The 57,671-nt window shown below is 51.7% G+C and carries 54 protein-coding genes and 1 other RNA gene (1 of these 55 cut by a window edge); 31 read left to right on the plus strand and 24 right to left on the minus strand.

Annotated features, from left to right (window positions below; genetic code table 11):
* Window positions 1-344 precede the first annotated feature (344 nt).
* Window positions 345-1,127 carry a hypothetical protein gene (locus tag C814_RS19815; RefSeq protein WP_016317240.1) on the plus strand — a complete coding sequence of 261 codons (783 nt, stop codon included), beginning with the start codon at window positions 345-347 and terminating at the stop codon, window positions 1,125-1,127.
* A gap of 331 nt (window positions 1,128-1,458) precedes the next feature.
* On the opposite strand, the gene C814_RS22620 is transcribed toward C814_RS19815, so the two are convergent.
* From C814_RS22620 to C814_RS24315, 5 genes are all read right to left on the minus strand, one after another.
* Window positions 1,459-2,073, minus strand: a complete 615-nt coding sequence (locus C814_RS22620) for a hypothetical protein (protein WP_016317241.1) — start codon at window positions 2,071-2,073, stop codon at window positions 1,459-1,461.
* 51 nt (window positions 2,074-2,124) lie between these two features.
* Window positions 2,125-3,201, minus strand: a complete 1,077-nt coding sequence (locus C814_RS19820; RefSeq protein ID WP_016317242.1) for a MarR family transcriptional regulator — start codon at window positions 3,199-3,201, stop codon at window positions 2,125-2,127.
* 400 nt (window positions 3,202-3,601) lie between these two features.
* Complete coding sequence (locus C814_RS25015) at window positions 3,602-3,892, minus strand: tyrosine-type recombinase/integrase (RefSeq protein ID WP_016317243.1); 291 nt, start codon at window positions 3,890-3,892, stop codon at window positions 3,602-3,604.
* Window positions 3,885-4,235: a site-specific integrase gene (locus tag C814_RS22630; RefSeq protein WP_196809951.1), complete on the minus strand. Its 351-nt coding sequence runs from the start codon at window positions 4,233-4,235 to the stop codon at window positions 3,885-3,887. The genes C814_RS25015 and C814_RS22630 overlap by 8 nt, the downstream gene beginning before the upstream one ends.
* Window positions 4,236-4,420: 185 nt before the next feature.
* Complete coding sequence (locus C814_RS24315) at window positions 4,421-4,699, minus strand: tyrosine-type recombinase/integrase (protein WP_196809952.1); 279 nt, start codon at window positions 4,697-4,699, stop codon at window positions 4,421-4,423.
* A gap of 189 nt (window positions 4,700-4,888) precedes the next feature.
* Between C814_RS24315 and C814_RS23225 the strand changes: the two genes are divergently transcribed.
* The 4 genes from C814_RS23225 (at window position 4,889) to secG (ending at window position 8,189) form a co-directional block, all read left to right on the plus strand.
* A complete protein-coding gene (locus C814_RS23225; protein ID WP_081645063.1) occupies window positions 4,889-5,659 on the plus strand; it encodes an IS5 family transposase in 771 nt (256 codons plus the stop codon).
* A gap of 100 nt (window positions 5,660-5,759) precedes the next feature.
* Window positions 5,760-6,470, plus strand: coding sequence for a cytidylate kinase-like family protein (locus C814_RS22645; protein ID WP_051142486.1), 711 nt, complete (start codon window positions 5,760-5,762; stop codon window positions 6,468-6,470).
* 379 nt (window positions 6,471-6,849) lie between these two features.
* Entirely contained in the window at window positions 6,850-7,803 is a 954-nt protein-coding gene (locus C814_RS19840; protein ID WP_016317249.1) for a hypothetical protein, read from the plus strand.
* Between the two features lie 137 nt (window positions 7,804-7,940).
* A complete protein-coding gene (gene secG / locus C814_RS19845; RefSeq protein WP_016317250.1) occupies window positions 7,941-8,189 on the plus strand; it encodes a preprotein translocase subunit SecG in 249 nt (82 codons plus the stop codon).
* A 61-nt stretch (window positions 8,190-8,250) separates the two neighbouring features.
* Here secG and C814_RS19850 read toward each other — a convergent pair whose 3' ends face one another.
* The 3 genes from C814_RS19850 to rnpB all read right to left on the minus strand — a co-directional run bounded on the left by C814_RS19850 (window position 8,251) and on the right by rnpB (window position 9,534).
* Window positions 8,251-8,673 carry a GNAT family N-acetyltransferase gene (locus C814_RS19850; RefSeq protein WP_016317251.1) on the minus strand — a complete coding sequence of 141 codons (423 nt, stop codon included), beginning with the start codon at window positions 8,671-8,673 and terminating at the stop codon, window positions 8,251-8,253.
* A 147-nt stretch (window positions 8,674-8,820) separates the two neighbouring features.
* Window positions 8,821-9,087 carry a pro-sigmaK processing inhibitor BofA family protein gene (locus C814_RS19855; protein WP_016317252.1) on the minus strand — a complete coding sequence of 89 codons (267 nt, stop codon included), beginning with the start codon at window positions 9,085-9,087 and terminating at the stop codon, window positions 8,821-8,823.
* Window positions 9,088-9,195: 108 nt separating this feature from the next.
* Window positions 9,196-9,534: RNase P RNA component class A (gene rnpB / locus C814_RS22660), an RNA gene on the minus strand.
* A 215-nt stretch (window positions 9,535-9,749) separates the two neighbouring features.
* Here rnpB and sigK point away from each other — a divergent pair.
* From sigK to C814_RS19870, 3 genes are all read left to right on the plus strand, one after another.
* Window positions 9,750-10,445, plus strand: a complete 696-nt coding sequence (gene sigK, locus C814_RS19860; protein WP_016317253.1) for an RNA polymerase sporulation sigma factor SigK — start codon at window positions 9,750-9,752, stop codon at window positions 10,443-10,445.
* 231 nt (window positions 10,446-10,676) lie between these two features.
* Window positions 10,677-12,068, plus strand: coding sequence for an MATE family efflux transporter (locus tag C814_RS19865; RefSeq protein ID WP_016317254.1), 1,392 nt, complete (start codon window positions 10,677-10,679; stop codon window positions 12,066-12,068).
* Window positions 12,069-12,086: 18 nt separating this feature from the next.
* The gene (locus C814_RS19870; protein WP_016317255.1) at window positions 12,087-12,734 is read left to right on the plus strand and encodes an HAD family hydrolase; all 648 of its coding nucleotides are present in this window, start codon (window positions 12,087-12,089) and stop codon (window positions 12,732-12,734) included.
* Window positions 12,735-13,003: 269 nt separating this feature from the next.
* Here the strand turns inward: C814_RS19870 and C814_RS19875 are convergent, their stop codons facing one another.
* Genes C814_RS19875 through C814_RS19885 form a run of 3 tightly spaced genes read right to left on the minus strand, consistent with a single transcriptional unit; the run spans window position 13,004 to window position 14,593 of the window.
* Window positions 13,004-13,351 carry a TIGR04076 family protein gene (locus C814_RS19875; protein WP_016317256.1) on the minus strand — a complete coding sequence of 116 codons (348 nt, stop codon included), beginning with the start codon at window positions 13,349-13,351 and terminating at the stop codon, window positions 13,004-13,006.
* Between the two features lie 23 nt (window positions 13,352-13,374).
* Entirely contained in the window at window positions 13,375-13,902 is a 528-nt protein-coding gene (locus C814_RS19880; protein WP_016317257.1) for a GNAT family N-acetyltransferase, read from the minus strand.
* Window positions 13,892-14,593 (minus strand): HAD family hydrolase, encoded by a 702-nt coding sequence (locus C814_RS19885; protein ID WP_016317258.1) that lies wholly within the window; start codon window positions 14,591-14,593, stop codon window positions 13,892-13,894. Before C814_RS19885 ends, C814_RS19880 begins: the two co-directional genes overlap by 11 nt.
* Before the next feature lie 217 nt (window positions 14,594-14,810).
* Between C814_RS19885 and C814_RS19890 the strand changes: the two genes are divergently transcribed.
* The gene (locus C814_RS19890; protein ID WP_016317259.1) at window positions 14,811-17,372 is read left to right on the plus strand and encodes a heavy metal translocating P-type ATPase; all 2,562 of its coding nucleotides are present in this window, start codon (window positions 14,811-14,813) and stop codon (window positions 17,370-17,372) included.
* Window positions 17,372-17,635, plus strand: coding sequence for a metal-sensing transcriptional repressor (locus C814_RS19895; protein WP_016317260.1), 264 nt, complete (start codon window positions 17,372-17,374; stop codon window positions 17,633-17,635). The genes C814_RS19890 and C814_RS19895 overlap by 1 nt, the downstream gene beginning before the upstream one ends.
* 62 nt (window positions 17,636-17,697) lie before the next feature.
* On the opposite strand, the gene C814_RS19900 is transcribed toward C814_RS19895, so the two are convergent.
* From C814_RS19900 to proC, 3 genes are all read right to left on the minus strand, one after another.
* Window positions 17,698-18,228, minus strand: coding sequence for a DUF6882 domain-containing protein (locus C814_RS19900; protein WP_016317261.1), 531 nt, complete (start codon window positions 18,226-18,228; stop codon window positions 17,698-17,700).
* A gap of 45 nt (window positions 18,229-18,273) precedes the next feature.
* The gene (locus tag C814_RS0105715) at window positions 18,274-18,735 is read right to left on the minus strand and encodes a YbjN domain-containing protein (RefSeq protein WP_016317262.1); all 462 of its coding nucleotides are present in this window, start codon (window positions 18,733-18,735) and stop codon (window positions 18,274-18,276) included.
* A 119-nt stretch (window positions 18,736-18,854) separates the two neighbouring features.
* A complete protein-coding gene (gene proC, locus C814_RS19905) occupies window positions 18,855-19,688 on the minus strand; it encodes a pyrroline-5-carboxylate reductase (protein ID WP_016317263.1) in 834 nt (277 codons plus the stop codon).
* A gap of 421 nt (window positions 19,689-20,109) precedes the next feature.
* On the opposite strand from proC, the gene C814_RS19910 reads away from it, so the two are divergent.
* Complete coding sequence (locus C814_RS19910) at window positions 20,110-20,706, plus strand: hypothetical protein (protein ID WP_016317264.1); 597 nt, start codon at window positions 20,110-20,112, stop codon at window positions 20,704-20,706.
* A gap of 63 nt (window positions 20,707-20,769) precedes the next feature.
* Here C814_RS19910 and aepX read toward each other — a convergent pair whose 3' ends face one another.
* From aepX to yidC (C814_RS19935), 5 genes are all read right to left on the minus strand, one after another.
* Window positions 20,770-22,074, minus strand: coding sequence for a phosphoenolpyruvate mutase (aepX, locus tag C814_RS19915; RefSeq protein ID WP_016317265.1), 1,305 nt, complete (start codon window positions 22,072-22,074; stop codon window positions 20,770-20,772).
* Window positions 22,075-22,162: 88 nt separating this feature from the next.
* Window positions 22,163-23,284, minus strand: coding sequence for a phosphonopyruvate decarboxylase (gene aepY, locus C814_RS19920; RefSeq protein WP_016317266.1), 1,122 nt, complete (start codon window positions 23,282-23,284; stop codon window positions 22,163-22,165).
* Between the two features lie 19 nt (window positions 23,285-23,303).
* Window positions 23,304-24,425, minus strand: coding sequence for a phosphonoacetaldehyde reductase (locus C814_RS19925; protein ID WP_016317267.1), 1,122 nt, complete (start codon window positions 24,423-24,425; stop codon window positions 23,304-23,306).
* A gap of 16 nt (window positions 24,426-24,441) precedes the next feature.
* Complete coding sequence (locus C814_RS19930; RefSeq protein ID WP_022788580.1) at window positions 24,442-25,167, minus strand: phosphocholine cytidylyltransferase family protein; 726 nt, start codon at window positions 25,165-25,167, stop codon at window positions 24,442-24,444.
* Window positions 25,168-25,202: 35 nt separating this feature from the next.
* Complete coding sequence (gene yidC / locus C814_RS19935; protein ID WP_016317269.1) at window positions 25,203-27,098, minus strand: membrane protein insertase YidC; 1,896 nt, start codon at window positions 27,096-27,098, stop codon at window positions 25,203-25,205.
* Window positions 27,099-27,393: 295 nt separating this feature from the next.
* Between yidC (C814_RS19935) and C814_RS19940 the strand changes: the two genes are divergently transcribed.
* The 4 genes from C814_RS19940 (at window position 27,394) to C814_RS19955 (ending at window position 31,806) form a co-directional block, all read left to right on the plus strand.
* Window positions 27,394-28,302, plus strand: a complete 909-nt coding sequence (locus C814_RS19940) for a tyrosine-type recombinase/integrase (protein ID WP_016317270.1) — start codon at window positions 27,394-27,396, stop codon at window positions 28,300-28,302.
* Window positions 28,303-28,413: 111 nt separating this feature from the next.
* Window positions 28,414-30,300, plus strand: coding sequence for a membrane protein insertase YidC (gene yidC / locus C814_RS19945; protein ID WP_016317271.1), 1,887 nt, complete (start codon window positions 28,414-28,416; stop codon window positions 30,298-30,300).
* Between the two features lie 189 nt (window positions 30,301-30,489).
* The gene (tagD, locus tag C814_RS19950; protein WP_016317272.1) at window positions 30,490-30,879 is read left to right on the plus strand and encodes a glycerol-3-phosphate cytidylyltransferase; all 390 of its coding nucleotides are present in this window, start codon (window positions 30,490-30,492) and stop codon (window positions 30,877-30,879) included.
* Between the two features lie 78 nt (window positions 30,880-30,957).
* The gene (locus tag C814_RS19955; protein ID WP_016317273.1) at window positions 30,958-31,806 is read left to right on the plus strand and encodes a TylF/MycF/NovP-related O-methyltransferase; all 849 of its coding nucleotides are present in this window, start codon (window positions 30,958-30,960) and stop codon (window positions 31,804-31,806) included.
* A gap of 81 nt (window positions 31,807-31,887) precedes the next feature.
* Here C814_RS19955 and trpS read toward each other — a convergent pair whose 3' ends face one another.
* Window positions 31,888-32,892, minus strand: a complete 1,005-nt coding sequence (trpS, locus tag C814_RS19960) for a tryptophan--tRNA ligase (protein WP_016317274.1) — start codon at window positions 32,890-32,892, stop codon at window positions 31,888-31,890.
* Window positions 32,893-32,921: 29 nt separating this feature from the next.
* Window positions 32,922-34,115 (minus strand): aminotransferase-like domain-containing protein, encoded by a 1,194-nt coding sequence (locus C814_RS19965; RefSeq protein WP_016317275.1) that lies wholly within the window; start codon window positions 34,113-34,115, stop codon window positions 32,922-32,924.
* A 255-nt stretch (window positions 34,116-34,370) separates the two neighbouring features.
* On the opposite strand from C814_RS19965, the gene C814_RS19970 reads away from it, so the two are divergent.
* Window positions 34,371-36,698, plus strand: a complete 2,328-nt coding sequence (locus C814_RS19970; RefSeq protein WP_022788582.1) for a SpoIIE family protein phosphatase — start codon at window positions 34,371-34,373, stop codon at window positions 36,696-36,698.
* Here the strand turns inward: C814_RS19970 and C814_RS19975 are convergent.
* From C814_RS19975 to C814_RS19985, 3 genes are all read right to left on the minus strand, one after another.
* Window positions 36,679-37,089: a DUF3788 domain-containing protein gene (locus tag C814_RS19975; protein ID WP_242829027.1), complete on the minus strand. Its 411-nt coding sequence runs from the start codon at window positions 37,087-37,089 to the stop codon at window positions 36,679-36,681. The two genes, C814_RS19970 and C814_RS19975, sit on opposite strands and share 20 nt — an antisense overlap.
* 228 nt (window positions 37,090-37,317) lie before the next feature.
* Window positions 37,318-38,115 (minus strand): hypothetical protein, encoded by a 798-nt coding sequence (locus C814_RS19980; protein ID WP_016317278.1) that lies wholly within the window; start codon window positions 38,113-38,115, stop codon window positions 37,318-37,320.
* A gap of 136 nt (window positions 38,116-38,251) precedes the next feature.
* The gene (locus tag C814_RS19985) at window positions 38,252-39,106 is read right to left on the minus strand and encodes a DNA-3-methyladenine glycosylase family protein (protein ID WP_016317279.1); all 855 of its coding nucleotides are present in this window, start codon (window positions 39,104-39,106) and stop codon (window positions 38,252-38,254) included.
* Between the two features lie 451 nt (window positions 39,107-39,557).
* On the opposite strand from C814_RS19985, the gene C814_RS19990 reads away from it, so the two are divergent.
* The 15 genes from C814_RS19990 to lysS all read left to right on the plus strand — a co-directional run.
* On the plus strand, window positions 39,558-39,821 hold the full coding sequence (locus C814_RS19990; protein WP_016317280.1) for a hypothetical protein: 264 nt from the start codon (window positions 39,558-39,560) through the stop codon (window positions 39,819-39,821).
* Between the two features lie 228 nt (window positions 39,822-40,049).
* Window positions 40,050-40,814, plus strand: a complete 765-nt coding sequence (gene rlmB / locus C814_RS19995) for a 23S rRNA (guanosine(2251)-2'-O)-methyltransferase RlmB (RefSeq protein WP_016317281.1) — start codon at window positions 40,050-40,052, stop codon at window positions 40,812-40,814.
* Window positions 40,815-41,497: 683 nt separating this feature from the next.
* The gene (locus C814_RS20000) at window positions 41,498-44,110 is read left to right on the plus strand and encodes a hypothetical protein (RefSeq protein WP_016317282.1); all 2,613 of its coding nucleotides are present in this window, start codon (window positions 41,498-41,500) and stop codon (window positions 44,108-44,110) included.
* Between the two features lie 318 nt (window positions 44,111-44,428).
* Window positions 44,429-45,223: an EcsC family protein gene (locus C814_RS20005; protein WP_016317283.1), complete on the plus strand. Its 795-nt coding sequence runs from the start codon at window positions 44,429-44,431 to the stop codon at window positions 45,221-45,223.
* 176 nt (window positions 45,224-45,399) lie between these two features.
* A complete protein-coding gene (locus C814_RS20010; RefSeq protein WP_016317284.1) occupies window positions 45,400-47,475 on the plus strand; it encodes an elongation factor G in 2,076 nt (691 codons plus the stop codon).
* A gap of 151 nt (window positions 47,476-47,626) precedes the next feature.
* Window positions 47,627-48,121, plus strand: a complete 495-nt coding sequence (locus C814_RS20015; RefSeq protein WP_016317285.1) for a DUF4830 domain-containing protein — start codon at window positions 47,627-47,629, stop codon at window positions 48,119-48,121.
* Window positions 48,122-48,257: 136 nt separating this feature from the next.
* Window positions 48,258-49,058: a pseudouridine synthase gene (locus tag C814_RS20020; protein WP_242829028.1), complete on the plus strand. Its 801-nt coding sequence runs from the start codon at window positions 48,258-48,260 to the stop codon at window positions 49,056-49,058.
* A gap of 370 nt (window positions 49,059-49,428) precedes the next feature.
* Window positions 49,429-50,514 carry a PucR family transcriptional regulator gene (locus tag C814_RS20025; RefSeq protein WP_016317287.1) on the plus strand — a complete coding sequence of 362 codons (1,086 nt, stop codon included), beginning with the start codon at window positions 49,429-49,431 and terminating at the stop codon, window positions 50,512-50,514.
* Window positions 50,515-50,575: 61 nt separating this feature from the next.
* A complete protein-coding gene (gene ftsE, locus C814_RS20030) occupies window positions 50,576-51,262 on the plus strand; it encodes a cell division ATP-binding protein FtsE (protein ID WP_016317288.1) in 687 nt (228 codons plus the stop codon).
* Complete coding sequence (gene ftsX / locus C814_RS20035) at window positions 51,259-52,167, plus strand: permease-like cell division protein FtsX (RefSeq protein ID WP_016317289.1); 909 nt, start codon at window positions 51,259-51,261, stop codon at window positions 52,165-52,167. Before ftsE ends, ftsX begins: the two co-directional genes overlap by 4 nt.
* A 49-nt stretch (window positions 52,168-52,216) precedes the next feature.
* Window positions 52,217-53,437, plus strand: coding sequence for a murein hydrolase activator EnvC family protein (locus tag C814_RS22650; RefSeq protein ID WP_016317290.1), 1,221 nt, complete (start codon window positions 52,217-52,219; stop codon window positions 53,435-53,437).
* 169 nt (window positions 53,438-53,606) lie between these two features.
* Window positions 53,607-54,839, plus strand: a complete 1,233-nt coding sequence (locus C814_RS22655) for a murein hydrolase activator EnvC family protein (protein ID WP_016317291.1) — start codon at window positions 53,607-53,609, stop codon at window positions 54,837-54,839.
* 29 nt (window positions 54,840-54,868) lie between these two features.
* Window positions 54,869-56,395 (plus strand): S41 family peptidase, encoded by a 1,527-nt coding sequence (locus C814_RS0105730; protein ID WP_016317292.1) that lies wholly within the window; start codon window positions 54,869-54,871, stop codon window positions 56,393-56,395.
* A 374-nt stretch (window positions 56,396-56,769) separates the two neighbouring features.
* Window positions 56,770-57,243, plus strand: coding sequence for a transcription elongation factor GreA (greA, locus tag C814_RS20045; RefSeq protein WP_016317293.1), 474 nt, complete (start codon window positions 56,770-56,772; stop codon window positions 57,241-57,243).
* 163 nt (window positions 57,244-57,406) lie between these two features.
* Window positions 57,407-57,671: the 5' end (the start) of a lysine--tRNA ligase gene (gene lysS, locus C814_RS20050; RefSeq protein WP_016317294.1), read on the plus strand. The gene runs 1,250 nt beyond the window's last position; 265 of the gene's 1,515 nt are visible here — the first part of the coding sequence; the start codon lies at window positions 57,407-57,409; its stop codon lies off the right edge, out of view.

The following is a 57,671-nucleotide window of genomic DNA, read 5'->3' on the forward strand; positions in this document are numbered from 1 at the left end:
AAAATCCAGAATACACCGTTGATAAACTGCCGCGTATCTCGGGCATTGCCTCCGCGCGTCCCTTTTTCGCCTATTGTGTTTGGTTTGATTTTCTCCCACGCTCTGTCGCTTATATCATGTCGATGCTGTTCCCTCGCCATTTTTCTGCCCTCCTGCTACTTTGAGGACTATTATAGCACATTTCTATTGACGACACAACCTAAGTTAGATAAGCTATAATCAATAATACAGGAGGAAAAATAGTTGCTAGCATTTTAGCACAGTGTAAATATTGATAAGATTAAGTGGCAAGGTTTCCATGTAGTGATAAAATAATTTTTTAGATGAAAAAAGGAAGTAGAAAAATGACACAATACAATAGACACAAAAAAGCTGTCAGGATTTTTCGTGACATTACTTCAAATCCAGAAAAATATTTAATCATACACTATTCTTGTGAAAGCTTTATTGATAAAGAGGATGGTAGGACACCAAGAATTACCACTATTGCAATTCGGTATTTTGAAAGCAGTCAAACAAAAACATTTTCCATACATGAAGTAGCGGAGCAAAAGAATGTTGCTATTGATAAAATAGAGGAAAATTATGATTTGCTTGAATTAGAAATGTTATCGCAATACTTTGATTTTGTCCAAAAGCATGAAGGGTACAAGTGGATACATTGGAATATGCGTGACAGTAATTATGGGTTCTATGCAATTGAAAATAGATACAAGGTTTTAGGAGGACAACCGACAATAATACCCGATGACAAGAAAATTGATTTAGCCAGGAATTTGGTTAATTGTTTTGGTCGAGGATATATTGGAAATCCGCGTATGGAAAAACTTGTTGATAAAAATCACATGACAAAGTTAGGCTTTCTGACAGGTAAAGAAGAAGCTGAAGCTTTTGAACATAAACAGTATATTCGACTTCGTAATTCCACCTTGCGAAAAGTTGATTTATTTTATAGTATTGTTGTTGCTGCCGCCGAAGGAAAGTTACAGACTAATGCTAAATGGAAAGAAATCTATGGAGTTTCTATGCAAGGGATTTATGAAATGCTAAAAGAGCGCTGGTGGTTTAATGTCATCATATTTTTTGCTGGTTTATTTATTGGCGCGCTTATTTCTAAATACATATAATTGCTACGAAGCTTTTGATAAGTATTAAAAGTTTTCAAAAGCACAAAAGCCGAAACTGATTGATGGTGGTAAATCATTTTAAAGCCCATCGTTCTTTGTTGTAATGTTCGCAATATTATTATTCATTTTAATGCCAATTATAATGTAACATCTTAAAAATAGCATTTACAGAAAGCACAAGAGATTCATTAAAAAAAGAGAAGCAAGTAAAATTACACGATGGAATGTGTCCTACAATGATGAAAAATCTATAAATCACAGACAATGAATTAGGTTAAGCAAGGAAATAGACGTTATTGCTATTTCCTTGCTTGTGCATTTTTATACGGCCTTAATATCCCTTCTTCTCCAACATCTCCACCAGCGACCAGGTATCCCTCGCCGTAAACCCCCAGAGGATCCCGCTTAAAGTGTCTATGGCCAGATTACAGCGGCGGTAGAAGGTGCTGCTGGATACCGGCAGGCCCTTTTCCCGCAGCTTTTCCACCACCTCCCCATCTGTCTGGCAGATGTCCTCGTTGGAGCTGAGATATTTGAAATACAAGATCCAATAGAACTCCTCGCCGTTTTTCGCGTAGGCCCTCATACTCTTGATAGCCTTGTCAATGTATTGCAGCATGAGCTTGTTGCGCTGCATGGTGCGAAGCCGGCTCTCAATGTAGGTGTTTGAGAGGTCAATGTCCATCTGCTGGGCAAACTCTCCCATGGCAGAGAAGTGGACGCCGAGAGTCCCCAGGCACTCCTCATCCAAATCGTCCAAGGCGACAGCGATGCACATAAGTGTGCTTCTGTATCGCTGAAGCAGTTTCTCGGTGTTGTGAAAGCACCAGTTTTTGTTCAGATCCGGCTGCTCCTCAATTCTGGCCGGACGGCCTGATACCATGCGGTCCAGCATCTTTTCCACTTCCTGGGGCTGCCCATTTGCCTTTTTATCTTTTACAGACATTTCATGTCCTCCTTCAAGTTCGTTGTCGTTTGTTTTCGTGCCGGAGGGCAATTACCCGGAGCCTTCTGTCACCCGGATCTCGAAACAGTAACGAGATGAATTTTCCACTGAAGCCGTCCTGCTTTTACAGGAAACCTCTAACTTCCACCGGTTGCAAGCGGGGGATAAAGGATATAATTTAACGGATTTTTTCTTGCAGGAACAGCAGAAAAAGCCCCATGCCGCAAGGGATTGCAGCAGTTTCGGCAACAGCTCCAGCATGATGCGTTTTGAAACGCTGATTTTCTCGGATGGAACGCAGCTTTCCTCTTCCGGCCTGCCTGTCTTCAGCTGAAGCTGGAGGGCCACATCCTCCTTATGGATAGGCAGGTCAGAAATCTGGAACATCACCGAAAGGTAGTTTTCCAGATAAATGACTGTACCGTGCCGGCCGGAAAAGGTCAGGACATTGAGATACCCCAGCCGGTCCAGCCTTGCCAAAATGCGGCTGGCCGTTGTTTTGGAGACGCCCCAGCGCAAGGCCAGGCTGCTGCAGCTGGTGAGGGGATCGCCGGAACCATCTCGAAAATACACAACAGGGCCGATCTCAGCTCCTTTTATGCGCCCATCCTTGTAGATGGTATTCAGCCAAAGGTCCATGATGATGTCCCGTTCGGAACAGCGCGTACCCTCCATCAGCCTTTTTCCAAAGCTGATGGGGAAAAAGAAAAAGCCGCAGTCCTTTTGACAGCGGCATTCGTATTCAAGCACGGTATTGAAGGCTCCCCAGTTCAAAATACGGTAACGGACCAGTTTGGTTCCTGGGAGCATCCAAAAGGTAAGAAAGCCCCCTTGAACGAGTTCCTCTAAAATTGCGGTTGCCTGGTACAGTCGGCTGCATCCAAACCAGCCGGCCATCTCCCGCAGGCTGCATATCCATTCCCCAGGGCCGATGAGGTGGGAAACGCCATCGATTCGGAGCCTCGAAGATCGGAAATTGGCATAGGAGCAGAGGACCATAAAAGAGAACAGGCGGCAATCTCCCCGCCTAGATAGGGACTCATCCGCCAGCAGCTTTTGAATCAGCTCCCGGTGGATCCGCACCCGTGGGTAGTCCACGATTTGCTTGATTTCCAAGGTGTATGCCATAGTATCCCTCCAAACAAAAAAGAGCGCCCCTCCAGGAAGCGCTCAAAAAATGTTATCAATTTCATGGCGGCCATTGTACTTGCGAACTAGGCTTCGGTCTGCTATACTTTATGGTGTTCGAGAAAGATTTTCAGAAAAATGGGGTTTTTCTGAAAATCCAGTAACAATGCGGGTTCATCGTATTCAGTGCCGGGAAACGGTGTAACCGTGCGGATTTAGGGTGCTCCCAGATGGTATTCAGCTTCCACACCTGGTACTATCGTTATTTTGGGGGGCAGCACTTAAAATCTGCCGGGAGAAATCCCTTACGGGTTCAAGTCCCGTCGGCGGCACCATTTTTGGGCATTGGAGCACTCAGATCCGTTGTTTAGGGGGAAGGAGCTGAGGCTCCTTTTTCCTTTTATTCCTGCGATGTGGAAGGCTCCAGAGCTAAGCAGCCCGCAATCGTAGCAGCGGAAGCCTGCTTGCTGCTCATATCCAGGTGGGCATAGATATTCGCTGTGGTTGCAAAATTGCTATGCCCCAACCAAAGCTGGATCTCCTTGAGACTGATGCCATTGGCTAGCAGCGGGCTTGCACAACTATGCCTGAGATCATGGAACCGGATATAGGGCAGATCCAGCCTTTTGATTTTCTCACTGAATCCGCGGCTTACTCTATCCGGAAAGGGAAGATTCCCCAGATCATCCACACAGATGTATTCCAAAAAAGTCAGTGTTGTACTGCTTTTTGCAAGTCTTCTGATTTCGCTTCTGTTTGTCTCGCACCCGCATCAGCATCCGTTTGACCTGGGGGATGAGTGGAAGGGAGCGGAAACTGGATTTGTTCTTTGTTCGATTCTTCAGGATCAGCTGTGTTTTTCTATCAATTTTTGCTCTGGAAACGGTGTGGCTGACTGTAATGGTGTTGTTTTTGAAATCAATCGCGCTCCACTTCAGCCCCAGCACTTCACTGCGGCGAAAGCCGTAGAAAGCGGCAAGCGTGACAGGAAGTTCAATCGAGCTACCTTTGAAAGCCTCCAGCATGATAGCCAACTGCTGTGCATCGTAATAGTTGGACACAAAGTTGTCGATTTTTGGGCGAGTGACATCTGCCGCCGGATTGTAAGGGATCAGCTTGTACTTTTTTACTGCATCGGCCAGGCTTTTTCGGATGTTTGCGTGGTAGTGCAGGATCGTGTTCCCGCTGTCCCCCTTCTGCTTTAAGCTGCTGTAAAATTCTAGGTGTTCATCGTTATTAGCTTATCCAGGGGAACCAGCCGTTCCTCAAAGTAAGGCGCTATGACGTGTACAATTACTCCATAGTAGGCAGCGTAGGTCGTTTCTTCCCAGGTCGTGCGGTTTGCCTGAAGCCAGTATAAAATATACTGGGAAAACAGCATACTGCTCCGCAAATCCCCAGCAGCAACGACCGGCAGGTAATCCTGGTCGCTTTTACCTGCTTTTGGACGGGGCGGAAGGATCCCCTTCGTTGCCTCCCTTCTGGCCTTCTGCAGCATTTTGTTGGCCTGCGTCTTGTTCCCCTTCACTTTAAGACCGGTGGGAAACCAAACCGGCTTTTTCTTTCCTGTTACCGAATCGGGCAAAGACAAAACCATATAGTAAAGGTCGTGTTGTGTACATAAGTGGCCTGCGACTAACTTGTTAGGTCGTGTCCCTAAAGTAGAAAATATGATAAAATAGAGGATATGAAAAGACGGCATAGTGTAACAAATGAAGAAAGGGCAAGAATAGAGCCACTATTACCAAAACAGGGAAAAATGGGCCGACCGAGAAAAGATGCTCGGGAACAGGTAGATGCGATGCTATGGATTTTCAAAACGGGAGCCCCATGGAGGGACCTTCCAGAATATTATGGTCCATGGAAAACTTGTTTACAACAATTTCCTGCGTTGGCGGAACGCTGGAGTGTGGGAAAATATCCTCAAGAATCTGAATCCCGATTCAGATTCACCGTGGCAAATCATGGTGGATTCGACCAGTGTAAAAGCGCATCAGCACAGTGCTGGTGCAAAAAAGGGGCAGATAACGATCGGGCTATTGGTCGATCCAGGGGAGGATTGACAACAAAAGTACACGCAGAGGTAGATGAAAAAGGGCGACCTGTCAAGCTATTATTGTCAAGAGGCAATTTGAATGATATTACTTTGGCTCCACGGCTTGTAGATGGTCTTACATTAGCAAAGTGCTTTGTTTTGGCAGATAAGGGATATGACAGCAGTGATTTTGTGCAGTTGATAGAAGATTCTGGAGGAAGCGCTGTGATACCTCCCCGCTCCAATGCTCGTAATCCTCGTGAATATGACAAGGGAATGTACAAGCGCAGAAATTTAGTAGAGCGCTTTTTCAACCGCATGAAGCAGTTTCGGCGCTTTGCTACTCGTTATGAGAAAACTGCTAAATCTTTCCTTTCCCTTGTTCATTTTTTCGCTGTTTTTGTTTGGATTTCTATTTCTTGACTTTAGGGACACAACCTAGCCATTCTGGTCACCGTTTGGGTCATGGGTTCGGGTGTGGAAGGGATTAGGGCAGACAGCGAAAGCCTCTAAGCCTGCGGCGGTGATCCGGCCTTCCCGGAAAGGCGTAATCATCACCATAGCGCGGGAGCATGGATCTGCCGGGAAACGGATCGGCCAGCTTGTTGCCCAGCGGTTGGGCATTCCCTGTTATTACAAAGAGCTGGTGGCCATCGCCGCCCAGGAGAGCGGTCTGGCGCAGGAATTTATCTCCAATACCAACTCGGATGAAAACGCTGTCATGCGGGAGCTGTATCTGACCACCGACCCCATACTGCGTGCCATCGTGGCGCAGGAACGGGCCATCCGCCACATTGCGGAGGCAGGAGCCTGTGTGCTCATTGGCCGTTCGGCGGACTATGTGCTGCAGAACTATCCGGGAGTGGTGCGTATTTTTATCCACGCCCCCAGGAACTACCGGGAGAAAAAGGTTATGGAGATGTGCGGGGATACCCTGGAGGTAGCCAGGAAGAGCATCGCCCGCTACGAGGCGGCCTACCAGCGGCAGCTCTCGCAGTATTCTCTGGACTGCGAGGACGGCATCGAATATTCCGCCTGCCTGCACGAGCCCACCCCGGACGAGGTTCTGGAGCTCAAGGAGCGGTTCTGCCGTCTGTGGAACGCGCTGAACAGTCTGTCCCCGGCCCAGAGCCACCGGGTGGATGCCTGCATCATCCCCGTGCAAACGCTTTTCGGAGTAAAAACCGTTGTTAGTATGGTCCCAATGCATCGATTTATGCGGATTATTCTATAATTATTTTTTGAATATTAAATATATTTTTTTTAAATAATAAGATTGACAATGTTATCCATATGTGATATGATGAAATTGTGATAAACAGATCTGCGCGCAGGGGGTATCACGGCAAAGAAACAGCGAAGGAAAATGGAATTATATGTTAAAAAAGAGTGTAAGCATATTTCTGGTTGTCATGCTGTTGCTGACTATGGGCTTGTCGGCCTCTGCCGTAGGCGGTTCTCAAGATATCAACTACAATGCCAATTCCTCTAGTACACACTTGGAGGACACAAGTGCAGAAGTAAATAGTGGCGCGAAAATGAGTTCGGGAGTATTTAACTTTTTCAAAGCGATCTTATAGAATTGCAACTAGATCATAGAGAGGTGCGCAAAGATGAAAAATAGATTTATCATTTTATGTGCGGCACTCTTCAGTCTGACCGGATGTACCGGTCAGACTGAACCTGTTGCTGCATCCAGCGGGGCGGCGTCCTCAAGCGTGGTGGAATCTTCCAGTGTGCCGGAATCTTCCAGCGAGCCGGAGCCGTCCGATGAGGTGGAATCCTCTAGCGAGCCGGAATCCTCCAGTGAGCCGGAGCCGCTCAACGCAGGCGAATCCTCCAGCCAAACGGAATCCAAGAGTGAGCCGGAGGTTTCCAGTGCGGCCGAACCTTCCAGCGCGGTTCCCAGTGCGCAGGCCACCTCCAATGCGGCAGAACCCGCCAGTATGCCGCCATCCTCAAGCGAGCCGGTGGTTTCCAGCGCGGCGGAGGTTCCCGAAAAAGCGGAGCCGCTTTCTTCCGAGCCGGGTAAGATACCGCCCGGAGGACCTCCAGGTCCTCCACCGCCCACTCAGGAAGAGCTCGAGAAGCGACCGATAGATGAAAAACAGGCGGAGTGGAACCGGCTGGCCAAGCGGCTTGCTGCGCTTGGGGACACAGCGCAGCAGGTGCTTCCCCCTGATATTTTCAACGATTCGACGTGGAGAAATGTGCAGGGGGGCACAGTGGATGCGATCATCCTTTATGTGACCGATGAAGCGGTTGCGCGCGAACTTTTGGAGCCGTACACCGACCCGGAGATACCGTATATTTATCAAGAGGTGAAGTACACCCGGGCGGAAATTGATGCGATTTTTGAGGATGTGAAGTCTCAGGAGATCATCCAGAAGTATGAGAAGCAGGGAAAAATTTACTCCCTTGACGCAAGGTACAGAGAAATGGATCAAGTCGTAGAAGTCTGTACCAATGAGCGGGAACCGGAGCTGGAACGCTGGCTGAAAACTTATAAATATGCGAAATTCGTTTTGCTCAGTACTTCTCATTCCCATAAAATGAATCCGGCTTGAATCGCAGTTTTTCCCGATACTGCGCAAAATTTTCATCCGGCCGGTCGAAAATACGGGTTCAGCCCTTGCATATCCGGGGAAATTGTGGTACAATATCACGAGTTAAATTTGTAATGCGGTTTATCGGAGGTTGAAAAATGAGCGTTATTGAAATTGTCGGCGGCATCATCATCATGCTCTGCGCCGTTATCATCGTGGTTGCGGTCCTGTTCCAGGAGGGCAAGGGAGGCGGTATGAACGCCCTTTCCGGTGCGAATGAGTCCTCTTATCTGGGCAAAAACAAAAGCCGTACCCTTCAGGCCACGATGGTCCGGGTCACCAAATACGCGGGGATTGCGTTTGTGGTCGTGACATTGGCGGTCTACTTCATCAGTTCGAAGATGTAATGTCAGATAGTCAAAAAGCCTGCTTTTCAGCAGGCTTTTTTGTTTCTGGAAACGGGGATCGTCACAGGATTTTTTCCATCATTTCATGTTCGCAAAATTCATCCATGAACCGTTCGCCAGTGCCCCGATATCCGCACCGCTCATAAAATGGGACAGCATAGAGCTGGGCGCCAAGCCGAAGACAGGCTGCGTCCTGTTCACGCGCGATCTTTTCAAGCTCCTCCATCAGCAACCGTCCGAGCTGTTTTTTGCGGTAGTCTTTCAGTACGGCGATCCGCCCGGGATGGAAGAATCCATCATCCTTGAAGATGCGGCCGGTTGCGACCGGCTTTTCCGCGTCGTAAATCACCAGATGAACTGCCTGCGGGTCGTACCCGTCAGCATCCGGGAGGGTGAACCCCTGCTCGATCGTAAAGACCTGTTCCCGTACATAAAATGCATCGGACAGGTCGTCGGTTGCCCCATTGAGCCGTTTGACTTCCATGCTTTTGTCCTCCTGTCTGACTCTTTGGATTCTATCCTGGCATCAAGAATCAGAATGATTTTTTGCAAGACTGCCAATGGCAGGCCTGTTTCAGATTGCATAGCCATCCAGCATATCAAATGTGCCGGATGACTATATCATACCAGATCAGGCCCGAAAAATCAATTTGAAGATCAGCATGGCAATCACACCAGGGATACCAAGCAGGGACGCCACCCCGACTGTGAACAGGTTGGGGGAGAATAGAACACCGGTAAATGCGCCGCTCCAGCAGACGGCCAAAAGGGCGAGATTGCCGGTGACCGCAGAAAAAGCCAGTGAACGCAGAAATCTGCCTGAACGCGCCAGCGCGGCCAATGCGCAGAGTACAGCGAGTGCCGCACCTGCCGCGCCGAGAAAAAACAGAGTTTCCATCTCTGCCACCTCCCTTCCAAGCCTATGCGGGGAGATAGGGAAAAAGAACCATAACGGCGTAAAAGGAGGTGCAGAAAGCGCGTCCCGGAAAACCGGAACGCGCAGTTGGCAGAAAGGGAATCTATAAGCCGGGTTCTGTCGCGGACAACGATCTTTCTAGGCCGTACGTTGCCATACAGCTCAAGCCACCTTTCGGAACCCGGCGGGCAGCCGCATTGTTCCAGCTGGTGTTGCTCCGGATAGGGTTTACATGGCAATGCGGTCGCCCGCATCCCGGTGGGCTCTTACCCCGCCTTTCCACCCTTACCATCCGAGGATGGCGGTATCTCTCTGTTGCACTTTCCCTCGAGTCGCCTCGGCCTGCCGTTAGCAGGTATCCCGCCCTGTGGAGCCCGGACTTTCCTCACGATGCCGTTTCCGGCATCCCGCCGCTGTCCAATTCGCTTTCATACAAATTTTATTGTATCGGAAAATGGTCCATCCGTCAAGTGGCCCTGTGTAATTTCCGATTTATGGAATATATGTTGTCCCACTTGTTTTTTTACGATAATTGTTTCCGTTTGCGTTTTTTTCGCTGGTATTTGCCCAGGACTTGCACAAAGCGAGCCTTTTTGTGTATATATGATAGTACTGCTCATATAAAAGAATGAAGGAGGCTCCCTATGTTTTCTCTGTTCGCGTATCTTTGCGATCTTCTTTATTTTGCTTTGCACGTCACCGGGACCGGTTCCTTTCCCCGTCCGCTCACCGCCAAGGAGGAACGGGAATGCCTCGAACAGATCGCCCTCGGGGATGAGGCTGCAAAAGCCCGACTGATCGAACATAACCTGCGGCTGGTCGCGCACATCATCAAAAAATATTACAGTACCTTCAAGGATCAGGATGATCTGATCTCAATCGGCACCATCGGTTTGATCAAGGCAGTTTCGACTTTTAAGCCGGAAAAATCCGTAAGATTTGCCACCTATGCCTCCAGATGTATTGAAAATGAAGTCCTGATGCACTTCCGCAACAAGAAGAAGTCTGCGCAGGATGTCTATATCAGTGACCCGATCGACACAGATAAGGATGGCAACAGCCTTACGCTGATGGATGTCATGTCGGAAGAGGACAATATTGTTGACTGCATTGACCTGCATATCAAATCGGAGCAGCTTTACCAGTTTATCGGTACAGCGCTGGACGAGCGCGAACGCCAGATCATTGTGATGCGATATGGGCTGGGGGGGAACCGTCCGCTCACCCAGCGGGAGGTTGCAAAAAAACTGGATATCTCCCGTTCGTACGTTTCACGCATTGAAAAAAAGGCGATCTCGGTGCTGCGTGGGCGGTTTGAAAAGGAGGGGGCGTTTCCTTGATGATAGCCGTCTGGTACAAGACGCACAGGACAACGACAACACCCGAAGAGAGGCTATAGCAGCAGCTTTCTGTAGAGTTTTTTACGCGGGCTTGAAAAGAATCATCCGGATTCTTTTCAAGTGTTTCCCCTTGAAATGCCCTGTACATTTTCCCGGGAAAACAGGGCGGGTTGATTTTCCTCTGGAACAGGTGTAAACTGTAAGGAGACATAGAAAGGGGGGTGGTGCGCGATGCAGCTCTTCCGGGTGGACAGGCTCCTGCGCAATACCCAGATTCTCGGGGATATCCCGGACTACCGCAGCCTTCTGATCTCGACAATTCACATCGCATGGCCTTCGATCCTTGAATCCTTTTTGATTGCGCTGGTGGCCATGGTTGATACGATCATGGTCGGTACAATCGGCTCGCAGGCGATTGCTTCGGTTGGGCTTACCACCCAGCCTAAATTTATCGGGCTGGCAGTGTTCATCTCTCTCAATGTGGCGATCTCGGCAATCGTTGCCCGCCGCCGCGGGGAAGGGGACCGGGCGGATGCCAACCGGGTGCTGATGCAGGCGCTCCTGCTTACCCTGCTGCTCACAGCGGTGGTCAGCACCATCAGCATCCTCTTTGCAAACCAGATCATCCGGTTTGCCGGGTCACATCCCGAAACCCACGCGGATGCGGTCGCTTATTTCCGGATCATTATGGGCGGGCTGATCTGCAACACCATTTCCATGGTGATCAACGCCGCACAGCGCGGCTCGGGCAATACCAAAATTGCTATGCGCACCAACCTGGTTTCCAACTCGGTAAACGTGGTGTTCAATTATCTGCTGATCGGCGGAAAACTGGGCTTCCCGCGTCTTGGTGTGACGGGGGCGGCAATCGCGACAGTGATTGGCTCGGCCTGTGCCTGTGGAATGAGCATCCGCTCGCTGCTGCATCCTGACCATTTTATCTTTCTGCATGGGGTTCAACATGCGCGGTTTGAGCGCAAGACGCTCTCAGCGATCTTCAAGATCGGTTCAAGCACCCTTGCGGAACAGATTTTTATGAGGATTGGGTTCCTGACCTATTCGATCCTTGTCGCGAAACTCGGGACCATCGCGTTTGCCACCCATCAGATCGGCGTCAATCTGTTGACGCTCTCGTTTTCGTTTGGGGACGGGCTTTCGGTCGCAGCCATTGCAATGGTCGGACGAAGCCTAGGGGAGCAGCGCCCGGATATGGCGCGCCTTTACGGTGGCATCTGCCAGCGGTTTGCGACCCTCTTCTCGGCCGGGCTGGCGGTCATCTTCCTTTCGCTCGGCCGGCAGATTTTCATGCTCTTTTCGCGTGACCCCCAGATCCTGCAATACAGCCGCACGATCACCCTGTTTTTGTCAATCATCACCTTCCTGCAAATCTCGGCAGTGGTCTTTGCGGGCTGCCTGCGCGGTGCGGGGGATACGGTCTATGCCGCGATTGTCTCGCTTATCAGCGTCACCTTTCTGCGCCCGATTTTTGGATGGCTGTTCTGTTATCCGTTGGGCCTGGGCCTGACCGGTGCATGGCTCGGACTGACTGCCGATCAGGCGACCCGGTTTACCTTGACCTGGCTGCGGTTCCGAAGCGGGCGATGGACCCGTTATAAAATCTGACCAAAGGAGGCGGCTGCCATGCTGCGTGCGGCTATTTTTGATATGGACGGCACCCTGCTGGATTCCATGCACGTCTGGAATACGGTGGGGGAGGATTACCTTCGGACCAAGGGAAAAGTCCCGCCGGACGGTTTTGTTGAGCGTGTCCGCGCGCTGGGGATGCGGGAAACTGCGGATTATCTGCGTTCCGAGCTTGGAGTGGAGGACCCGCCGGAACAGATTATCCGGGAGATTTTGCAGTTTGTCAACGAACAGTACCTCCATGTACTTCCGCTCAAGCCGGGTGTGAAGGAGTTCCTACAGAAACTGCATGGAATGGGGGTGCGGCTCTGTGTTGCGACCGCCTCGGACCGGAGTGTAGCCGAAGCCGCGCTGGCCCGTACAGGCGTGCTTGGACTGTTCGATTTTTTGATGACCTGCGATGAGGCCGGTTCAGGCAAACAGCAGCCGCTTATCTTTGAGCGGGCGATTGAGAGGCTGGGCAGTTCAAAGATGGATACCGTCGTTTTTGAGGATGCTGCCCATGCGGTGCAGACTGCTGCGCAGGCCGGATTCCGGGTCGCGGCAATTTATGATGAGAGTGCCGCGGCAGAACAGGAACAAATCCGCTCTTTTTCGGAAGTTTATCTGGAAAGTTTTATCGGATTGGACCCGGAAATCTTTTGAGGGTTTCTGCTTTTCCTGCATAAAAATCTGTATGGATACCCGCCAGCAGCCTTCCGGTTATGCTGTCAAAGCGCTGCCTGCGTTTTTTGATCTTGCAGTACAGCGCGTTTTCTTGTTCATTTGGTGCATATCGGTTGAAAACGCCCGCTCTTTAGAAAAAGAGCGGGCGTAGAAGCATTCATGGACAGTGGAAAGGTTTTGACGCAACCGATACTCACAGCTTATCCATGTTGTGCCGCACAAGTGACCGGCTGTTGACGAACATTCGGTCAATCAAAAAATTTTCCTTTGAAGAAATTTTCGTTTCCAAGGTTTTCTGCTGTCAGCCGGAACAGAACACAGCCATCCGGGCAGACAATATCCTTGCAGTATCTGCTGCTGCCGCCGATGTTTTCCAGATCACCACCACTTCTGATCGCTTCCATGATTGGAAACAGCATCATCATGGTCTTGGAGCAGATTCCCTGCCCATCTGCGTTGACAGGGCAACCATAGGTGCAGGTATACCGATCCCCGACCTCTTCGCCGTTTCGGCAGTACCGCTCGGTATGGTCGCCGCGGAGAAACCCGATGACTTCAATCGTAAATGCATACTCTTCATCATACCATTTTTTCATGATAGACCTCCTGTTTTTTGTAATTATGGGGAGACGTGCATTACAACGGTTTTCAGAAACCGGTCAAACGCATCATAACCCGCTTCGGACAGGGGTTCCGGGCAGGACATCACGACCAGGTGGTGCCCCTCATAGCCTGCGTGATAGGCAGGATGGCAATGCGTATAGCTGTTTGCCTGAAAACTCACCCGTTCATAGAACGATTTCCGACGGATGGAAACTTCATCAACCGGCGGGTCAATTTCCAAAATAACAGTTTTTCCCCTCTGGTTCAGGAGTTCCAAGGCTTTTTGTCCGTATTTTCGATTTCGCATGGCGGGCAGGATGCAGAAATGTTCGACATAGATAAACTGCTCGGTTTCCCAGCATAAAATCAGGCCGACAAACTGGCTTTCGTCATAAATCAGAAGGAACTGGTAGTCCTTGTGGCTCATAATCTGTGACTGGGAGTCCGGCTCCCTCTGTTCATGGAATGGAAAACTGATGCGGTATAGTTCCATTGCTTCTGTGTATCTGGGGTCCTTTGTTGTGGTTAAACGTTCAAATCTCATGTTGCAGCTCCTTTTCGTCAGATTCTATACCTATCATTTTCAATAATAGTGCCAGGTTGGAATAATCGTGGATGATGTCAGAAACAATCTCATTTGACAGGTGGTTCTTCCGCATGGATGCCACCCCGATTGTTTTCAGGGCGCTGGCACGTTTGGCGGACTCGACACCGGACACAGAATCTTCAAACACGATACAGCTATGGATATCCACGCCCAGGCGTTTTGCCGCTTTCAGATACAGGTCGGGTTCAGGCTTTCCGGGCAGTGCCCCATCGTTGTAAACGACCTTGTCGATATCAAACCATCTGTCCAGATCGAGATGCTCGAAAAAGAATTTGACGTTGTTCCATCCCGAAGCGGTTGCAATCGTAATCGGAACCTTTCGAGCGACCAGTTCGTCTAAAAATGCGGGCAGTCCATCCGCGAGTTGAAACGATTCGCTCTCCAAACAGAGTTTTCTGTAGATGGATTCTTTCTCTTCCTCTAACAGTTCGATCTCCCCCCTTGACATTGGACGCCCTAAAAAATAGGGCAGGGAAAAGTCGGAATTTCTGCCATGGATATATTTCTGAAGCTCTTTGTCTGTGACAGCGCGCCCTGTTTTTTTCATGAGGAACGATTTCCAGGATTCCTCCTGAAAGCTCTCGTCAAAAAACATGGTTCCATTAAAATCAAAGAGAATGCCAATCATTGTACGTCCTTCCTTCTGGCCATCACTCCGGTATAATAGCTGCTTGTCAGCTATTATACCACATACACTAGAGGGATGACAAACAATTGTTTAGTAGTGATCTGATTTTTTCTATAGGAACAGAGACAGTACAATCTCTTGACAAATAGACTGTATTGGTATAAAATAGCCTTATAGACCCACACCCCCTGTGAGGGGGTGAGAAGGAGGAATAAGGGTGAAACAGAAATTCGATGTGACGGGTATGACCTGCTCGGCTTGTTCGGCGCATGTGGAGAAAGCGGTGTCGAAGGTGGAGGGAGTCCGCGCAGTCACGGTGAACCTGCTTTCCAACAATATGGCGGTTGAGTATGACGAAGCCGCGGTGGATGCCCCACAGATCATCCATGCGGTGGAGGACGCAGGCTATGGAGCGTCGGTACACAGTGCGCAGCCGGTCCGGCAGGCGCAGAAGCCGGTCGATCATGTTCAGGAAGAAATCTCCAATATGAAGTTTCGTCTGGTGGTTTCGTTCCTGTTTATGATCCCGCTGATGTATGTCTCGATGGGACATATGGCCGGACTGCCGCTCCCGCACTGGCTCCATGGGAATGCGAATGCGGTTTCATTTGCGTTTACCCAGTTCCTGCTCGCGCTGCCGATCCTGTATGTGAACCGGAAATACTATAAGGTTGGCTTTAAGACGCTGTTCAAAGGCTCCCCCAATATGGATTCCCTGATTGCGATTGGTTCGACTGCGGCGATGGTCTATGGGATTATTGCAATCTATATGATCGGTTACGGGCTGGGGCATGGTGACAGTGAGATGGTCAGCCGGTACTCGATGGACCTTTACTTCGAGTCTGCCGCAATGATCCTTGCGCTGATTACGCTGGGAAAATATCTGGAGACCCGCTCCAAAGGCAAGACAAGCGAAGCAATCACCAAGCTGATGGATCTCGCGCCTAAGACCGCGCTGGTGGAACGGGGCGGCACTGAAATCGAAATCCCGGTGGAAGAGGTCGCTGTGGGGGACATGGTGATCGTGAAACCGGGGCAGAGCATCCCGGTTGACGGCGAGATCGCCGAGGGCAGTTCCGCGGTGGACGAATCCGCTCTGACCGGTGAGAGCATCCCGGTTGAGAAGCATCCGGGCGACCGGGTGATCGCGGCCACCATCAACAAATCCGGCTGGTTTAAGTTCCAGGCGACCAAGGTTGGCGGGGACACGACCCTGGCACAGATCATTGCCCTGGTTGAGGATGCCGCCAATTCCAAGGCGCCGATTGCCAAGCTGGCGGATAAGGTCAGCGGCATCTTTGTCCCGGTGGTCATCGGGATCGCAGTGCTGGCTGCGGTGGCCTGGCTGGTAGCTGGCTATTCGGTCGAGTTCGCCCTCTCAACCGGGATCGCGGTTTTGGTGATCTCCTGCCCCTGTGCACTGGGGCTTGCGACCCCGGTTGCAATCATGGTCGGGACCGGAAAAGGGGCGGAAAACGGTATCCTGATCAAATCGGCGGAAGCACTTGAAACAGCACACACCATCAACACGGTTGTGCTGGATAAGACCGGCACGATTACCGAAGGCAAGCCCCGGGTGACCGATCTGGTAACCGCGCCCGGCGTGGAAGAGGATTTGCTGATTTCGGCTGCGGCTTCGATTGAAAAGCCTTCCGAGCATCCGCTCGCCGAGGCGATCGTTGAGGAGGCATCTGCCCGTGGGCTTCTGCTCCGCGGTGTGACCGGCTTTTCGGCGGTTGCAGGGCAGGGGATCGAGGCCCGGATTGACGGGAAGCGGTTCCTGGCGGGCAATCTGAAGATGATGCGGGAAAATGGTGTCCCAACGGATGGATTCGAACAGAAAGGGGAGACACTCTCCGAGCAGGGGAAAACACCGCTCTATTTTGCGGCGGAAGGGCGGATGCTCGGGCTGGTTGCGGTGGCGGATACGGTCAAGCCGACCAGCAGGGCAGCGATTGACGCTTTTAAGTCGATGGGGATTGATGTGGTGATGCTGACCGGCGACAACCGGCGGACGGCCGAAGCGATCCGGCGGCAGCTCGGAATCGACCGGGTGGTCGCGGAGGTGCTTCCGCAGGATAAGGAGCGGGAGGTCAGTGCGATCCAGCAGACCGGCAAAAAGGTTGCGATGGTCGGGGATGGGATCAACGATGCGCCCGCGCTCACCCGCGCGGATGTCGGAATCGCGATTGGTGCGGGAACCGATGTTGCGATCGAGTCGGCGGATGTGGTGCTGATGAAAAGCGACCTGCTCGACGCGGTGACCGCAATCGAACTTTCCCGCGCGGTGATCCGCAATATCAAACAGAACCTCTTCTGGGCGTTCTTCTACAACACGATTGGTATTCCGCTGGCGGCAGGGATTTTCTTCCCGCTCTTCGGACTCAGGCTGAATCCGATGTTTGGTGCGGCGGCGATGAGCCTCAGTTCGGTCTGTGTTGTTTCCAATGCGCTCCGCCTCAAGCTGTTCCAGCCCCGCCGCAAGGCGGTTGCAGATACCTCCGCGCCCATTCCGGCCACAACGCCGGAACGGGTTGGAGAAACCAAATCAGAGAACAAAGGAGAAAATGGTATGGAAAAGAAAATGATGATCGAAGGCATGTCCTGCGGACATTGCAGTGCGCGGGTGGAGAAGGCACTGAATGCGCTCGAAGGGGTTTCCGCAAAAGTGGATCTCGAGGCGAAATGCGCGGCGATTTCGACCCAAGGCAAAGTCAGTGACGAACAGCTCAAGGCGGCGGTGGTCGATGCGGGCTATGAAGTCGTCTCCCTTTCCTGATGCAGGCGGATAAAAAGCAGGTGAGCCGCCTGCTGAAAACGGCCCGCGGACAGATCGACGGTATCCTCAGGATGATCGAGGAGGACCGCTACTGCATGGATATTTCAAACCAGATCATGGCGACCGGTTCGGTGCTCGCCCGCGCCAACAAAGAGGTGTTGCGCGGGCATATGGAGAGCTGTGTACGGCAGGCGTTTGAAACAGGCAGCGCGGATGAAAAGATCGAAGAGCTGCTTGTCCTGTTAGATAAGCTGATGAAATAAGCCGAATGAAAAAGCTGGATGTGCGTTGCACATCCAGCTTTTCTACAGGGTCAGTATTTCTGTCAGTCAATCCGCTCGGTCAGAGCCAGGAACAGTTTCATGTTTCCATCATTGAGCGGGGCGATATAGGGGGCAATCGCATCCAGATAGTCTGCTGAGATCGCCAGAATGTCATAAAGCTGCTCATCAGAAATGGGGAAATTGGGCAGCGCATAAAATTCCTGCCCAGTGAGCGCAGCAAGTTCCTTGAGCTTTGCGGATTTTTCGGCGAGCAGGTTGTCTGGGTCGGCCCACGACCAAAGCCACATGCCAATGGGGGCGGCCAGCATCCCAACAGGAATATAGGAAAACTTTACGATATTGCTGCCATCCGACCGCCGGAACCACGCAGTACCAACATCGTGGTCGAGCTGTATGCTGGTGCACTCCTCAAGGTTATAGTTCTCGAACAGCCGTTTTAACTTGGGCTGGGCACGACTGCGGCAGGCCAGCACATAAGATGCGTATCCTTCCGGGCTGCTGACCGGAAGGGTCGCGGGCTGAGGCGGCTCGGTAAATTCATCCGGGCGCCTGCGGCCGAATAGATGGAACAATCGGTATGCCTCCTTCTGTTGATCCCCCTTGCGCGGGAATGGTGGTCAGTCTTCGCTGTTTTCGATCTTGTCGATCGCCTCTTTTGGGGCAACATTGCCGTACAGGACCGAGAGCAGACCAGGCGCGTAGCGGTCGACCATACAGAAGCCAATGTTGACAATCCGGTCGATCAGCGCAGGGTCCACCGGCGTGTCCTTCCAAGGGGCGGTCGCTTTGTAGCGCAGCTCGCCATCGTCGAAATCCAGTTCAAAATTGCCGATTGTCAAGCCGTAGTTGGCGCGCGCAATGTATTCCGCCGCTGCCGCAAGCTTGTCCTGCGCGACCTTGAGCGGGAAAATAGAATAAACGGTGAAGTCATCGTTCTCTTTGAGCTGGATGATGCAGGTGCAGCTGTCAACGCTCTGCATGTTCATCCGCATAATGAAATATTCATCCTCTTCGCGGTAGTCATATCTCCATTCCTGATCGTCCAGATATTGTTTAATTGCTTCATAACTTTTAGACATGAAACACGCCTCCAATCCAGCGTAATGATTTTCTCTCATTATAATGCAATTTCTTCAAAAAAACAATCGTTTATTCCCGATAATTCTGCAAAATTTTTGAAAGGAGTGCGGGAAGCGATTCAGGCTTTTTTACCGACCTCTATCATTCGTTCGCAGCTTTTGGTAACCGCATTGATCGCTGCAGCGCGGAACCCGCCATCCTCGAGCGCGTGCACGCCGGCAATCGTGCTGCCGCCAGGCGAGCAGACGCTGTCCTTGAGTGCGGCGGGATGACGTCCGGTCTGTAGGACCATTTCAGCAGAGCCTGTAAGCGTTTGAGCGGCGAGCTGAATTGCCATCTCCCGGGGCAGGCCGTTTTCCACACCGCCGTCTGCCATCGCTTCGATCATCAGATACGCAAACGCAGGCCCACAGCCGCTGATGCTGGTGAGCGGGTCAATCAAACGCTCGGGCAGCAGATAGGAGATCCCCACCAGATCAAACAACTCTTTGACAAGGTCACAATGCTCCTGCTGCGCATTTTTTCCTGCGGCGATTCCCGCAACCCCTTTTCTCACCAGCATCGGTGTATTGGGCATCACCCGTACCACCGGGTTTTCCGGGAAGAATCCCTCGAGAAAGTCCAGCGTCACGCCGCCCATGATCGACAGGATCAGCTGGTCAGGACGAAGCTCATCCCGCAGCGCCTCAAGCACTGCGCGTGCAAACTGCGGCTTGATCGCGAGTACCAGAATGTCCCCCTGCCGTGCCGCCTCCTTTGCCCCCTCATTCTGCGGGTCGTTGGGGAGTGTTGCGAAGCCATACCGGGTCGCAAGGTCCACCAGCCGCTCCTCATTCAGATCGGTAATCGTCACCATCTCAGGGCGTACGACGCCGCTTGCGACCGCACCGCTGAAGATCGCTTCACACATCTGCCCACCGCCGATGACACTAATCCGTTTTTGTTCTAACATGCGTTTTTCTCTCCTGTCTGTTTCGTAAAGATGCCTTGTTTTCCTGCTCTTATTGTACGCAAAATCCCTCCGTTTGTAAACCCTTCTGCATCATTTTCGATTTCGTCACAATTTGGACATATTATCCTGTTATGCTTATTCTATAATCGAAGCATTTGAAGAGAAGTGGTCTGTTTCTTTTCAGATCCGCGGCAGGACTGCCGCCTTCAGATTCCACGGCCACCCAGCACGCGAAGCGTGCTTGCGGGTTTTGCCCGACAGTTAAAATAAGCGATTGTCTTAACTGTTTGGACGATAAAGTCTGTTTGAAATTGGACAAATCAATAGTAGGTACCGTTTCCTGGAAAAAACCGATGGGTCCGATCTTTTCAGACAGTCTGTGATGTACACATGATTTCCATTTGATTGGAGGGTTTCCCCGATGCGTCAAAAACTGCTTTCCGTCCTGCTTGCTGTCCTGGTTGTCTGCGGGATTGCGATTCCCGCGTATGCTGCTGAAAGCCCGGTGCTTTCCAAAGAATGTAAGGTTTTGTCCAATACGGTGATCTATAATTATGTGATGCTGGCCGCCCCGTACAGCCGTGGGGTCAAGGGGGATGCGGTTTACTGCCGTATCGTTGACCGGGTCCGGGACGATGATGGGAATGCTTATCAGGTGGCAGACAGTGCACAATTGCGGGACACTACCCAATTCAGCAAGCGTATCCGTACCACGACCGGTGGAGGACTGGTCTGGACGATCACCCGCGAAAACTACGATAAAGATGGGTTCCAGGGCAGCAGCTTCTGTGTCAAACTGCGCCCCGAGGCGACCGATGGACAGTCGGTGATCGAATTCGAGTCGATCTATACCGCCCGGCAGGATACCGTCCTTGATGTGATCCCTACTGGCGGGGATGCCGAACACCCGGTACAGCTGACCGTGAAAAAGGGTGCGAAGATTACCACCGCCTGTCGGCTGAATATCAATGAGGAGACGATGAAAGTCACAAACTATCCAGAGTCTATCCAGCGGTAAAAATCTAAGGCACCCCGCCCGATATATCCGGGCGGGGTGCCTTTTTTTCTATTTGGCAGGTCCTTATTCTTCTGGTATCAGGGAAAGGATACTCTTGATCGGCATACAATACTGCTCGTCCGCTTCTTTGGCGCGGTGGCAGCGCAGGATGGTTTCAGCCGTCTTTTGCATAGCCGGATAACTGCTGCGGATCAGGTGGTTGGCGTAGATCACCACGTTGACCCCCCGACGTTTAAACTCCTCTTCGTATACAGCATTATAGGAGGTCGGTACGACGACAAGAACCGCGCGTTGGTTTTCCTCACGGAACTGCTGGACAAATGTAAATACTTCATCCGGTTCCTTGCGTCGGGAATGGATCATAATGCCATCCGCGCCGGCTGCTACATAAGCTCGTGCACGTGTCAGGGCATCGTCAATCCCCTTTTCCAGAATGAGGCTTTCAATGCGGGCGATAATCATAAAATCTTTGGTCTTTTGCGCCCGCTTTCCTTCGGCTATTTTATAACAGAAATTTTCAATGGTGTCCTGCTGCTGAGGGACTTCTGTACCAAAAAGAGAATTTTTCTTCAAGCCGGTTTTATCTTCTATGATGATCGCGGAGACACCCACCCGTTCCAGACTGCGTACGGTATAGACAAAATGCTCTGTCAGACCGCCTGTATCGCCGTCAAGGATGATCGGCTTGGTCGTCACCTCCATGATGTCGTTAATCGTGTTCATCCGGGAAGAGAAGTCGACAAGCTCTGTATCAGGCTTTCCCTTGATGGTGGAGTCACAAAGGGAGGAAACCCACATACCGTCAAACTGCCGGATTGCCCCTTCTTCCATGATGACTGTTTTTTCAGCGATCAAACCGGTGAGACCGGTGTGCGCTTCCATGCAGGTAATCATGCTCTTCTTTTCAATCAGCCATTTCAAGCGGCCCCGACGGATATCCGGGATGGAAAGCTGAGATCTGGCGGCGGCCTCCAAACGGTCGTACTGGGTATTGATGGAGTAAGGATATTCAATCAATTCCCCGCCATATTCCGCAAGAAGCTGGATGCATTCATCCCGCACCGGCTTTTGAAACCCAGTGACCCAGTCGTCGCCATGCACCACATAGTCGGGGCGCATCCTGCGCAGTGGTTCCCGATAACTGATGTCCTCCTGTTTGACAACCGCGGAAACACCTTTGATCCCGGCTACAATTTTCATGCGTTCCTCGCAGGAAAGGAGCGGGTAACGTTTATAGGTGGCTACGATTTCATCGGTGAGGACACCAACTGTCAACTCCCCAAGTTCTGCGGCACGTTTTATGATTTCGATGTGACCACCATGGATCACATCGGTGCTCATACACATAAATACTTTTTTGTCTGACATAAGCTCTGTTCACCATCTTTTCTCTTTCTATGAATGTTTTTCCTTCCTCTGCAGGCTTCGGACGCGGTTGGGGCCTGCAAAGAGACCGTTATTTCCCTGCTAAAAAATTCATAAAAGAGATTTTATTTTCAATAGGGGAGGTTGTGGGCCTTCCCAAATTCTTTCGTGTGCCAGTCGCCGCCTTCACTTCCAGAAAAGACAGTGTTTCGGCTTGTTTCAATCGTTGCAAGGCATCATCCAATGCATCAAAATCAGCGGCGCACGCAACATATGTATAGCCACATGTCTTCGCAATCTGGGAAAGCTCCAGATTTCCTGCCACAGTGGGCATCCCGCCTACCGATTCGTGGGAGCCGTTGTTGATAGCGACGTGGATGAACCGTTTTGGGGCGTTCGCACCTACTACCGACAGAGCACCCATGTGCATCAGAATGCTGCCATCGCCATCAATGCACCAGACTCTGCGTTCCGGCTTTTGAAGTGCGATCCCCAGCGCAATAGAAGAACAATGCCCCATCGAACCAACAGTCAGGAAATCACGGGCGTGATCTTGCCCGCGGGCTTCACGGAGCTCAAACAGCTCACGGGAGGCCATCCCTGTAGTGGAAACAAACAGATCGTTCTCGTCTGCGGCGTCCAGAATATGGGACAAAATCTCCTCCCGGCGCATGATGCCATGGCTGGAAAATGAGGTCTGCTGTGTATATTCCAACGCATTTTTCCGGACAACAAAAGCTGCCTGTCCGCCTTTATGAAATACCTCCCGGTATTCCTCAAGTTTGGAGCGGACTTCCGCCTCAGTTGTATGCTGGCCAATAACAAAAGCGGGAATCTGCATCTGTTCGAGCAGTTCGATTGTCCGTTCGCCTTGAAAAATATGCTGCGGTTCGTCGTGCACACCGGGTTCCCCACGCCAGCCAACAATAAAGAGACAAGGAATCCCGTATACCTTCTGATGGAGCAGAGAAGCGACAGGGTTGATGATATTTCCAAGTCCGCTGTTTTGCAGATAAACGACAGGGACTTTTCCGGTTGCCAGATGGTACCCGGCGGCTAGTGCAACCGCATTTCCCTCATTCGCGGCAATGACATGCTGGGAGGAGATACCATAACGATCGAACAGAAATGCTGTCAGAGCTTTTAATTGAGAATCCGGCACCCCGGCAAAAAAATCTGCATCAAGAGCATCTACAAAATTTTCGATATTCATATTATTTTACCCCCCCTTGCTAAGTATTTAATAAAATTTCTCCATACAATTCCATTAATACTTGTGAGTCTAGCATTATAGGATTATTTTTTAGGCGAACGGGATTTACCGAATTTGCAAGGATAAGAATATCTTCCCTTTTCCAAGATTGCGGTGCAGTTAATTTCAACTTCCGAAGGATATTCATCAAATATTGTTCAACAGATATTGTATCAGGGCATCCCAGTGCTTCTGCCAATTTTATAAGGCTCTGCTCTACATGCTTATATCCTCTGGGATCGATGCATTTCGTTTTTAGATGCGTCCTCATGTATTTCCATAGATGGGGAAGGCATATTGCTACAGCATGTCCATGCGAGATACCATAAAGAGAAGTCAATTTGTAACTCATCGCATGACTGGCAGTTGTCTGCGTGATATTGATTGCTTTCCCTGCAAGGTTTGCAGATGTCAACATTTCATTTGCAGCCTCGGGATTTCCCTCCAGATAATCTGGCATCCATTTCATAATCTTTTTGATTACACTTAATGAGTACTCCATGCTTTCAACATTTGAATGAATGGACCATCCAGACTCAATTCCATGACATAAAGCGTCCATCATAGCTGATTTTTTTTGATAATCTGGTAAAGTTTTTAAAAGAGAAGGGTCAAGGATGACAACTGATGGAATACAGCTTTCATGTGTAATAGACTGTTTTTCTCCATGCTGATAAATTACAGCATAGCGAGTCGCCTCGCTGCCGGTTCCTGCAGTCGTTGGGATAGCAATTAGCATAATTTTATTTGGAATAATTTTTTGCTCTAAATAGCAGGTATTTGAATCCATGGTACTATACAACTTAATGCATTTTGCTACATCAATTGTACTACCGCCACCGATTGCAATAATTGCTTGACTTTTTGATTGCAGGAAGCATTCTACTCCGTCAACAATGGATTCATAGCGGGGATTTACACAGAAATTATTAAAACGTGTAATAGTGATTCCTAACTGTTCCAATTGAGTAAAAAAGTGATCTAAAGGTAAATGGGCGATAGCTTGATCACACACTAAAAATAGCTTTTTGATTTCTTTTTGTTTTAAATAGGTTGTTAAATAAAAATATCCTTCATTCCCCATCCATATCAGTTGAGGCATATTCATCCCCCTCTTCTTAATTTTTACTTGAAATTTTTTCAAGGGCAGACGAAATTACCTCTCTATCTTCTGGAGTATCAATTTCTCTGCAAAGGGCATTTTTTATATCAAACGGATAAATCAAGCATTCAGATGAAATACAATTAAAAGCATTTTCACTGTAGCAGGTGATATCTCCTTTTTCGCAGAAGCTCTCTATTTCATCTAACCATAATTCCCAATCTTTCTTTAGCAATTTATACAAAGGTTGTGCTGAGACAGCATTATCAAAGAACTCTATGCCTATTTTTTGTATCCGCCCTTCTGAAACAACAGCTTTGAAATCTTTTTCAGGAAGATTCACAGTAGAACTGACAGCCATAACGCTGGTTGAAGCTGTCTTTATTTTTTCTAAAACAGATGGTTCAAAGACCAAATCTCCATGCATTAGGAGTGTGTCGTCTCCACGTAGATGTTTACGCGCAAGATAAATAGAATAAATATAATTGCTTTCATGATAGCGGGGATTATTTACAAATATATACTTCAATGGAAGCTTTAGCGAGTAACAGTAATCCACCAGAATATCAGAAAACGGACCAGTTGTGATAACCACCTTGTCGGCCCCAGACTGAGATAATAATCTAAGCTGATGACTGATGATAGTTTCATTTTTTTGTATTTCTGTCATGCACTTTGGATGTTGAGAGGTGAGCTCTCCCATACGGGTACCTGCTCCAGAGTTTAAAATTAAAGTATTCATATGAAATTCATTCCATCTTTCGATTATTTATTAGCCTAATGGAGATTTTGCGGTTTATTTTTTGCTTTTTTCTGAAGACTTGAAAGTATATAGCGACCACCGATCTCACCGCTATGCCCCATATGATAAAGATACTCATCCGTTAGCTCGGCAATTTTTTGAGAATAGTCTGCTGCATGCTCCAATAAATATTCCAGGGATTTTCCCACTTGATTTGTCTGTTCCGGTTTTAGCTGAATTCCTATTTTTCCTCTTAGTGTCAGGTTTAATGGTTCTGCAACTGTATCAGCATAATTGGGATTTGCTACCTTCATTGGAGTGTCAATAAATAGCACCGGCTTTCTAGTTGAGAAAGCATATTCAAAAGCAATACCGGACCAGTCACTGATAAGAACATCTGCGCTGTATACCGTTTCATTAGAGGAAAAATCGCTTTGTAAGATCAATTTATCTTTGGATATATTTTTATATTGATCTTGTAACTTCTTCCAACGAGCTCCATATCTTTTGACGTATTCAGGATGAGGTCTGACAATAATCTGCCAGCCGTCTCGTAGAGACGAACTCAAAAGGGGGTCTAAACAAAGATCCAGAATATTATCCTCTTGCCAAGATGGGGCTACTAGTATTTTTTTTATAGTTTGATTTCTGTAGTTTTCCTCATTCTCTAAGTAGTGTCGCCTCATGTTTTCAATGACACTATATCCGCATTCAATTAAATTTTTTTCTGCAAGTGAATATTGACATTCTATTTTACGAATTTCTTCTACTTGTCCTTTCCCAGTACAAAAGATCGTGTCGTAATGATCAAGGGCCCCGTCACGCAATGTCATGATAAAACTAAGAGGGGCATGGAAAACATAGATATATTCAATATTTTTTCGTACATAGCTACGTTTGATGTGAAAATTTTCTAAGTCGGTCATGGTCATGACCACCATATCGGCATCCATTTTCATCATCAAGGTAATCAGCCGCTTTTCCCCAATATAATAGGGCCTGATTCGAGGTTCCTTCTGTGCCTTTTGAAAGATTGCGTCATCAGGATCGCTGGTAATGTAATGTATAATAATGTTTGAATGGGTAAGTAAATACTCAATAATATTCTCAAAATACTTATAAAATCCGCTGCTCTCCGAGTAAAAGACCAGATGTTTGTTTGCGATCGAAAAGAACCGCTTATAATCGGCCTTTTCCCGCTGTCTGTCCTCTTTGGAGACACGCGACGAAAGGGAGTCAATACCTGCAAGCTCCTGTTTACTTTGTTCCAGAGCCTCATAGTCGACATAGTTTCGGGCCGGCATAACCGCATTTAACACCAACTGCTGTCCGATCGTCAAAAGATTGCTGGCGATCCAGTAAACGCCTACGCCAACCGGTACAAATGCCCCCAGGAGCAAGGATATGCCGATTGAGACGCCGTTTGTGGCCCACTGGCTTGCCCGAGCCTGCTCCCGCTGAAGCGGATTGAATTGGTTCTGTGCGAGCCCCAGCAGAAGTGCAGAGCCGCCCGCGGCCAGCGGCATCAGCAATGTCATCCCTCCCGCTTGAGCAGGAGGGACGGAAAGTACACTTTCCGTCCCTGCAAGAAGGGCCTGCACCGCACCAATCACCCCGATCAGCAGTGCAAGCTGGATAAACATGGGGACTGTGCTGGCCAGTGGATGGTATCCGCGCTGTTTATACAACGCCTGTGTTTCTTCCGCAATGGTATCTTTATCTCCGTAGTACTTCACTTTCAGCCGGTTCAGCTCGGGCATCAGACGGATCATCGTGATCCCGTTTCTATGTGTCCACAGGGAAACCGGGAACAGAATCACCTTGGTGAGCAGCGTAAAAATAAGAATCGCCGCGAGATAATGCCCCACCATGCGATAACAAATCATCATTAACGCATTTAGTGGGACTGCCAACTGTTCTGTCAAACTCATCTTTTTCTCCTAAACTCCCTCTTTTTATCTTTCATAACCAGATCAGCCGATAATTTCTGATTATCTAGTCTATAGTTTACAGGATTTTTTGACAAACTGCAATACCCTATTTGGTAGAAACAGAGTGTATTCAAGAAGTTTTTATTTGGCGTAATCAGGAAGTCTATAGTAGAAAACAGCGGAAGAGAGACCATATTTAGCAAAAGATGGATGTTTTCATATCCTCCAATTGTAGACATGGCAGTTAAGAACGGCCATAATAAAAATAAATTTTTTAGAAAGCGGAGGACGGATTATGCAGCAGCTATTATCGCAGATTATGGATTATCTTGAAACAGGAAAAGCTGAGAAACGATTGTCACCGAATACCATAAAAGCTTATCGCATTGATTTACAGCAGTTTTGGGTCTTTACAGGGGGCGTTTGGGCAGACCAGGATATGTTGGGTCAGTATATCAAATATCTGAATCAGCAGTTCGCCCCGCGTTCGGTGAAACGAAAATTGGCAAGCATCCGGGCTTTTTATCATGAGATGAAGGTGAAAGGAGAACTTGAGGAAAATCCTTTTGACAGGCTCCAGATTAGGATTCATTCCCCGAGACAACTGCCGCGCATCATTCCCAGCCAGATCGTGCATGACCTTTTACAAAGCGCCTATGACAACTATAGGCCAGGGAGCCGATGGGTGTTGCGTGATATAGTCGTTTTGGAGCTTCTGTTTAGTACAGGGCTTAGGGTATCAGAATTATGTGCATTATCCAAGGAAACGTTCCTGTTGACTGATAGCGGACTTCGGCTTTTGGTAAATGGGAAGGGCAGAAAGGAGCGGATCATACAAATCACGACACCTGAACTGGTTCATCTTACTAAAATTTATGACAATGAATTTTCAAAGGAGATACAAAATCAGGGCGCTATCCTGTTCAACCAAAAGGGGCGTCCCCTCTCTCCGCAATCGGTCAGACGGATTATCAATAAATATTTGAAGCGGATTGGTGTATCCAGCCATGTGACCCCGCATATGTTCCGCCATACTTTTGCAACTTCGTTGCTGGAAGCTGGGCTGGATATCCGATATATCCAATCTCTGTTGGGACACAGCTCCATCTCAACCACGCAAATCTATACCCATGTGACTGTCAATCGGCTTACCTCACTTCTGGCAGAAAAGCATCCAAGAGGAAAGATGACCTTTTCACTTTAATTTTGCACGCAACACCGCTGAATATTCAGCGGTGTTTTTTCTGTAAGATAATCAGAAATTATCGGCTGATCTGGTTATGGAAGATAAAAAGAGGGAGTTTAGGAGAAAAAGATGAGTTTGACAGAACAGTTGGCAGTCCCACTAAATGCGTTAATGATGATTTGTTATCGCATGGTGGGGCATTATCTCGCGGCGATTCTTATTTTTACGCTGCTCACCAAGGTGATTCTGTTCCCGGTTTCCCTGTGGACACATAGAAACGGGATCACGATGATCCGTCTGATGCCCGAGCTGAACCGGCTGAAAGTGAAGTACTACGGAGATAAAGATACCATTGCGGAAAAAACACAGGCGTTGTATAAACAGCGCGGATACCATCCACTGGCCAGCACAGTCCCCATGTTTATCCAGCTTGCACTGCTGATCGGGGTGATTGGTGCGGTGCAGGCCCTTCTTGCAGGGACGGAAAGTGTACTTTCCGTCCCTCCCGCTCAAGCGGGAGGGATGACATTGCTGATGCCGCTGGCCGCGGGCGGCTCTGCACTTCTGCTGGGGCTCGCACAGAACCAATTCAATCCGCTTCAGCGGGAGCAGGCTCGGGCAAGCCAGTGGGCCGCAAACGGCGTCTCAATCGGCATATCCTTGCTCCTGGGGGCATTTGTACCGGTTGGCGTAGGCGTTTACTGGATCGCCAGCAATCTTTTGACGATCGGACAGCAGTTGGTGTTAAATGCGGTTATGCCGGCCCGAAACTATGTCGACTATGAGGCTCTGGAACAAAGTAAGCAGGAGCTTGCAGGTATTGACTCCCTTTCGTCGCGTGTCTCCAAAGAGGACAGACAGCGGGAAAAGGCCGATTATAAGCGGTTCTTTTCGATTGCGAACAAGCATCTGGTTTTTTACTCGGAGAGCAGCGGATTTTACAAGTATTTTGCCGACGTGATTGACTACCTACTGCAGCATTCCAATCTTTCTATACACTATATCACCAGTGACCCCAATGATGCAATCTTTCAAAAGGCACAGAAGGAACCTCGAATCAGGCCCTATTATATTGGGGAAAAGCGGCTGATTACCTTGATGATGAAAATGGATGCCGATATGGTGGTCATGACAACTCCAGACCTAGATAATTTTTACCTCAAAAAAAGTTATGTAAAAAAAGATGTGGAGTATATTTATACCGCCCATGGAGTGGGAAGCACAAACCTTTTGCTGAGAAATTGCGCCCTTGCCCATTTTGATACCATTTTTTGTATTGGCCCATATCAGATTGAGGAATTGCGGGAAGAAGAATATGTTTATAACCTCCCGTCAAAGACACTTGTGCCCTGTGGCTATGGACTTTTAGATTCGGTTATGACCGCATATGATAGCAGTTTATCAAAGCGGTTAAAGGAGAAACCGCAGGTTTTGATTGCTCCGTCTTGGCAGCCTGATAATATTTTGGATACCTGTATTGATCCGCTCTTGGATTCTTTGCTGTGTGGGAAATATCATATTATTCTGCGTCCACATCCAGAGTATTGTAAGCGGTATCCTCAAAAAATTGCTATCTTGAAAAGCCGTTATAAGGATAAGCTCGGCCAATCCAGCAGTGGATTTGAACTTCAGACGGACTTTTCTTCCAATGAGACTGTATTTGAATCTGATATTGTGATTACAGACTGGTCAACCATTTGTTACGAATTTTCTTTTGCTACCAAGCGCCCTACGCTTTTTGTAAATACGCCAATGAAGGTTATGAATCCAGATTATCAACGGCTGAAAAGGATACCGCTGGATATAGAAATCCGGGAAAAAATCGGAAGGTCAATCTCTCCTGATACAGCTGGAGAGATTGAAAGAGTGGTTGAAAAGCTGCTTATGCAGGCTGACGCATACGCACAGTCTATCGAAAAGCTGTTGGGAGAATGTCTTTTTAATCCAGGACAAAGTGGAATGGCTGGCGGAAAATACATCATAGATAGATTACTCAATAAGCAGTCGATAGATTAGGGCTTGTTTGAAAATAGAGAAATAGACGGATGGTTCGTAAAAAGTGAGCGGCCGCAAGGAAAAAAGCACAGGAATACTTGCTGTATTCCGCGCATTTTTGACGCGGCAGCCGCCGCTTTTTGTAGAAAAAGACGGCTATTTCGATTTTTCAAACAGCCCCTAGATAAAACAAAAGGAAGATGTGATAAAATGAAGCGAATTATAACATATGGTACATATGACCTTTTACATTATGGGCATATCAATTTGCTGAAACGGGCAAAGGAGTTTGGTGAATACCTTATTGTGGCGCTTTCTACGGATGCATTTAATTGGAATGAAAAGGAAAAAAGATGTTATTTTTCTTACGAAGAGCGTAAACAGCTTTTAGAATCTATCCGATATGTGGATTTGGTTATCCCGGAAGAAAATTGGGAACAAAAAATCAACGATATACAATTATATAAAATAGATACATTTGTTATGGGAGATGATTGGCGGGGAAAGTTTGATTTTTTAAAAGATTATTGTGAAGTGGTCTATTTGCCAAGGACCCCTGAAATATCTACAACACAGATAAAAAAAGATTTGAGGCGATGATTGAGCCTATGAATGGCAAGATACCGATGAGGCTGATTTGCCAAGGATCCAAGTTTAAAACAATAAGGAGGAATTCGTATGCAGGTGATTATGTTTGGAGCTGGTACAACTGGTCGTATATTGTACAGTGAAATTGCTTCAAAAGATGAGGTGATTGCATTCGCGGACAATAATCATGAGAGATGGGGGGAGTTGCTGTTCGACATTCCAATCTGCAATCCTGAGGAATGTCTGGTCAATATGACATATGATGCAGTTATTATTTCAGCATTTGGAGGATTTGACGAGATTCATCAGCAATGCTTGAAATTGGGAATACCAGAGGAAAAAATTATTACATCTCACATTGGGGTATCGTTAGCAGCGCGCAAAGTGTTTTTGGGGAATTTATCCTTCTTATTGAATGAATATGAACAGGAAGCGGATGTGGCAGAAGCCGGTGTATATTGCGGGGACTATGCGAAATGGATAAATGCCTTCTTTCCGAAAAGGATTCTTCACTTATTTGACACATTTGAAGGGTTTGACGAAAGAGATGTTGCTGTAGAAACGAAAAATACCTTCTCAGATGAAAAGGCGGGACATCTTAATGAATCGTCTGTTGAGATTGTTATGAAAAAAATGCAACACCCGGAACAGTGCCGTATTCATAAAGGATATTTTCCGGATACAGCGATAGGAATAGAAAGTAAATTCTGCTTTGTAAATCTGGATATGGATTTATATTTACCTACATACAATGGGCTGTGTTTCTTCAGGGATAAAATGACGGAACAGGGTGTCATTTTAGTCCATGATTATTATTCAGCGGGATACAAGGGGGTCAAGGCTGCGGTAGAAGAATTTCTGAAAGAATACGGAGAGGGCGTCAACAAGTATCCAATAGGGGATGGTGTCAGCATTATGTTGGCAGGAAAATGGAATTAAATTTTGTGCCAAAAGAGAAATGCACACAGACGGATATACAAATCCAGTCTGTGCGCATTTTTTTACGCGCCCCCGCCGCACTTATTTAGGCAGGAACCCAATTTTTTTATAGACCTTATCCAGCGTCCGCTGGGAGAACTTTTCGGCTTTCTCCGCGCCCGCCTTATAGCAATCCTCTAGGTAAGCCTTTTCCTTCATATAGCTGCCATACTGCTCCTGGATTGGGCGCAGCTCCTCGCAGACTGCTTCGCCTACCGCCTGCTTGAAATCGCCATACCCTTTGCCCGCGAATGCCTGCTCGATCTGCTCAAAGCTCTGCCCAGTGACTGCGCTGTAAATCGAGATCAGGTTGTTGATTCCATCCTTCCCCTCACGCCAACAGACGCATCCTTCCGAATCAGTGACTGCACTTTTGAACTTTTTCATAATTGTTTCAGGGCGGTCGAGGATGCTGATAAACGCCTTGGGATTGCCATCGCTCTTGGACATCTTTTTCGTCGGTTCCTGGAGCGACATCACCTTTGCTGCGAGTTTGGGGATATACGGTTCGGGGATGGTAAACACATTCCCATAGATCCCGTTGAACCGCTGCGCGACATTGCGGGCCAGCTCGACATGCTGCTTCTGGTCGGTCCCAACAGGAACGAGGTCAGCCTGATAGAGCAGGATGTCCGCCACCATCAGCACTGGATAGGTGAACAGTCCGGCATTCACATTCTCGGGATGGCGGGCGCTCTTGTCTTTGAACTGGGTCATCCGGCTCAACTCTCCAAACTGGGTATAGCAGGCCAGGACCCAGTTCAGTTCAGCGTGGGTTTTGACATGGCTCTGGATAAATGCGATCGACTTTTCCGGGTCAATCCCGCAGGCGAGCAGCAGCGCATAGGCAGAGAGGGTATTTTCCCGTAGGGCTTTGGGATCCTGCCGGACGGTGATCGCGTGCTGGTTAACGATCGAATAGCAGCAGTTGTATTCTTCCTGCATCAGCTTCCAGTTGCGAACCGCACCCAGGTAGTTGCCCAGAGTGAAGATTCCGGTCGGCTGGATGCCGGAAAAGGTGATTTTTTTGTGATTGTTCTGTTCCATGGCAATCTTTCCTTTCAAATTAGAATCGGTCAGGCGGGATACCATTCACGGGTAAGCTGTCCGAGAATCTCGATCCCCTTGACGATTGCCTGATCGGTGGGGGTGGAGAAGTTGAGGCGGAACGCACGACAAGGGGCGGTCTGGTCGGCGAGGAAGGCCGAGCCTGGCACGATCGCGACCTTTTTTTCGACTGCCCGGTTGCAGAATGCCATCATGTCGGCGCCCTCGGGCAGGGTGCACCAAACGAACAGGCCGCCCTCTGGTACGGTGTAGGAAACCGCCGGGGAAAACTCCTTTTTGATGCAGTCGAGCATCAGGCTGCACTTGCGCTTGTAGATTTCCTGGATTTTGTGGATATGCGCTTCAACATCGCAGGTGGTGAGCCAGCGCTCACAGATCATCTGAGCAAGCATATTGGTATGCACATCGGAACACTGCTTTCCGACCGTCATTTTGGCGATCAGCGGTTTGGGAGCGGCGACAAACCCGACCCGGATACCGGGTGCAAGCAGTTTGGAGAAGCTGCCGACATAGATCACAGCGCCGCTTTCATCGAACGACTTGATGCTGGGAACCGGCTCACCGGAGCAGCGCAGATCGCCGTATGGGTTGTCCTCCAATATAAGGACGTTATATTTTTCGGCGAGGCGGAGAACCGCTTTCCGCTTTTCGAGGGAGGTGGTGATACCCGACGGATTTTGGAAGTTGGGTATCATATAGAAGAGTTTGACATTGGGCTGCTCCCTCATCGCCTGCTCGAACTTTTCCAGATTGACCCCGTCAGGCTCCATCTCGACCCCGACCAGGTTGCAGTTGTAGGAGCGGAAGCAGTTCAGACATCCAATAAACGACGGGTCCTCGCAGAGAACAGTATCCCCCTCATTGACCAATGCCTTGGCGGTGAGGTCGGCGCCCTGCTGTGCCCCTGAAATGATAATCAGCTCGTTGTCCCGCATCGGGATGCCGTAATGGGTTTCGAGCAGTTTTTTACAGGCATCACGCAGGGGCATGTATCCCTCGGTAACCGAATATTGCAGGGCCATGATCGGCTGTTCAGCGAGTATTTCCGCCGCGATCCGCTGTACATCCGCGACCGGGAAGGCATCCGGAGCCGGATTGCCTGCGGCGAACGAGATGACCGATGGGTCGGAGGTGGATTTTAAAATCTCCCGGATCAGGGAGGGTTGAAGGGTGGCCATCCTGTCGGAAAATTGATAAACCATGGTTATGTACGACCTTTCTGCCAAATGGCTGAACGATATAAAAATGATCCTGCATGTTTTCAAAAGCTCCCAAGCAGCGCGGGCAGCGTACGTATGGAATTTATTTTAGCATAAATCCCATTTGTTTTCAATCCTTTTACGCGGATGCAGGTCCGCAAAATCCGACACCCGCTTTAGACAACTTCTGCGCCCCACCCTCTTTACAATAGGTAGAAACAGATAAACTTTTCAGTATATGAGGAATGGGTGAATTTTATGCAGAACAGAACAGGAGCAGCCGGAGCGGCATTGGGGGCGCGGGCGCGGCAGACGCTGCGTGCACACCGGCTGGAGATGGAGTATCTTGTATGTGCGGTAACCGGCTTCCTTTCGGCGAATGCGTTTGTACTGGGTGGCCTGGCGCCTTTTGGGGTTGCGTTTGCGGCTGCGGCCAAAAAGAAGGATTATGCAGCAGCCGTTTTGGGAGCGACGCTTGGATATCTCGCCTCGTTCCGTCTGGTAACCAATATTAAATATGTGGCGGCGATGCTCCTGCTCTTTCTGCTGCGCTGGGGAGGGGAGAGCGGGTCGTTTGCCAGGAGCCTGCGCATTCCGCGTCTGGCATTCTGCGCTGCTGCTCTGGGAATCCCGTCCCTTGCGCTGATGGTGATTTCAGGCGGAGGAATCTACGACCTGCTGCTTGCGGTCTCGGAGGTCCTTCTTGCCTGCTGTGCAGGATATTTTTTCTCCCGTACGATCCACGCGATGGAGGAAGGGCTTGAAAATGCCCGTCAGTCGGACATCACCAGTGTGATGATTACCTTTTGCATCGCGATTCTTGCACTGGTCAACCTGCACCTTTTCGGACTTTCGGTTGGTCGGGTGCTCGCCTGCCTGACCATCCTGCTCGCCGCACAGGCTGCACGCGAAGCAGGCGGTGCTATTGCAGGGGTCGCGGCAGGGGTGTCCGCAGGATTGCTCGGCGGCGGACAGGCGTTCCTGATGGGCACCTATGGATTTGGCGGGCTGCTCGCAGGGGTGTTTGCCCCGCTTGGCAGGTTTGCATCGGCGGGGGTGTTCATCCTCATCAACCTGTTTGCGATGCTCGCTTCCCGTTCGGGTGCGGACTACCATCTGCTTGCGGAAATCTTTGTCGCCAGCGCTTTTTCGATGCTGATTTCGACCGAACGGATGCAGCGTCTGGCAATGCGTGGGACACAGGGTGACGCGGTACAGGAGGATACCTATCGGGAGATGCTCACCGGGCGGATCGAAAATATTTCGGGCGCGCTGCGGGATGTCGCAGAGACCACCCGCAGGGTGAACGAGAAGCTGGCAGGGATGGTCAGCGGGGATGTCTCTTCGGTCTACCATTGCGCGGCGGACGAGGTCTGCCGCCGGTGCCGCAACAGGACGGTCTGCTGGCAGCTTCGATACAGCGATACCAGCAATGTGATGAACGATATGCTCGGGGTGCTCCGCAGAACCGGCCGGCTTTCCGAGCTGGATTTCCCGGACTATTTTGCGCGGGCCTGCCCCAGCCTTGCCGTACTTTCCGAGCAGATCAGCCGGAAATTTGCAGAATTCACTGCGCGGGAGACGATGCGCCGGAAGGTCGCACAGGTGCGCGGGGTGGTCACCGACCAGTTTGAAGGGATGGCCCTGATGATTGATTCGATGGGGCGGGAACTGGGCGCGCTTGCCGCGCAGGACAGCCAGACCGCCGCACAGGTCAGGACATATCTGGAATCTCTCTCGGTGTTTCCGGACCGGGTTTCCTGCACCCTAGACAGCGGCGCCAATATGACCCTCGAGCTGGTCATTCCAGTCTATAAATTCAACCGCCTGGGCGCGGAAGAGCTGACCTGCGGGCTTTCCGAGCTGTGCGGACGGGAATTTGAGCTGCCAGCCAGGCGGGACTCGCTCGACAAAACCATCTGCACCCTGACCTTCACCGAAAAGGCATTTTACACGGTGCGGTGGGGCGCTTCCCAGGCAGGCAGCGGGGAGTCCCGTCTCTGCGGCGACAGTTACAGCTACGCAGACCCGCAGGTGGGGCGGGTCAACATCATCCTCTCGGATGGGATGGGGAGCGGCGGCGCGGCGGCAGTTGATTCGACAATGACCGCTGAACTGCTCAAACGGCTGATCGAAGCGGGAGTGAGTCTGGACGCAGCGCTGAAGCTGGTCAATTCGGCCCTGTTGGTCAAGTCGGGGGAGGAGTCGCTCGCCACCATCGATATCACCGGGGTGGATCTTTACACCGGCTGTGCCGAGTTCTATAAGGCGGGCGCTGCACCGACCTTCCTGCGCAAGTCGGGCAAGGGGGGATATGTCGAATCGAGCTCGCTGCCGGTGGGCATCTTGGGCGGGGTCAGCTTTGAGAAAAACGCGGTTACCCTGCGCGAAGGGGATGTGATCCTGATGGTCTCGGACGGGGCGGTCACCAGCGGATATGGATGGATTGTCAGCGAATTGGAGCACTTCTCCGGGGACGATCCCAAAGAATTGAGCGAACGGATTGTCACCGAGGCGAAACGCCGCCGCAACGACGGCCACGAGGACGATGTGACGGCGATCGCTGTCATTCTGGAGCGCTGCTGAGCCTTACTTTTCCAGAGGCTCTGATCTCCAACATGCGTTTGACATCCTCATACAGGACGTCGTGATTCTCCAATTCGATCATCAGCCATTTTTGTCCATTGCCTTCTTGGGTATCCCGATAGATCTGCTGGATTTCGGGGCGGAAGGAGGGAAGCGCTGCTTCGAAACGCTCCTTTTCCTTTCTGCCGATGACAACCATTACAGCAAAGGTATTTTCTCTCGGGTATACCGTACATAAAGACCGGCCCCCTTTTTGGAACCTGATGTTCCATCCAGGCTCCCAACTGCATTTGCTGAAGGCAAGCGCTGGTTTTACGCGGTAGTTTTTTTCCAGATATGCGCAAAAGGTATCCCACAAAGGGTTATGGATATAATCACTGATTTCAGCCATGGAAGGGGGATAGGCGTGGTTTTCTCTGCAAATCATAAAACGGAACCTCATCTTTCAAATTTTGGGGAGTTTGACGCAGGAGGCTTTTTCACCTGCAAAAAGCCTTCGGTGGGTTGGAAGAATCGGGTGAAATTTTGAGAACGCTCTGGTGGATTGGACAGAGCAAAAACCAGCGCCCCGGCCCGGAGGCGGGAACGCTGGAACATTTTCTCAGTCACAGGGAGGAGATCAAAGGAAGTTGCCGACCTCAAACATCATCACGAACCGGAACGATTCCTCTTCAAGGACGGTTTTTTTCGTGGTGGAACGGTCTTCATTGACCTCCTGCACCGATACCTTGGTTGGCGCGTACCGGTTATAGAGGGAAAACTCATTCGCAATCTTCGAAACCGCCCCGAGGCTCGAGACGAGCACAAGCGGGGTATCCTCGGTGACAAAACGCTCATAGGCGGGATCCTGATTGTTGTCAAAATCGTCTACAAAATGGTACAGTCCGTTTTCACCGACCGGTGCATTTTCAAGCAGGAAGGGCATCGCGCTCGTAACACGGGAGAGCGCGGGAAAATAACTGTTGAACGGCACCTTTCTCATACTGAGTGCGGTCATATTTTCCCGGCGGGTTTCGGTCTTTTGCAGGGTAGCCCGCTTTTCGTTGGCGGTGACCGTCCAGTACTCCGCCTGGTTGTTCGAGACAAGATTGACCATATGGATGGTCAGATTGGTTACAATCCCGCTGCTGGTGCCGTTGTCCTGCACAGTCATGGTGCTGTCGAGGGTCAACAGTTTGGAGGCGTTGTCCTGTCCGATAATCCGGATGATCTCCTGCATGGTATCCTTCTGAAGGACCGATGCGGCTGTGGTATCCTGTAACCTGGTGGTATTCATCTGAAGCTGGACGAATGAGATCAGGCGGGAGATGCCGAGAAGGAGCAGCACAAAGAGTGCAAACCCGATGACCCCCACCATGATGATTCTGCGTTTATAGACCGGCTTGAGCCGTTTGAATTGTGCGTAAGTCAGACCCATTTTTCCATACACCGCCTGCATTGAAAGATAAAACTGTCTATCCCTATTATAATGCATCTGAAAAGAATGTCAAATCCCGTCGAACGGGAATTTTAACCGCCCGGAATCTGTCGAAAAGATGCAGTGATCCCATTTTTCAGACAGTCCCCAGGCCGGTGGTGCGCGCATAGTGGAAGAGGTATTGCTGGGCGATCCCCTCGTATCCTCTGGCACAGTCAGGGAGGCCATCCGGATAGAGGAGCTCCATCACCCGCCGCATCCAGACGTCGATTGGGAAACACTCCACCCTGCCGCACCCGTAAAGCAAGGCGCAGTCCGCGACCTTGACCCCCACGCCAGTGATCCGGGTGAGCATCGCGCGGGCTTCGGGAAGCGGCAGGGAGCAGCAGGCTTCCAGATCTACCTGCCCGGAAACGACCTTTTGTGCCGCATCCACCAGATAGCGGGCGCGAAATCCCGCACGCAGCGGGGCGAGGTCGGCAGGGGAACAGGAGGCGACCGCTTCAGGCGAGGGGAACGCGAACCCGCCGCCCTCGGCAGGCTCCCCCAATAGTTCGCAGAACCGGGAGACAATCCCCTTAATTCGTTTGACATGGTTGTTCTGGCTGATGATGAACGAGCAGAGCGCCTCCCACGGTTCCTGACGCAGCACCCGGATGCCAGGCGCATACTCGACAGCCCGGGCAAGAGCGGGATCGGAGGAAAACCGGCGTTTGAGAGCAGCGTAATCCCGTCCAAGATCGAAATAGGGGTGCCAGACCTGCTCGAAGGAGGCGCGGCTGATCCCCCAAAGCCGCACCGCATCCCCTTCCCGGGAGATGCGGCAGCGTTTTTTGTGCGCAATGCCGATAAAACTGCCGTCCATTTGTTCTTCCCAACGAAAAGCCTGTCCGCAGTCGAGGGTCTGTGCAAGATCAAAATCAGGCATATCCGGCAGGAGAACGCCCGATTCGTCGAAAGTCGCGGGGATTTGCAGCGCAGATTTCAGCAAGATTTTCCCTCCTTGTGCAAAAGTGGAATGCCATCAGTATACCAGATTGCAGCGCAAAAGAAAATAAAAATTTCTCAGAAAATTTTATGGAATTCTACGAAAATATACGGACATATCCGGCTGGTTGATTACAGATGGTAATCAGCCGCCGGCTTTTTTGGAATGCTGGGAAAAATGGGATGTGCAAAACTTTGTGGAATCTGTGAAAACTTTTCCTGGTGGAAAACCGCTTGAAATCGAATGGTTTTCTACAGTTTCCACTGACTTTTCCACTGGTTTGGGGAAATTCAGAAGGTTTTCCACTACGTTTTCAACGGTATGTTAATACTTTCGGTGTATTCAGCCTGATACAGGCGGTTTTTGTTTTTGTATAAAATGACGCTTGACAAGGGAATAATTCCATTAGGGCGGTAAAAAATAGATTGGACAAATCCGGAAAGGGGAGAAGCCTATGTTGAAAGGGGTCAGTCAGAAGGTAATCGAGGTAGTCCACACCGATAACCGCTATTTTGAGAAGGCAATCCTGTTCCTGCGGCCTGCCGCACAGGGGGAGGATAAAGCAAAACTGAAACTGCATGCAGGGGAGTATCTGGGGCAGATCGACTTTGCTCCCCAGAATCACGCCAAAAAGAAGCTGTCTGCGGGCGACCTGATACGTATAGCCGTTGCCGCGCTGGCTGGTGCGGCGGTCGCCTGCCTGTTTTTCCTGCTGTAACGCCGGGTGCGCCCTTGGGTCAGGGCGCCCTTTTGCGTTCCGAACAAAAAAATATTGCGCCCACCGGTTGGAATTCGGTCCGAAATATGCTATGCTAATATACGTATCGAAAAAAGAAAACTTTTTCGAAAGATTAAGGGCGCGGCATAGACGGTTGCCGGACAGCTCTGTATAGGACGGATTTGCGTGCCGGAACCCCCGGCACGATTTGCAGGAGGTTACTGTTTTATGGGAAATTCCAACCCCAAACACGACCGGGAAGACGATACGCTGGTTCTCGGGCGCAATGCGGTGGTTGAGCTGCTGCGCGGAGGACGGGAGGTCGAATGCGTCTATCTCTGCGACGATGTACCCGCCAGAGGGCAGCCGCTCTCACGGATCGCCGGGCTGGCGAAGGAAGCGGGGGTACCGGTCAAGCGGGTGGATTCCCGCAAGCTGGACCAGCTCGCCGGCGGGCTGAACCATCAGGGGGCTGTGGCGGTAGCCGCAGCGTTCCGATACAGCACGATCGACGAGATCTTCGCACGTGCAGGAGAGGAGCCCCCTTTTCTTCTGATCGCAGATTCGATCGAGGACCCGCACAACCTCGGTGCGATTATCCGCACCGCAGAAGCCGCGGGTGCGCATGGGATTATCATTCCCAAGCGGGGCAGCGCCGGGCTGACGCCGATTGTCGGGCGTACAAGCGCAGGTGCGGTCGAGCATCTGCCGGTTGCGCGGGTGACCAACCTTGTCGCAGCTATCCGGCAGCTCAAGGAACGCGGCGTCTGGATATTTGGTGCAGACATGAATGGAGGACGGTGGGAATCTACCGATCTGACCGGCAGTATCGGGCTGGTGATCGGTTCGGAGGGGTTCGGCCTCTCCCGATTGGTGCGGGAACACTGCGACGGAATCCTCTCTCTTCCAATGTGTGGGAAGATCAATTCGCTGAATGCCTCAGTTGCGGCTGGTATTCTGCTTTATGAGGTGGTTCGCCAGCGTACAAAATGAGCGTCCGCTTTGCAGCCTGGATGTTTTGCCAGGTTGCAGGAATTTGTTCAGTATTTATGCAAGGGGGCTTTTTCTCTTGCCAAAGCCCCCTCTTGCCGCTTCGCGGCAATTCACCCGAAAAAAGCGCTTCACAGGATAAAGCGTTCCGCCGCGTGCGCGCGGCGGCGGGGGCTCCGCCCCTCGACCCCGCAATTTTTTGAAAAAAATTGAGTAAAACTTTAGTTTTAGGAAAAAAGCGGTACCCGGCCCGGAAGGGAGGGGCCTACGGGGAGGGGTCGCCGACCCCTCGCCCGTAAGGCAAACTGAGGGGGCGTCGCGGCGGATACCGCCGCGCTTCGGGCTGAAAGCCCGAGAAGCCCCCCGAAGAAGGGCGCTTGCGCCCCGGAAGTTTGGGCTGGAACCCAAACTTCCGTTGCCTCACTGCCCTTCGACCCCGCAATTTTTTGAAAAAAATTGAGTAAAACTTTAGGTGTTGAACAGGTTTTGAGATTTTGTCCGTTTTTGCTCCGTTCAAGGAGATATCGCTGCGCGTCGGTTGGCCTATGTGCGCCGTTCGGCAGTTTTTATGGTAAGCTGCCGCCCGGAGAGCGGCAGGAAGGGGATTGTGAAAGTCCCTCTGTTTCAAGAGATCAACCACCGGCACAGACCGGCAGATTCCAGTTAGAAGGAGGGAACTGTTTGATATGGCGCCAGACTATAATGTAGATGATATTTTGGAGGAAATCCGCAGAAAAAAACAGCGGGAAGCGCAGCAGGCGGGCGGGGATACATATTCCGCGCCCTCTGCGCCGCGTCAGACCTCTGTGCCCCGCCAGCCCTCTGCGGCGCCCCGTCCGCGTCCCGCGCAGCAGCCGCCACAGACGGATGCTGCCTCCGGACGCCAGCCGGCGCGCCCTTCCTCCACGAGGCAGCAGGCGGGAGCCCCTTATTATGCGCCGCGCGCCCACAGCAGCGGGGCAGGAAAGGCGCAGACGCCACCTTCTGCGGCAAGGCCGCGCCGCCCACAGGAACCGGGACAGACGCCGTCCCATCCGGCAGGGCAGGTGCGCCGCTCGCAGCAGCGCGCGGAGGATGGTGGATACCCTCCCGCCGGCCGGCGCGCTCCGGCATCCCGGCGTACGCCCGACCCAACCGCCGCGCAGGGGGAGACTTACGGCGAGGGGTTCAGTTTTCGTGCTTCCGAGCCGTCCGCGGCAGAACCTCAGCAGCAGGAGCGGACGAAAACAGGCGGACAGAAGTTTGGCGGTGAGGAAGAACCGTTTCAGCTCAATTTTTCGCTCGACGATGGGCCTTCCGCCGGCGCACCCCGCCCCGCTGACGCAACCCGCATGGATATCCCGATCTCCAAACGCAGGAAGGAAGCGGTTGATTCCACACAGGAGATGGAACCGCCGGTTCCATCCAAACGTTCCCGCCGCTCCCGCCGGGAGCGCCCCGAAAGCATCGTCCAGTCCCAATGGAAGGACAGCTATGCCGAACAGGAGCGCTATGAACAGGAGGAGGCATCCGACGATGATTTTGCTTCCCCTGCCGATGCCCCCTATGTCGCAAAGGACCTCAAGTCGATCCGGATCGGCCTGATGGTCAAATTCCTGCTCACCCTGATTCTTGGGGCGGTTTCAGCCTATCTGGCTTTTTCACTGCGGATGCTGCCGTTTGGGAAACTGCTTGGGCTGAAGGACGACTATCGGCTGGCGCTTCCGCCGTTCATGTGGCCGGAAGAGGATATGCGAGTCTTTCTGATTGTCAACCTCGTGGTGATGGTGCTGGCGGCGATTGTTGCCAGCAATGTGGTCGGCAGCGGTTTTTCCGCCTTTTTCCGTCTGCGTGCCGACTCGGATTCCCCTGCCGCCCTCGCAACGCTGGGAGCGCTTGTGCAGGGGATTGTGCTGACCATCTTCCCGGATACGGTGCTTGAGAGCGAGCACATCAGCCTCTATTTTCCGGTCGCGATCTTCGCCCTTGCCTGTAACCTGGCAGGCAGGCTGGTGATGATGCGCCGGGTCGAGCGGAACTTCCGGTTCCTCACCTCCAACAAGGAGAAGTATGCGCTGGCGCAGATCCAAAGCCGCGATTTTGCCCGCGAGTTTTCACGCGGGCTTGGCCCGGATGTCGATAAGGTTGCCTACAGCGCGCCCGCGGGTTTCTTCTCCGGCTTCCTGGATAAAAGCTACGCGCCCGATTACAGTGACTCGTTCAGCCGGCTCTCGGTGCCGATCGTATTTGTCCTCAGCATCGTGGTCGGGGTAGGCACCGCGCTCTTCGCCAAAAGCGGGGATATCGATGTCGCAAATACTGCGGTCTCGGCATTCGCGGCGGTGCTCTGCATCACGGCGCCGTTCGCGGGCGCGATATTCCCCAATCTCATGCTCGGCAGGGTTTCCAAACAGCTGATCCGCCGCGGTGCGATGCTGACCGGCTATGAATCCGCGGAGGATTTTGCTGACACCAGTGCAGTGGTGGTCAGTGATAAAGATCTTTTCTCGTCCGAGAGCGTTATGCTTCACGGCATGAAGGTTTTCGCCGAAAAGCGGATTGACGAGGCGATCCTTGACGCGGCGAGCGTTATCCTTTCGTGCGACGGGATCATGTCTGCGGCATTCATCAACATGATCGGCGGCAAACGCTCGATGCTCAAAAAGGTTGACAGTGTGGTATACGAGGATGGGATGGGGATTTCAGCCTGGGTGGACGGAAAACGGGTGCTGATCGGCAGCCGTGAGCTGATGCAGAACCACGACATTGCCGCCCCTTCCAAAGATTTTGAAAGCCGTTATGCTCGTGATGGGCGGCGGGTCCTGTATATCTCCAACTCCGGGGAGCTTTCCGCGATGTTTGTAGTCAGCTATAACGCCGATCCTGCCGCAATCGAGTCGATCCGGGAGATGGAGCGCAATGGGATCGCAATTATCGTTTATACCACCGATCCCAATATCACCAACGATCTGGTTGCGATGGAATTCGGGATCAAGCGGACCCGCGTCCGGGTGCTGCCCGCAAAGCTGCATGGCGAATATGCGTTTCTCGTGCGTCCGAAAGAGCGGATTGCGGCCAATGGCGTGCATTCGGGCGGCCTGCGCGGGGTCAGCCTGCTGATGCGTGCGTCCAATGCGGTGAGAAAATCGGTGATGACTGCAACGATCGTGCAGGTCGTTGGGATCATTGTCGGCTATGGGCTGGTTACGCTCATGTCATTCACCGGCTCGCTGGCGTCGGCTTCGTTCTGGGTGATCCTGCTCTTTAACCTCGCATGGATGCTGGTGACACTGGTCACTGCGTCGATCCAGAAATCCTGAGAGGCTGTTTCAGAATTGTCGGAAAGACGAAGGGGATTTTTGGGAATCCGTATTCAGAATCGGAGAATGCCAGATGGGCAAGGTGGTTTATCAACCTGTCCGGGTGGCATCGAACGGTTGTGAATACGGGTTCTTTCCTTGTAAAAGGCGTTCTTTTATCATCAGGCTTGCGGCAGTTTATCCGGCTGTGTTCCGTTGTGGAAACCGTAGCTGGTGATTCCGACGTAAGCGCTGATCGGACAATGTGCGCGGCAGGAGGCGGTAAGAAATGAGAAAATGTCCGATGAGAAACAAACTTTAAAGGAAGGAGGAACAAGGATGGACAGACGGCGCAGGCTGCTCCAAAAGCAGTTGGATGCAGCAGTCCGGGAGGAAACCCGGCTGCTTTCCCCCAAGGCTCCGGGACGTCTGGAACAGACGGTCCGCAAGGCGGAAGAAAGATTCCCGCCGGGTGCGGTCTCAGCGCTGCAAAAGGCGTTTGGGCTGGGGTTCGAAAAGGTGTTTGCATCAGGGACAGGGGTGATTGAATGGACGATCCAACCCGAAAAAAGCCGGAAAGCGGCGCAGCATGCGGCCGCCCCCCTAAAGACCGGGCGCGTCAGATCCGGCCTGCGCGGAATCGAGCGGCAGGCGAGGCGGCGTGTCCGGGGGAACCGGGCACTGACTGCGGCGGAGGGTGCCGCACTTGGCCTGCTTGGAATCGGGCTTCCGGATATCCCGATTTTTGTCGGGATGCTCCTGAAGACCGTTTATGAAGTGGCGGTTGCCTACGGATTTTCGTATGAACCGGAGGAGGAACGTCTATACATCCTTCAGCTGCTTTGTGCCGCACTCGCTGGGGACGGGCGGATGTACAGCGCACAGGCCGACCGTACTGCCTTCCGGCTCGGGAATGGGAAGTCCCCGGACGGGGATCTGGATACCTGGATTGCAGCCGCTTCACAGCAGCTTTGTCTGCGTCTGCTGGCGGTGAAGGCGGTGCAGGGCCTGCCGCTTGTTGGTGTGGTGGGCGGCGGATTCAATTGGGCGGTGCTTGGGCGGACCGGACGGTTGGCCCGGATCAAGTACCGCAAGCGGATGTTGTCCAGGATGCTTGATGTTGTGCAAAATTAACAGGAATTTTGGTTTTATTTATACGTGCAATCTGCTCGGTTTTACTTGCTTAAATCATCGGTAAACTGTATAATATGGTTATCATGTCGTAAATATCGCGGGGGCATCGAGGGGATTCTGTCCAGAATTACCAGTTTCAACCGCCCCGAGGCGGATAAAAAGGAGTGTATTACTTTATGAGACAATACTTAGCGGGTAAGATCAGGAACGTTGCGATTGCCGGTCACGGCGGGTGCGGAAAGACCTCTCTGGCAGAGGCTCTGCTGTTCAAGGCCGGTGCGACCGACCGTCTGGGCAAAACCAATGACGGGAATACGGTCTGTGATTTTGACCCGGAGGAGATCAAACGCAAGGTATCGGTCTCGAGTGCGGTCGCTCCGTTCGCGTGGGGAAGCGTCAAGATCAACCTGATCGACACCCCCGGACTTTTTGATTTTGCCGCTGGCTTTTATGAGGGCGTGCGCGCGGCGGAAAACGTCCTGATCTGCGTTTCTGCGCGGTCGGGCGTGTCGGTGGGCACCCAGAAGGCGTACAAGCTCGCGGAAAAACTCGGCAAATCCAAGATGTTTTTTGTCAACAAGATGGACGCTGACCACGCGGATTTCTACAAGGTGCTCGAGGAGCTGAAAACTGATTTCGGTCCGTCGGTCTGCCCGATCGTCGTGCCGGTCGTCGAGGACCACAAGGTCCAGTGTTATGTCAACCTGGTTGACAATAAGGCATACCAGTACAATGCCAAAGGCGAGCCATCTGAAGTTGCAATGCCGGATCTGGAGCACCGTCTGGAAGGTCTGATTGCCGCGATCAGCGAGGCGGTCGCCGAGACCGACGAAACCCTCTTTGAAAAATATTTTTCGGGCGAAGCGTTCACCCGGGATGAGATCATCAAAGGCATCCATGATGGTGTGCATAGCGGTGCGATCACCCCGGTGCTCTGCGGTTCGGCAGTCACCCTGGAGGGGATTGACATGCTGCTCGATTCGCTGGTGGATCATCTGCCGTCCGCATGGGAAGCGGGCTCCGAGATGGCGACCGACGCGAACGGCGAGCCGGTCGAGATCGACTGCACCGACGAAGCTCCCCTTGCGGCCTACATCTTTAAAACGGTCGCAGACCCGTTTGTTGGCAAGCTCTCCTATTTCAAAGTCGTTTCGGGCAAACTGTCCGGGGAGTTCACCCCGGTCAACTCCCGCACCGGTGCGCAGGAACGGATGGGCAAGCTGGTCTACATGACCGGTAAAAAGCAGGAGGACACCGCGTTCATCACTGCGGGCGACATTGGCGCTGTCACCAAGCTGAGCGGCGCCGTCACCGGCGACACCCTTTGCGATCCCAAGCGGGTGGTTTCGTTCGAGCGGGTTGCGTTCCCGGAGGCGTGCCTTTCGATGGCGGTCAAGATCAAGCAGAAGGGCGACGAGGGCAAGGTCGCACAGGGGATGGCGCGTCTGATCGAAGAGGACCCAACCATCGGATTCGAGCAGAACAACGAAACCAAGCAGCAGTTGATTTCCGGTCTGGGAGAGCAGCATATTGATGTGATTGTTTCCAAACTGAAAGCGAAGTTTGGCGTAGATATTGGCCTGGATAAAGTTCGTGTTGCATATCGCGAGACGATCCGCAAAACGGTCAAGGTACAGGGCAAACACAAGAAACAGTCGGGCGGCCATGGACAGTATGGAGATGTCTGGATCGAGTTCTCCCCCTGTGATGATGAAGGGCTGGTGTTTGAAGAGAACGTGTTCGGCGGATCGGTGCCGAAGAACTTCTTCCCGGCGGTGGAAAAGGGCTTGCAGGACTGTGTCAAACACGGTGTTCTGGCGGGCTATCCGATGGTTGGCCTGAAGGCGGTTCTGCTCGACGGTTCCTACCATCCGGTCGATTCCTCCGAAATGGCGTTCAAGATGGCGGCTTCGCTTGCGTACAAGGCAGGTATGCCGCAGGCTTCTCCCGCGCTGCTCGAGCCGATCGGCAACCTCAAGGTCTATGTTCCGGACAGCAATACCGGCGATATGATCAGCGAGCTGAACAAGCGCCGCGGTCGTGTGCTGGGGATGAACCCGTCGGATGATGGTTTGCAGATGGTCGAAGGAGAGGTTCCGATGAGCGAGATGGATGATTTCGCGACGGTGCTTCGTTCCACCACCCAGGGCAGAGGCTGGTTCACCTTCAAGTTCGAGCGGTATGAGCTGCTGCCCGCAAACCTCGAAGCAGCTGTCATTGAGGAAGCAAAGAAGCGCAGCGAAGCAGAATAAAGAACTGTAAAGGCTGGCTGAATTGGAGGCCGGGGCAAAGTCCCCGGCCTTTTTGCATTTCGTTGTGTAAAAATTCAAATAATTTCCCCGCCAAGGACATATATATGGAAATAAGATTTCTTATTATGGAGCTGTTGGGGAGGTAACATTGATGTTTACAATCACATTCCGGGTAACCAAAAAGCAGCTTGCGGCGGCTGCCGCAGCGCTGGTGCTTGCATTTGCAGGGGGGCTATGGGCAAAGTCTGCGCTGTCTGAGCTTGCGGGGGACGTGGCGCAGGCTCCTGCCGAGGTCAAGATCGAAAAGACAGCCGCTAAGACCAACGAACAGCGGGTCTCGTTTTTGGAGTCGTTCGGCTGGGAGGTCGAGCCGGAGGCGGAGGAGATCCTCGACGTGCTGATCCCCAAGGAGATGGACGACGTTTTCTCGAATTACAACGAGATTCAGAAAGCACAGGGCTGTGATCTTACCAAGTATGCAGGAAAACGCTGCAAACGGTACACTTATATTGTGAACAACTATCCGGACCAGCCCGAAAACATCCGCGCCAATATTGTGACCTATAAAAACAAGATTATCGGCGGGGATGTCTGTTCCATCGAGCTGAATGGGTTTATGCATGGTTTTGCAGCGGAAACAGATTGAACCCGGATGCAGGATGTGATACAATATCCCCAGGTGCAAAACAGGGTGTGCTGTTTTGCACCCGCCGGGGTGATGCGTCAAATCTCAGGGAAGCTACAGTATACAGGAAAGACAGCGTGAGCGGGGATGGATGAAATTGGCATATCAAAAAGGAAGTATGCGTCTGGACAAGGCAATCGCTGCACAAACGCGATTTTCGCGTAAGGATGTGCATAAAATGCTCAGCCGTGGGCAGATTCTGGTAAATGGGCAGCCTGTGCGCAATTTTGACAGCAGGGTTGACCTGGAGCATGACGAGGTTCTGGTCGACGGCCAGCCGCTGGCACTCACACGTCACAGTTATCTGATGCTGCACAAGTCGCGTGGGGTGGTCTGTGCGACTGCGGATGCCGCTCTGCCTACCGTCCTCGATCTCGTGCCGGAGGAATTGCGGCGTTCCGGGCTGGCCCCTGCCGGGAGACTCGACAAGGATACCACTGGTTTTGTGCTATTGACCAATGATGGGGATTTTTCCCATCGCATCCTTTCCCCCCGCAGCCATGTCCCCAAGACTTATCTCGCTCTGTTGGACAGGCCACCCGACCATCTGGTGGTGGAAGCGTTTGCTGCGGGAGTTGCACTCTCTCCGGACAAGCATGACAATCTTGGCCCTGGGGGCGGGGCTGCCCGCCAAGAAAAAGAAAGGACCATCTGTCTGCCGGCCAGGCTGGAGCTGGTGGAAGGCGCCCCCTGTGCTGCAAGAGTGGTGATCCGGCAGGGGATGTACCACCAGGTCAAACGGATGTTTGCGGCTTTCGGGATTATGGTGACCGGCTTGCACCGGGAGAAGATTGGCGGGCTTTCGCTGGACCCATCCTTGCCGGAAGGGGGCTGCCGGCCGCTTTCTGTGGAGGAGATTGCGCAGATTGAGACAGAGTGCCAGGCGGAAATTTTTTAAAATACACCGGGTTATCTAACAACCGTTCAAAGTTGCGTTAAATTTTCTTCATATTTTTTGGGGAAATTTGTTGTATAATGTGTCTGCGAAATGATCAACTATATGGCACAATCGAGTCAATACGTTCCCAAAAGGCATTATTCCCTCGTAAAACCTCAAAAAAGATGAAAATAATGGCTCTTTTCAGAGGAAAATAGGAAAGTGTGTTGCAAATTACACAAATTTGTTGTAAAATATTCGTGATGGCTTGTCAGAATAAAGTTCTCAAAATTTTCTGTGTCCGAAATGCCGGAGTAGATGGAAGAGTTCCGGCGCGGGGCAGGTGGGCCGGTGACGCATGGACCTATTACGAATAGAAGAGGGGATTGAAATGTCAAACAGGCTTTTTCAGGGGATCGTTCATCAGATGCGGGACTGTATTGACCGGGTGATCGGGGTCGTGGATGACAGTGCGGCAATTATCTCTTGCAGCGATCTGACCAAAATCGGAGAGACCAGCGATTTTTTTGCCATAGATCCCGGTGAGGTGAGCGAGGTATTCGTCCGGGATGGGTATACCTATAAACCGTTCGGCAGTAAAATGAAGCCTGAATTTGCAGTATTTGTCGAAGGCGTCGATGACCTTGCCGCAAAATACTGCAACCTGCTTGCGATTTCACTTTCATCGATCAAGCAGTATTACGACGAAAAATATGACCGCAGCAACTTTATTAAAAACGTGATCCTTGATAATATCCTGCCGGGTGATATTTATGTCAAAGCCCGCGAGCTGCATTTCAACACCGATTCCACCCGGGTAGTCCTGCTGATCCGGATCATTGCTTCCAACGATATTTCCGCATTCGATGTGATCCAGAACCTCTTCCCGGACAAGCAGAAGGATTTCGTTTTCAACATCTCGGAAAGTGACATCGTGCTGGTCAAGGAGACCAAGCCGGGCATCGAGAGCAAAGACCTCGAGAAGCTCGCCCGCTCGATTGTAGATACGCTGGGCAGCGAGTTTTACACCAAGGTGGTGGTTGGGATCGGGACCTCGATCGTCGGGGTCAAGGACCTTGCGCGCAGCTTCAAGGAGGCGCAGGTCGCGCTGGAGGTCGGCAAGGTGTTCGATACCGAAAAAGCGATCGTCAGCTATGACAACCTGGGGATTGCCCGTTTGATCTATCAGCTCCCGACCACCCTCTGCGACATGTTCCTGCGGGAGGTCTTTAAAAGAGGGTCGATTGAGTCGCTCGACCATGAAACCCTCTTCACCATCCAGAAGTTCTTTGAAAACAATCTCAACGTTTCGGAAACCTCGCGCAAGCTGTTTGTGCACAGGAATACGCTGGTTTACCGGCTTGAGAAGATCAAAAAACTCACCGGGCTGGACCTGCGCGAGTTCGACCATGCAATCATCTTCAAGGTTGCCCTGATGGTCAAACGTTACCTTCAGGCCAATCCCGTGAAATATTAACGAAACAAACGAAAAGCCTGTTGCGAACAACAGGCTTTTTCAAAGGCGGTGTACCATTCGATTGATCGAGTTTATCAATGTTTCCAAAGTCTATAAGACCGGGACGCATGCGCTCAACAATTTCAGCATCCGTATCGACCGAGGGGAATTTGTATTCATCGTCGGGCCATCGGGTGCGGGCAAAAGCACCTTTATCAAGCTGCTGATGCGGGAGGAAAAGCCCACCTCTGGGGAGATCTATGTCAACGGACAGGATCTTATCAAGCTCAAGCGGCGCAAGGTCCCGTATTTCCGGCGGACGCTGGGGGTGGTCTTTCAGGATTTCCGGCTGATCCCCAATATGAACGTTTACAATAACGTTGCGTTTGCCCTGCGGGTCACCAATGTCTCAGGCAGGGAAATCCGCAACCGGGTCCCGTATGTGCTCGGTCTGGTTGGCCTGGCCAACAAATCCAAGAGTATGCCGGAGCATCTCTCGGGCGGTGAGCAGCAGCGTGTTGCGTTGGCGCGGGCGCTGGTGGCCAATCCGTCGCTCATCATCGCGGACGAGCCGACCGGCAACATCGACCCCGACCTCAGCTTTGAGATCGTCGACCTGTTGTCCGAGATCAACAAGTGCGGTACCACTGTCGTGATGGTCACCCATGAGCATACGCTGGTCAACGAGTTCAACCACCGGGTGGTCACGATCGACGAAGGCCAGGTGGTTTCGGACGACCGGCTGGATGGGGGGTACTACATCGAATGAGAGGAAGCAGTTTTGGATACCTCGTCAAGGAGGGCGTCAAGAATATCTATGCCAACCGGTTGATGTCATTTGCTTCAATCGGTACGCTGGTCGCCTGTATGCTGCTGATCGGCAGTTCTCTGCTGCTCTCGATGAATGTCAATGTGGTGGTCGGGCATTTTGAAACCCAGAACGAGATCGTCGCCTACCTCTATGACGATGTGACCCAGGAGCAGGTGTTCCAAATCGACCAGCAGATTGCAATGATCGACAATATTTACGACACTATTTATCTGGACAAGGACGCGGTGCTTCAGGAGCAGCAGGCGATGCTGGGTGACCTGGGGCCGTTGCTTGATTCGCTTGAAGGGGACGAAAACCCGCTCCCTGCGACCTACCGGATGAAGGTGACCGACCTTGCGCAGCTTTCCAGTACGGTGATGCGGGTCGAAGCGATCGACGGGGTCGAGATGGTGCATTCTCCCGATCAGGTTGCAGAGGTGTTTGTCAGCCTGAAAAACGCGATTTCGACCGGCGGGATGTTCATCGTCGCCATCCTGATCGTCGTTTCGCTGGTCATTATTGGAAATACGATCAAGGTGACCGTCTTTAACCGGCGCAAAGAGATCAACATTATGAAGTACGTCGGCGCGACCGATGGGTTTATCCGTCTGCCGTTTTTCGTGGAAGGGTTCCTGCTTGGCCTGCTTTCCGCGTTGATTTCGTTCGGCCTGCTCTGGGCCGGGTATAACTATATTATGGAGATTATCGCCGAAAACCCGTCCATCTGGATCGAGCAGGCGTATGCCAACGTCATCCAGTTTAAAGATATTTCGGTCCGGATGCTCGGTTGGTTTGCCGGCGGCGGCATCGGGATCGGGGTCTTTGGAAGTATGTTCTTTGTCAACAAATACCTGAAGGTCTGATTCCTTTCGGGATGCTGCCGCTCACTGGGGCGTGAAAGGGGGATTCCACATGTCAAAATGCAGGCGTCTGCTCGCAGCCCTGCTTGCCTTGATGCTTGTTCTGCCGCTGTCTGTACACGCGGACGAGGGGGAGGAACTGGACAACAGCGCTGCACAGGACCGGCTTGCTGAGCTGAACGACAGCTATAAAGAGCTGGAAGACCAGAAAAAAAAGGTGGATTCCCAGATTAACAGCGCGCGGACTGAACGTAAAAAGCAGGAGATCATCAGCGCCGAGATCGATGGGCAGATCAATACGACCACTAAGCAGATCGAACTGCTCAACGAGAGGATCGGACTGCTGACCCAGCAGATCGGGCAGCTCAACGGCAGCATCGCACAGAAGCAGATCGAGATGGAAGCCAAAGAGGAAGAGATCTCGGAGGCAATGGAGCTGTTCAAAAAGCGGATGCGGGCGATCTATATGTCGGGAGGTGGGAACAACACCGCGATCGGCATGATGCTTGGGGCGGAGAGCTATTCGCAGATGGTGATACGCGCCGAGGTGGTCGGGCGGGTCGCGAAGCACGACCGGGAGCTGCTCTCCAAGCTCGATCAGGATCTAAAGGAGCTGAACGAGCTGAAAAACGGGATCGAGCAGGACAAGCAGGAGATCGAGCAGAACAAGAGCGCGGTCGAGGGCGACAAGACTGAGATGGCGGTCAAAAAGGAGGAGCTGGACAGCCAGTACCAGATGGCGCGGGACAAGGTGGAGGATATCGCCGCACAGGAGCAGGAATATCTCGCGAATAAGGCCGAAATCCAGAAAAAGCTGAACATGCTCGAGGCAGAGATGAAAGCGATCTACGACGAGATCAACAAAGAGTCGGTCAATGTGCCGTACACCGGCGGTACCATGCGCTGGCCATCCCCCAGCCTTTCGCAGATTACCACCCACTTTGGCGAAGGAGGACACACCGGTATCGACATCACCGGCGGTGGTGCCTACGGTACCCCAGTCCTCGCTTCGGGGGATGGGGTTGTCAAGGTGGCGAGTGTTCAGAACCCGGACAGCGGCTACGGCAAGTATATCATCATCGACCACGGAGGCGGAATCCAGACCCTTTACGCACATTGCAGTCTGCTTAGTGTCAGTGTGGGGCAGACGGTTTCGGCAGGCCAGCAGATCGCGCAGGTCGGCTCCACAGGATGGTCTACCGGCCCGCACATCCATTTCGAGGTGCGCAAAAACAGCCAGGCGGTCAACCCGCTTGCCTATGTAGGCGGCTGACCGCATAGGCTGTGATAGATGGAGCATATGCCTTGGAGGGGTCTGTCTGAGAAATCGAAATGGCCGTTTTTTCTGCAAGAAGCTGCGTCAAAAATGCTCGCCTCTTTGCGAAAAATCCGTCTATTTCTCTATTTTCAAACAAGCCCTGGATGGGCGGAAAGGGGTATCCATGTCAAAGGGGAAACGGATTTTTGCGCTGGCGTTGGCGGCGCTGATGACCCTTATGGTCATTCTGCCAACTCTCTCGATGCTGGTGCATGCCACAAATACAGGCAGTGAGGAGCCAACGGAACAGCGGGATTTCACCGCCGAACGGAATAAGATCGCCGAGCTGAACGACAGCTATAAGGAACTCGAGGCCCAACAGAAGAAGATCGACTCGCAGATCAGCAATGCCAAAAGCGAGAAGCAGAAGCAGGAGGCGATCAAGGAGCAGATTGACGGACAGATCAACACGACCACCAAGCAGATCGAGCTGCTCAGCGAGCGGATCGACCTGCTAAACGGCAATATTGAGCAGAAACAGGTCGAGATGGAGCAGAAGCAGACCCAAATCGACGGCACGATGGAGCTGTTCAAAAAGCGGATGCGCGCGATGTACATTGCGGGGAACAACACCAGCACGATCGGCCTGGTGCTTGGGGCGGAAAGCTATTCGCAGATGCTCATGCGCGCCGAGGTGGTGGGCCGGGTTGCGGAGCACGACCGGGAGCTGCTCGCGAAGCTGGATCAGGATTTCAGGGAATTGAACGAGATCAAAAGCGAGATTGAGGAGGATAAGAGCGCGGTCGAAGGCGACAAGGCGGAGATGGCGGAGAAAAAGGAGGAGCTGGACGACCAGTTCAAGCTCGCACAGGATAAGATCCACGACATCGACGCGATGGAAAAGGCGTTCATGGCCAACAAGGCCGAGCTGCAAAAGCAGATGAAACAGGTGCAGGCACAGATGCAGGCGATCTATGATGAGATCAACCGGGAGTCCATGAATGTGCCGTACACCGGCGGCGTGATGCAGTGGCCATCCCGCTCCCTTTCACAGATTACCTCGAGTTACGGCTCACGGTTCGGCGGAAGCGACTTCCATACCGGTATCGACATCGCGGGCAGCGGCGCTTACGGCACCCCGGTTCTTGCCGCGGCAACCGGCACTGTCAAGGTGGCGAACACCGCAGTTACCCCCGGATATGGCTACGGTAAATATGTCATCATTGACCACGGCGGCGGAATCCAGACCCTCTATGCGCATTGCAGCGCGCTCAATGTCAGCGTGGGGCAGACGGTTGCGGTCGGGCAGCAGATCGCGCAGGTCGGCTCCACCGGATGGTCCACCGGCCCGCATATCCACTTCGAGGTGCGTAAAAACGGTCAGTCGGTCAACCCGCTCTCCTATGTGGGCGGCTGACCTATCCCCATCCTGAAGGAGATTTACTTATGAACAAGAAGATTTCGCTCGGTGCGGCGATCGCCTTCATGCTGATCGTCGCGGCCGCAACCTTTTCGATGAGCATGCTTTATGCAATGAGTACCTTCAACGAGAAGGTCTACAGCGTCAAAGAGCGCGAAAGTACCTACAGCAAGATTGCCGAGATCGACAGCTATGTACGGCAGAACTATATCGGCTCAATCACCGAAACGCGTCTCACCGATGCAACCGCGGAGGGCTTCCTCGCAGGTACCGGGGACCCATACGCAAAATATTATGATGCGTCGAGCTATGCCCGTCTGCTCGATGACTACTCAAACAAATCGGTACAGATCGGCATTGTGACCACCATGGACGAGAGCGGTTATATCCGGATTTTAGAGGTCTATCCGGATTCGCCGGCACAGGCGGTGGGCCTGGAGGTGGATGACCTGATCGTCAACATTGATGAGACCGACGTGAGCAAGGATAACTATACCGAAGCGGTCGGGATGCTCCGCGGTGAGCCGGGTACCAAGATGACCATTGTGCTCCGCAAGGGGGTGGAGGATACCACACTCGAGATAACCCGCCGGTTTGTTGAGGTACCGTCGGTCAACTCCTCGCTGTTGGATAACTACATCGGCCTGGTGACTTTTAAAGAGTTCAACGACAATACCCCCGACCAGTTCAACAAACAGGTCAATAGCCTGATCGACCAGGGGGCGGCTGGGCTGATTTTTGATGTGCGGGGGGTGAATACCGGGACCTTGCGCTCGGTCGCACAGGTTCTGGACAAGCTGCTGCCCGAAGGGGTGATCGTCTCTTCGACCAACAAGAACGGTGAAACGACGGTGCTCGAGACCTCGGATGCGCGGGAGGTCGCACTTCCGATGCAGGTGCTGGTCAACGAGAAAACCTCGGGAGAAGCAGAGCTGTTCGCGCAGGCGATCCGGGATTATAACAAAGGCGGCATCGTTGGGACGACCACCGCGGGCAAAGGCACCATGCAGACCACCTTCCCGCTCACCGATGGCAGCGCGATCCGCTTAACCACTGCCAGGTATAATCCGCCGGTCAGCCCGAGTTATGACGGCGTTGGCGTGCAGCCTGATTTTGAGGTAAAGATGACCGAAGAACAGGCAGCTCTCGCGTCGGCAATTGGCGGTGTGGACAACGACCCGCAGCTTAAAAAGGCGGTAGAGGCGATTACAGTCGTTATCAAGAGCGGCGGCAACCTCGAGACGCTGGAACCTGTGGCCCCATCAGACCAGACTTCGTCTTCCAGCTCGGGGGACAATAGTTCGGAGGATGAGAACAGCAGCCCGGACGATGCGGAGGGAGACGAGGACAGCGAGGACAGCGAGGATAGTTCTTCGGAGGACGAGGAAGAATCTTCCTCCGAAGAGGAGGAAACCAGCTCGGAGGAAACCAGCTCGGAGGAGGACAGCTCCTCAGAGGATGCGGAAAGCAGTTCGGACGATGAAGACGAGATCAGTTCTTCGGAGGATGAGGATGCTGGTTCCGAGGAGGAATCCAGTTCGGATGGTCAGTGATTTTAGCGGATTCCTGTTTTTTCTGGGCATACCGGAGGGATTTCCTTCATAAACTGGACAGGTAAGACGACAGAGAGCGCTATCCGTTTTTTGTGAATATTTCATGAAATTCGTCCCACATGCTTGACAGATTTCGAACGTTTGAATATAATATGTGCTATTGGCTGAGCCTTCTCCGGTTTGGCTAGGTGGCGGTCGCAGAATTTGTTTTGCCGTGTCGCCAGAAATCGACCAGGGAATCCTGCTGATTCGATTATAATGGCCGATGGCATTTGTCGCCGTAATGCTGCGGTGAAGTCCGGGGAGTGGGGGAGCGTATGCCCGGACAGTGGCCGCCGGCATCAGAAATGTATCTTTAAAAGGAGAAAATGAAAATGGCAACAGAACTGGTAATGACTACCGAGGGCTATGAAGCGCTCAAAGCGGAACTCAATGAGTTGAAAAGCGTTACCCGTGGCGAAATTTCCGAGAAGATTCGGATTGCACGCGGATTCGGCGATCTTTCGGAGAACAGCGAGTATGACGAGGCCAAAAATGAACAGGCAGTCGTGGAAGCGCGGATCAAGAAGCTGGAGGACCAGCTAAAGTCGGTCAAGGTGATCAGCCGCGACCAGCTTTCAACCGAGACAGTCGGGATCGGCTGCCGGGTAAAAATTCTTGATCTCGAGTTTGATGAGGAGATGGAATATGTGATCGCAAGTTCGGTCGAGTCCCATTCCGACCTCAACAGCATCTCGGATGAATCCCCTGTAGGTAAGGGCCTGATGGGCCATAAGGTCGGGGATGTGGTGGAGATTCACGCTCCTGCTGCGGTCCTCAAGCTCAAAATTCTGGAGATCGGCCTATAATTCCCGGCGGAAATGTCGAAAATTTTGTAAAAAAGCGGGCTATGCAGATGCCTGCTTTTTTGCTATAATATGCCCAGAACAAAAACAGATCTGCCGGTGTTGTGACGGGATAACGGCGGCGGTCAAAACCGTATCATTATCATTGTTAAGGATGTGTCATATTGTGAGTGAGAACCAGAACAATCCTGCGGTCGAGCTGACCGCGGAGGAAGAACAGCAGAAGCGCTCGGAGATTTTGCAGATCCGCCGGGACAAGCTCTCCGCCCTGCAAGAAGAGGGGAAAGACCCGTTCCAGATCACGACCTATGCGCGCACTGCCTATGCGGACCAGATTGTGGAAAAGTTTGACGAGATGGAGGGCAGGACCGTTTCGATCGCTGGGCGGATCATGAGCAAACGTGGGATGGGTAAGGCTTCCTTTATCGATC

The organism is Anaerotruncus sp. G3(2012) (genome assembly GCF_000403395.2).
Lineage (GTDB): Bacteria > Bacillota > Clostridia > Oscillospirales > Ruminococcaceae > Anaerotruncus.

Excerpts from the sequence above, each read along its gene's own strand:
- C814_RS19815 (WP_016317240.1), top strand. The coding sequence starts at position 345 with ATGACACAATACAATAGACACAAAAAAGCTGTCAGGATTTTTCGTGAC.
- C814_RS22620 (WP_016317241.1), bottom strand. The coding sequence starts at position 2,073 with ATGTCTGTAAAAGATAAAAAGGCAAATGGGCAGCCCCAGGAAGTGGAA.
- C814_RS19820 (WP_016317242.1), bottom strand. The coding sequence starts at position 3,201 with ATGGCATACACCTTGGAAATCAAGCAAATCGTGGACTACCCACGGGTG.
- C814_RS24315 (WP_196809952.1), bottom strand. The coding sequence starts at position 4,699 with ATGCTGCAGAAGGCCAGAAGGGAGGCAACGAAGGGGATCCTTCCGCCC.
- C814_RS23225 (WP_081645063.1), top strand. The coding sequence starts at position 4,889 with ATGAAAAGACGGCATAGTGTAACAAATGAAGAAAGGGCAAGAATAGAG.
- C814_RS19840 (WP_016317249.1), top strand. The coding sequence starts at position 6,850 with ATGAAAAATAGATTTATCATTTTATGTGCGGCACTCTTCAGTCTGACC.
- secG (WP_016317250.1), top strand. The coding sequence starts at position 7,941 with ATGAGCGTTATTGAAATTGTCGGCGGCATCATCATCATGCTCTGCGCC.
- C814_RS19850 (WP_016317251.1), bottom strand. The coding sequence starts at position 8,673 with ATGGAAGTCAAACGGCTCAATGGGGCAACCGACGACCTGTCCGATGCA.
- C814_RS19855 (WP_016317252.1), bottom strand. The coding sequence starts at position 9,087 with ATGGAAACTCTGTTTTTTCTCGGCGCGGCAGGTGCGGCACTCGCTGTA.
- sigK (WP_016317253.1), top strand. The coding sequence starts at position 9,750 with ATGTTTTCTCTGTTCGCGTATCTTTGCGATCTTCTTTATTTTGCTTTG.
- C814_RS19865 (WP_016317254.1), top strand. The coding sequence starts at position 10,677 with ATGCAGCTCTTCCGGGTGGACAGGCTCCTGCGCAATACCCAGATTCTC.
- C814_RS19870 (WP_016317255.1), top strand. The coding sequence starts at position 12,087 with ATGCTGCGTGCGGCTATTTTTGATATGGACGGCACCCTGCTGGATTCC.
- C814_RS19875 (WP_016317256.1), bottom strand. The coding sequence starts at position 13,351 with ATGAAAAAATGGTATGATGAAGAGTATGCATTTACGATTGAAGTCATC.
- C814_RS19880 (WP_016317257.1), bottom strand. The coding sequence starts at position 13,902 with ATGAGATTTGAACGTTTAACCACAACAAAGGACCCCAGATACACAGAA.
- C814_RS19885 (WP_016317258.1), bottom strand. The coding sequence starts at position 14,593 with ATGATTGGCATTCTCTTTGATTTTAATGGAACCATGTTTTTTGACGAG.
- C814_RS19895 (WP_016317260.1), top strand. The coding sequence starts at position 17,372 with ATGCAGGCGGATAAAAAGCAGGTGAGCCGCCTGCTGAAAACGGCCCGC.
- C814_RS0105715 (WP_016317262.1), bottom strand. The coding sequence starts at position 18,735 with ATGTCTAAAAGTTATGAAGCAATTAAACAATATCTGGACGATCAGGAA.
- proC (WP_016317263.1), bottom strand. The coding sequence starts at position 19,688 with ATGTTAGAACAAAAACGGATTAGTGTCATCGGCGGTGGGCAGATGTGT.
- C814_RS19910 (WP_016317264.1), top strand. The coding sequence starts at position 20,110 with ATGCGTCAAAAACTGCTTTCCGTCCTGCTTGCTGTCCTGGTTGTCTGC.
- aepX (WP_016317265.1), bottom strand. The coding sequence starts at position 22,074 with ATGTCAGACAAAAAAGTATTTATGTGTATGAGCACCGATGTGATCCAT.
- aepY (WP_016317266.1), bottom strand. The coding sequence starts at position 23,284 with ATGAATATCGAAAATTTTGTAGATGCTCTTGATGCAGATTTTTTTGCC.
- C814_RS19925 (WP_016317267.1), bottom strand. The coding sequence starts at position 24,425 with ATGCCTCAACTGATATGGATGGGGAATGAAGGATATTTTTATTTAACA.
- C814_RS19930 (WP_022788580.1), bottom strand. The coding sequence starts at position 25,167 with ATGAATACTTTAATTTTAAACTCTGGAGCAGGTACCCGTATGGGAGAG.
- yidC (WP_016317269.1), bottom strand. The coding sequence starts at position 27,098 with ATGAGTTTGACAGAACAGTTGGCAGTCCCACTAAATGCGTTAATGATG.
- C814_RS19940 (WP_016317270.1), top strand. The coding sequence starts at position 27,394 with ATGCAGCAGCTATTATCGCAGATTATGGATTATCTTGAAACAGGAAAA.
- yidC (WP_016317271.1), top strand. The coding sequence starts at position 28,414 with ATGAGTTTGACAGAACAGTTGGCAGTCCCACTAAATGCGTTAATGATG.
- tagD (WP_016317272.1), top strand. The coding sequence starts at position 30,490 with ATGAAGCGAATTATAACATATGGTACATATGACCTTTTACATTATGGG.
- C814_RS19955 (WP_016317273.1), top strand. The coding sequence starts at position 30,958 with ATGCAGGTGATTATGTTTGGAGCTGGTACAACTGGTCGTATATTGTAC.
- trpS (WP_016317274.1), bottom strand. The coding sequence starts at position 32,892 with ATGGAACAGAACAATCACAAAAAAATCACCTTTTCCGGCATCCAGCCG.
- C814_RS19965 (WP_016317275.1), bottom strand. The coding sequence starts at position 34,115 with ATGGTTTATCAATTTTCCGACAGGATGGCCACCCTTCAACCCTCCCTG.
- C814_RS19970 (WP_022788582.1), top strand. The coding sequence starts at position 34,371 with ATGCAGAACAGAACAGGAGCAGCCGGAGCGGCATTGGGGGCGCGGGCG.
- C814_RS19975 (WP_242829027.1), bottom strand. The coding sequence starts at position 37,089 with ATGGCTGAAATCAGTGATTATATCCATAACCCTTTGTGGGATACCTTT.
- C814_RS19980 (WP_016317278.1), bottom strand. The coding sequence starts at position 38,115 with ATGGGTCTGACTTACGCACAATTCAAACGGCTCAAGCCGGTCTATAAA.
- C814_RS19990 (WP_016317280.1), top strand. The coding sequence starts at position 39,558 with ATGTTGAAAGGGGTCAGTCAGAAGGTAATCGAGGTAGTCCACACCGAT.
- rlmB (WP_016317281.1), top strand. The coding sequence starts at position 40,050 with ATGGGAAATTCCAACCCCAAACACGACCGGGAAGACGATACGCTGGTT.
- C814_RS20000 (WP_016317282.1), top strand. The coding sequence starts at position 41,498 with ATGGCGCCAGACTATAATGTAGATGATATTTTGGAGGAAATCCGCAGA.
- C814_RS20005 (WP_016317283.1), top strand. The coding sequence starts at position 44,429 with ATGGACAGACGGCGCAGGCTGCTCCAAAAGCAGTTGGATGCAGCAGTC.
- C814_RS20010 (WP_016317284.1), top strand. The coding sequence starts at position 45,400 with ATGAGACAATACTTAGCGGGTAAGATCAGGAACGTTGCGATTGCCGGT.
- C814_RS20015 (WP_016317285.1), top strand. The coding sequence starts at position 47,627 with ATGTTTACAATCACATTCCGGGTAACCAAAAAGCAGCTTGCGGCGGCT.
- C814_RS20025 (WP_016317287.1), top strand. The coding sequence starts at position 49,429 with ATGTCAAACAGGCTTTTTCAGGGGATCGTTCATCAGATGCGGGACTGT.
- ftsX (WP_016317289.1), top strand. The coding sequence starts at position 51,259 with ATGAGAGGAAGCAGTTTTGGATACCTCGTCAAGGAGGGCGTCAAGAAT.
- C814_RS22650 (WP_016317290.1), top strand. The coding sequence starts at position 52,217 with ATGTCAAAATGCAGGCGTCTGCTCGCAGCCCTGCTTGCCTTGATGCTT.
- C814_RS22655 (WP_016317291.1), top strand. The coding sequence starts at position 53,607 with ATGTCAAAGGGGAAACGGATTTTTGCGCTGGCGTTGGCGGCGCTGATG.
- C814_RS0105730 (WP_016317292.1), top strand. The coding sequence starts at position 54,869 with ATGAACAAGAAGATTTCGCTCGGTGCGGCGATCGCCTTCATGCTGATC.
- greA (WP_016317293.1), top strand. The coding sequence starts at position 56,770 with ATGGCAACAGAACTGGTAATGACTACCGAGGGCTATGAAGCGCTCAAA.